The organism is Alistipes indistinctus YIT 12060 (assembly GCF_025144995.1).
In the GTDB taxonomy this organism is placed as follows: Bacteria; Bacteroidota; Bacteroidia; order Bacteroidales; family Rikenellaceae; genus Alistipes_A; species Alistipes_A indistinctus.
On the sequence record NZ_CP102250.1, the window covers coordinates 1,149,396 to 1,207,066 of the forward strand.

Annotated in this window: 46 protein-coding genes, 1 tRNA gene, 1 pseudogene and 1 riboswitch (1 of these 49 only partly in view); of the genes and pseudogenes, 26 read left to right on the plus strand and 22 right to left on the minus strand. The window is 54.7% G+C overall.

The genetic code is table 11. The features are described 5' to 3' along the window. From NQ495_RS04940 to NQ495_RS04965, 6 genes are all read left to right on the plus strand, one after another. Nucleotides 1–657 carry the 3' end of an alpha-ketoacid dehydrogenase subunit alpha/beta gene (locus NQ495_RS04940; protein ID WP_009134060.1) on the plus strand. The gene continues 1,824 nt to the left of window position 1, outside the view, so the window shows 657 of its 2,481 coding nt (coding positions 1,825–2,481); the start codon falls outside the window, past its left edge; it ends in the stop codon at nucleotides 655–657. A 35-nt stretch (nucleotides 658–692) separates the two neighbouring features. Then, nucleotides 693–1,895: a PHP domain-containing protein gene (locus NQ495_RS04945; RefSeq protein ID WP_009134059.1), complete on the plus strand. Its 1,203-nt coding sequence runs from the start codon at nucleotides 693–695 to the stop codon at nucleotides 1,893–1,895. 105 nt (nucleotides 1,896–2,000) lie between these two features. Beyond that, complete coding sequence (locus tag NQ495_RS04950; protein WP_009134058.1) at nucleotides 2,001–3,962, plus strand: SDR family NAD(P)-dependent oxidoreductase; 1,962 nt, start codon at nucleotides 2,001–2,003, stop codon at nucleotides 3,960–3,962. Nucleotides 3,963–4,093: 131 nt separating this feature from the next. Beyond that, nucleotides 4,094–5,371 (plus strand): zinc-binding dehydrogenase, encoded by a 1,278-nt coding sequence (locus NQ495_RS04955; RefSeq protein ID WP_009134057.1) that lies wholly within the window; start codon nucleotides 4,094–4,096, stop codon nucleotides 5,369–5,371. A 155-nt stretch (nucleotides 5,372–5,526) separates the two neighbouring features. Further along, the gene (locus tag NQ495_RS04960; RefSeq protein ID WP_009134056.1) at nucleotides 5,527–6,831 is read left to right on the plus strand and encodes a class II aldolase/adducin family protein; all 1,305 of its coding nucleotides are present in this window, start codon (nucleotides 5,527–5,529) and stop codon (nucleotides 6,829–6,831) included. An 87-nt stretch (nucleotides 6,832–6,918) separates the two neighbouring features. Then, a complete protein-coding gene (locus tag NQ495_RS04965) occupies nucleotides 6,919–7,638 on the plus strand; it encodes a lipoate--protein ligase family protein (RefSeq protein WP_009134055.1) in 720 nt (239 codons plus the stop codon). A gap of 311 nt (nucleotides 7,639–7,949) precedes the next feature. Here the strand turns inward: NQ495_RS04965 and rhaM are convergent, their stop codons facing one another. The 6 genes from rhaM to NQ495_RS04995 form a co-directional block, all read right to left on the minus strand. After that, nucleotides 7,950–8,264 (minus strand): L-rhamnose mutarotase, encoded by a 315-nt coding sequence (gene rhaM, locus NQ495_RS04970; protein WP_009134053.1) that lies wholly within the window; start codon nucleotides 8,262–8,264, stop codon nucleotides 7,950–7,952. 23 nt (nucleotides 8,265–8,287) lie between these two features. Beyond that, nucleotides 8,288–9,325, minus strand: a complete 1,038-nt coding sequence (locus tag NQ495_RS04975) for an L-rhamnose/proton symporter RhaT (protein WP_009134052.1) — start codon at nucleotides 9,323–9,325, stop codon at nucleotides 8,288–8,290. 105 nt (nucleotides 9,326–9,430) lie between these two features. Next, nucleotides 9,431–10,684 carry an L-rhamnose isomerase gene (locus NQ495_RS04980; RefSeq protein WP_009134051.1) on the minus strand — a complete coding sequence of 418 codons (1,254 nt, stop codon included), beginning with the start codon at nucleotides 10,682–10,684 and terminating at the stop codon, nucleotides 9,431–9,433. Between the two features lie 147 nt (nucleotides 10,685–10,831). Beyond that, nucleotides 10,832–12,307, minus strand: coding sequence for a rhamnulokinase (locus NQ495_RS04985; protein WP_009134050.1), 1,476 nt, complete (start codon nucleotides 12,305–12,307; stop codon nucleotides 10,832–10,834). A gap of 422 nt (nucleotides 12,308–12,729) precedes the next feature. Then, nucleotides 12,730–14,481 carry an alpha-L-rhamnosidase-related protein gene (locus NQ495_RS04990; protein ID WP_009134048.1) on the minus strand — a complete coding sequence of 584 codons (1,752 nt, stop codon included), beginning with the start codon at nucleotides 14,479–14,481 and terminating at the stop codon, nucleotides 12,730–12,732. Nucleotides 14,482–14,677: 196 nt separating this feature from the next. Beyond that, on the minus strand, nucleotides 14,678–16,939 hold the full coding sequence (locus NQ495_RS04995) for a family 78 glycoside hydrolase catalytic domain (protein ID WP_009134047.1): 2,262 nt from the start codon (nucleotides 16,937–16,939) through the stop codon (nucleotides 14,678–14,680). 302 nt (nucleotides 16,940–17,241) lie between these two features. Here NQ495_RS04995 and NQ495_RS05000 point away from each other — a divergent pair, with 302 nt between their 5' ends. The 5 genes from NQ495_RS05000 to NQ495_RS05020 all read left to right on the plus strand — a co-directional run bounded on the left by NQ495_RS05000 (nucleotide 17,242) and on the right by NQ495_RS05020 (nucleotide 22,591). Next, on the plus strand, nucleotides 17,242–18,054 hold the full coding sequence (locus tag NQ495_RS05000) for an SDR family oxidoreductase (RefSeq protein WP_009134046.1): 813 nt from the start codon (nucleotides 17,242–17,244) through the stop codon (nucleotides 18,052–18,054). 117 nt (nucleotides 18,055–18,171) lie between these two features. Continuing rightward, complete coding sequence (gene uxuA, locus NQ495_RS05005) at nucleotides 18,172–19,350, plus strand: mannonate dehydratase (RefSeq protein WP_009134045.1); 1,179 nt, start codon at nucleotides 18,172–18,174, stop codon at nucleotides 19,348–19,350. A 167-nt stretch (nucleotides 19,351–19,517) separates the two neighbouring features. Continuing rightward, entirely contained in the window at nucleotides 19,518–20,921 is a 1,404-nt protein-coding gene (locus NQ495_RS05010; RefSeq protein WP_009134044.1) for an amidophosphoribosyltransferase, read from the plus strand. A gap of 187 nt (nucleotides 20,922–21,108) precedes the next feature. Then, the gene (locus NQ495_RS05015; RefSeq protein WP_232208909.1) at nucleotides 21,109–21,372 is read left to right on the plus strand and encodes a hypothetical protein; all 264 of its coding nucleotides are present in this window, start codon (nucleotides 21,109–21,111) and stop codon (nucleotides 21,370–21,372) included. Between the two features lie 67 nt (nucleotides 21,373–21,439). Further along, nucleotides 21,440–22,591 carry an acyltransferase gene (locus tag NQ495_RS05020; RefSeq protein ID WP_009134042.1) on the plus strand — a complete coding sequence of 384 codons (1,152 nt, stop codon included), beginning with the start codon at nucleotides 21,440–21,442 and terminating at the stop codon, nucleotides 22,589–22,591. A 172-nt stretch (nucleotides 22,592–22,763) separates the two neighbouring features. On the opposite strand, the gene rbr is transcribed toward NQ495_RS05020, so the two are convergent. Next, nucleotides 22,764–23,342 carry a rubrerythrin gene (gene rbr / locus NQ495_RS05025; RefSeq protein ID WP_009134041.1) on the minus strand — a complete coding sequence of 193 codons (579 nt, stop codon included), beginning with the start codon at nucleotides 23,340–23,342 and terminating at the stop codon, nucleotides 22,764–22,766. Between the two features lie 234 nt (nucleotides 23,343–23,576). On the opposite strand from rbr, the gene NQ495_RS05030 reads away from it, so the two are divergent. The 4 genes from NQ495_RS05030 to NQ495_RS05045 all read left to right on the plus strand — a co-directional run bounded on the left by NQ495_RS05030 (nucleotide 23,577) and on the right by NQ495_RS05045 (nucleotide 29,013). Beyond that, complete coding sequence (locus NQ495_RS05030; protein WP_009134040.1) at nucleotides 23,577–25,478, plus strand: amidophosphoribosyltransferase; 1,902 nt, start codon at nucleotides 23,577–23,579, stop codon at nucleotides 25,476–25,478. Nucleotides 25,479–25,584: 106 nt separating this feature from the next. Then, on the plus strand, nucleotides 25,585–27,768 hold the full coding sequence (locus NQ495_RS05035) for a protein-disulfide reductase DsbD family protein (protein WP_009134039.1): 2,184 nt from the start codon (nucleotides 25,585–25,587) through the stop codon (nucleotides 27,766–27,768). A gap of 156 nt (nucleotides 27,769–27,924) precedes the next feature. Beyond that, nucleotides 27,925–27,998 (plus strand) — tRNA-Ile (locus NQ495_RS05040). A gap of 124 nt (nucleotides 27,999–28,122) precedes the next feature. Next, on the plus strand, nucleotides 28,123–29,013 hold the full coding sequence (locus NQ495_RS05045; protein WP_009134038.1) for a 1,4-dihydroxy-2-naphthoate polyprenyltransferase: 891 nt from the start codon (nucleotides 28,123–28,125) through the stop codon (nucleotides 29,011–29,013). Nucleotides 29,014–29,042: 29 nt separating this feature from the next. Here NQ495_RS05045 and NQ495_RS05050 read toward each other — a convergent pair whose 3' ends face one another. Beyond that, a complete protein-coding gene (locus NQ495_RS05050; protein ID WP_147513038.1) occupies nucleotides 29,043–29,342 on the minus strand; it encodes a hypothetical protein in 300 nt (99 codons plus the stop codon). A gap of 255 nt (nucleotides 29,343–29,597) precedes the next feature. On the opposite strand from NQ495_RS05050, the pseudogene NQ495_RS05055 reads away from it, so the two are divergent. From NQ495_RS05055 to NQ495_RS05065, 3 genes and pseudogenes are all read left to right on the plus strand, one after another. Continuing rightward, nucleotides 29,598–29,693: pseudogene (locus tag NQ495_RS05055) on the plus strand (class I SAM-dependent methyltransferase); the annotation flags it as partial. Nucleotides 29,694–29,821: 128 nt separating this feature from the next. Further along, nucleotides 29,822–30,595, plus strand: coding sequence for a glucose 1-dehydrogenase (locus tag NQ495_RS05060; RefSeq protein WP_009134035.1), 774 nt, complete (start codon nucleotides 29,822–29,824; stop codon nucleotides 30,593–30,595). A 40-nt stretch (nucleotides 30,596–30,635) separates the two neighbouring features. Beyond that, a complete protein-coding gene (locus NQ495_RS05065; protein ID WP_009134034.1) occupies nucleotides 30,636–30,893 on the plus strand; it encodes a DUF6582 domain-containing protein in 258 nt (85 codons plus the stop codon). A 665-nt stretch (nucleotides 30,894–31,558) separates the two neighbouring features. Here the strand turns inward: NQ495_RS05065 and NQ495_RS05070 are convergent. After that, nucleotides 31,559–31,954 (minus strand): membrane lipoprotein lipid attachment site-containing protein, encoded by a 396-nt coding sequence (locus NQ495_RS05070; protein WP_009134033.1) that lies wholly within the window; start codon nucleotides 31,952–31,954, stop codon nucleotides 31,559–31,561. A 113-nt stretch (nucleotides 31,955–32,067) separates the two neighbouring features. Beyond that, nucleotides 32,068–33,156 carry a DNA polymerase IV gene (gene dinB, locus NQ495_RS05075; protein ID WP_009134032.1) on the minus strand — a complete coding sequence of 363 codons (1,089 nt, stop codon included), beginning with the start codon at nucleotides 33,154–33,156 and terminating at the stop codon, nucleotides 32,068–32,070. 650 nt (nucleotides 33,157–33,806) lie between these two features. On the opposite strand from dinB, the gene NQ495_RS05080 reads away from it, so the two are divergent. The 3 genes from NQ495_RS05080 to NQ495_RS05090 all read left to right on the plus strand — a co-directional run bounded on the left by NQ495_RS05080 (nucleotide 33,807) and on the right by NQ495_RS05090 (nucleotide 36,480). Then, nucleotides 33,807–34,331 carry a ferritin gene (locus NQ495_RS05080; RefSeq protein ID WP_009134031.1) on the plus strand — a complete coding sequence of 175 codons (525 nt, stop codon included), beginning with the start codon at nucleotides 33,807–33,809 and terminating at the stop codon, nucleotides 34,329–34,331. 200 nt (nucleotides 34,332–34,531) lie between these two features. Continuing rightward, entirely contained in the window at nucleotides 34,532–34,888 is a 357-nt protein-coding gene (locus NQ495_RS05085; protein ID WP_009134030.1) for an arsenate reductase family protein, read from the plus strand. A gap of 56 nt (nucleotides 34,889–34,944) precedes the next feature. Then, entirely contained in the window at nucleotides 34,945–36,480 is a 1,536-nt protein-coding gene (locus tag NQ495_RS05090) for an MFS transporter (protein WP_009134029.1), read from the plus strand. A 28-nt stretch (nucleotides 36,481–36,508) separates the two neighbouring features. On the opposite strand, the gene NQ495_RS05095 is transcribed toward NQ495_RS05090, so the two are convergent. The 3 genes from NQ495_RS05095 to NQ495_RS05105 form a co-directional block, all read right to left on the minus strand. Then, nucleotides 36,509–37,795: a Na+/H+ antiporter NhaC family protein gene (locus NQ495_RS05095; protein ID WP_040294216.1), complete on the minus strand. Its 1,287-nt coding sequence runs from the start codon at nucleotides 37,793–37,795 to the stop codon at nucleotides 36,509–36,511. Between the two features lie 438 nt (nucleotides 37,796–38,233). Beyond that, nucleotides 38,234–38,983, minus strand: coding sequence for a DUF4465 domain-containing protein (locus NQ495_RS05100; protein WP_009134027.1), 750 nt, complete (start codon nucleotides 38,981–38,983; stop codon nucleotides 38,234–38,236). Between the two features lie 151 nt (nucleotides 38,984–39,134). Then, nucleotides 39,135–39,270: riboswitch (cobalamin riboswitch) on the minus strand. A 41-nt stretch (nucleotides 39,271–39,311) separates the two neighbouring features. Next, entirely contained in the window at nucleotides 39,312–39,809 is a 498-nt protein-coding gene (locus NQ495_RS05105) for a nucleoside deaminase (RefSeq protein ID WP_009134026.1), read from the minus strand. 296 nt (nucleotides 39,810–40,105) lie between these two features. On the opposite strand from NQ495_RS05105, the gene xpt reads away from it, so the two are divergent. The 3 genes from xpt to NQ495_RS05120 are packed head-to-tail and all read left to right on the plus strand — an operon-like array spanning nucleotide 40,106 to nucleotide 43,290. Beyond that, on the plus strand, nucleotides 40,106–40,675 hold the full coding sequence (gene xpt, locus NQ495_RS05110; protein ID WP_009134025.1) for a xanthine phosphoribosyltransferase: 570 nt from the start codon (nucleotides 40,106–40,108) through the stop codon (nucleotides 40,673–40,675). 10 nt (nucleotides 40,676–40,685) lie between these two features. After that, nucleotides 40,686–42,017, plus strand: a complete 1,332-nt coding sequence (locus tag NQ495_RS05115) for a nucleobase:cation symporter-2 family protein (protein WP_009134024.1) — start codon at nucleotides 40,686–40,688, stop codon at nucleotides 42,015–42,017. A 4-nt stretch (nucleotides 42,018–42,021) separates the two neighbouring features. Next, nucleotides 42,022–43,290 (plus strand): Nramp family divalent metal transporter, encoded by a 1,269-nt coding sequence (locus NQ495_RS05120; RefSeq protein ID WP_009134023.1) that lies wholly within the window; start codon nucleotides 42,022–42,024, stop codon nucleotides 43,288–43,290. Between the two features lie 109 nt (nucleotides 43,291–43,399). On the opposite strand, the gene NQ495_RS05125 is transcribed toward NQ495_RS05120, so the two are convergent. The 3 genes from NQ495_RS05125 to NQ495_RS05135 all read right to left on the minus strand — a co-directional run bounded on the left by NQ495_RS05125 (nucleotide 43,400) and on the right by NQ495_RS05135 (nucleotide 46,676). Further along, complete coding sequence (locus NQ495_RS05125; RefSeq protein WP_050807978.1) at nucleotides 43,400–45,301, minus strand: glycoside hydrolase family 97 protein; 1,902 nt, start codon at nucleotides 45,299–45,301, stop codon at nucleotides 43,400–43,402. Between the two features lie 84 nt (nucleotides 45,302–45,385). Then, nucleotides 45,386–45,991: a response regulator transcription factor gene (locus NQ495_RS05130; protein WP_009134021.1), complete on the minus strand. Its 606-nt coding sequence runs from the start codon at nucleotides 45,989–45,991 to the stop codon at nucleotides 45,386–45,388. After that, a complete protein-coding gene (locus NQ495_RS05135; RefSeq protein WP_009134020.1) occupies nucleotides 45,984–46,676 on the minus strand; it encodes a hemerythrin domain-containing protein in 693 nt (230 codons plus the stop codon). The genes NQ495_RS05130 and NQ495_RS05135 overlap by 8 nt, the downstream gene beginning before the upstream one ends. A gap of 408 nt (nucleotides 46,677–47,084) precedes the next feature. Here NQ495_RS05135 and NQ495_RS05140 point away from each other — a divergent pair, with 408 nt between their 5' ends. Beyond that, complete coding sequence (locus tag NQ495_RS05140) at nucleotides 47,085–47,684, plus strand: hypothetical protein (protein ID WP_040294215.1); 600 nt, start codon at nucleotides 47,085–47,087, stop codon at nucleotides 47,682–47,684. A 3-nt stretch (nucleotides 47,685–47,687) separates the two neighbouring features. Continuing rightward, complete coding sequence (locus NQ495_RS05145) at nucleotides 47,688–48,263, plus strand: PepSY-associated TM helix domain-containing protein (RefSeq protein ID WP_009134018.1); 576 nt, start codon at nucleotides 47,688–47,690, stop codon at nucleotides 48,261–48,263. Between the two features lie 456 nt (nucleotides 48,264–48,719). Here the strand turns inward: NQ495_RS05145 and NQ495_RS05150 are convergent, their stop codons facing one another. The 6 genes from NQ495_RS05150 to NQ495_RS05175 form a co-directional block, all read right to left on the minus strand. Beyond that, nucleotides 48,720–49,928: a DUF4857 domain-containing protein gene (locus NQ495_RS05150; RefSeq protein WP_009134017.1), complete on the minus strand. Its 1,209-nt coding sequence runs from the start codon at nucleotides 49,926–49,928 to the stop codon at nucleotides 48,720–48,722. Between the two features lie 68 nt (nucleotides 49,929–49,996). After that, entirely contained in the window at nucleotides 49,997–50,668 is a 672-nt protein-coding gene (locus tag NQ495_RS05155; RefSeq protein ID WP_009134016.1) for a hypothetical protein, read from the minus strand. 35 nt (nucleotides 50,669–50,703) lie between these two features. Next, complete coding sequence (locus tag NQ495_RS05160; protein ID WP_009134015.1) at nucleotides 50,704–51,597, minus strand: ABC transporter ATP-binding protein; 894 nt, start codon at nucleotides 51,595–51,597, stop codon at nucleotides 50,704–50,706. Between the two features lie 20 nt (nucleotides 51,598–51,617). After that, entirely contained in the window at nucleotides 51,618–53,072 is a 1,455-nt protein-coding gene (locus NQ495_RS05165; protein WP_147513036.1) for a DUF6850 family outer membrane beta-barrel protein, read from the minus strand. A gap of 102 nt (nucleotides 53,073–53,174) precedes the next feature. Further along, entirely contained in the window at nucleotides 53,175–54,410 is a 1,236-nt protein-coding gene (locus NQ495_RS05170; RefSeq protein ID WP_009134013.1) for a DUF4876 domain-containing protein, read from the minus strand. A 64-nt stretch (nucleotides 54,411–54,474) separates the two neighbouring features. Beyond that, nucleotides 54,475–57,255, minus strand: coding sequence for a TonB-dependent receptor (locus NQ495_RS05175; RefSeq protein WP_009134012.1), 2,781 nt, complete (start codon nucleotides 57,253–57,255; stop codon nucleotides 54,475–54,477). Nucleotides 57,256–57,671: the final 416 nt, after the last annotated feature.

Consider the following 57,671-nt stretch of genomic DNA (forward strand, 5'->3'; position numbering starts at 1 on the left):
CTGGCGGCACATATCCCTGGCCTGAAGGTCGTGTTCCCCGTTACGCCCTATGACGCGAAGGGGCTGATGAATGCCGCCCTGCAAGGCACCGACCCGGTGATCTTCTTCGAGAGCCAGCGCATTTACGACGTGGGCGAACAGTTCCACGAAGGCGGCGTACCGGAAGGATATTATGAAATTCCGTTGGGCGAACCCGACGTGAAACGCGAAGGCAAGGACATCACGATCCTCACGATCGGTGCGACGTTGTACCGGGCGCTCGACGCAGCGAAAGTGCTGGAAGAAAAATACGGCATGAGCGCCGAAGTGATCGATGCCCGCTCGCTGGTTCCGTTCAACTACGAGAAAGTGCTCGAGTCGGTTAAGAAAACCGGACGCATCATCATCGCAGGCGACGCCACCAGCCGCGGATCGTTCCTCAACGACCTGGCCCGCAACGTCACCGAATTGGCCTTCGACGAATTGGATGCGCCTCCCGTGGTGCTCGGTTCACGCGACTGGATCACGCCGGCCTACGAGCTCGAATACGCTTTCTTCCCGCAGGTGGACAGCTTCATCGATGCCATTCATGAGAAGATCGTTCCGCTCAAGGGACACGTGCCGACCCGCAACTACACCGATGCGGAGCAAATCCGCCGCGCTAAAGCGGGCATTTAACCGGACTCGTCCGATTAGTAACCAAGCAATGAACCATGTGCGAATTCTGTCAATCCAATTCCAAGCATAAGGTACAGGAGGTGAGCGTCAACGCCCACCTCCACACACCTTACTCCTTCAGCGCTTTCGACACACTGACCGACGCCCTCAACCGGGCTGTGGCGGAAAACGTCAAGGTAGTCGGCATCAACGACTTTTACACGACCGCAGGCTACGGGGAGTGGGACCGGGAGTGCCGCAAGCGTAAACTCTATCCGCTGTTCAACATCGAATTCATCAGCCTGCACAAGGCCGACCAAGAAGCCGGCGTACGGGTCAACGACCCGAACAACCCGGGCCGCACCTACCTCAGCGGCAAAGGACTGGCTTGCCCGCCCGTACTGCCCGAGCCGTATGCCTCGCAACTGGCACGCGTGTGCGCCGAGACGCATGAGCAGGTGAAACAAATGTGCGCGAAGCTCAACGAACTGCTCGCCGAGCAGCAGACGGGCATCGTCCTCGATTTCGAATGGATCGAGAAGAACCTGACGGGCGGTTCTATCCGCGAAAGGCACTTGGCCAAAGCGCTGCGCATGAAGGCCTATGAAACGTTCGGCGAAGAGAACCAGGAGACGCTGACGGCTTTTTTCACGAAACTCTTCGGCGGCAAGCCGCTCAAATCGAAACTGTCCAACGTGGCGGGCGTCGAGAATGAAATCCGCGGCAACCTGCTCAAATCGGGAGGAGCGGCTTTCGTGGCCGAAACCCCGGCGGCATTCCTGCCGATGGAGGACGTGCGCAAAATCATCCTCGCGGCAGGCGGTATTCCGACCTACCCCTTCCTGGCCGATGACGCCAACGGCAATTTCACGCAGTTCGAGGCAGATGTGCGGACGACCGCTGCCGAACTCAAAAAACGCGGTATCTTCTCGGTCGAATTCATCACCACGCGCAACAGCATCGAGGTGTTGGAACGCTATGCCGGTTACCTGCACGACAGCGGCTTCGTCGTCACGTTCGGCAGCGAACACAACACCCCGGCGATGGAACCGATCGAGCTCTTCGCGCGCGGCGGCGTACCGCTGACCCCGCGCCTGCGGCAGATAGGCTACGAAGGAGCCTGTGTCGTGGCCGCACACCAGGATATCGTCCAGAGCGGTATGCAGGGCTATGTAGACAGCCGCGGCGTGGCCGACATAGACAAGCGTGACGAATACGTCGCTTACGGAGACAAAGTAATCAAAGCGGTGATCGGCTGATCCGTAGCGCCCGCACTGTGAAGGGAAAAGAAAAATAACGAGGTCCCCTTCTACCTTACCAGTGCATCGCCTCCGGGATTCCATCACCAGACTAAATGCAAAACCATGAACGAGATAAAACAGTTAATCCGCATATCGCAGTTCTACGGCTCCGACAGCCGCTATGTGATCGCCGGCGGAGGCAATACCTCTTACAAAAATGCTGACAAGCTGTGGGTGAAAGCCAGCGGGCACGCGCTCGCGACGATCACCGAAGAGGGGTTTGCGGTACTCGACCGCAACAAACTGAACGTCATTTCTCAAAAGCAATATCCCGCGGATACGGCCGCGCGCGAAGAAGAGGTCAAAAACGACCTGGCCGCCGCCTGCATCACGAAGGATCGCCGCCCGAGCGTCGAAACGTCGCTGCACAATGCGCTGAGCGCAAGTTTCATCGTCCACCTGCACCCGACGCTCGTCAACGGGCTGATGTGTGCGCAAGATGTGGAACAGGTGACCAAGAAACTCTTCGGCGACGAAGCGCTCTATATTCCCTATATCGATCCGGGCTACATCCTTTTCAAAGAGGTGGAACGCCGCATCCGGGAATATACCCAAGCGCACGGCCACGAACCTGCGATCATCCTGCTCCAGAACCACGGTATCTTCGTCGGGGCCGAATCGACCGAGAAGATACAGGCTATTTACGACGAAGTGCTCGGCAAGATCGAAAAAGCGCTGACCAAGACCGCACCGGTGGGCGAGGCCGATATTTGCGCCTGCACGCAGGAGATCATCCCGGCCATCCGCATGATGGCAAGCAGTAAAGAGGGACTCAAAACGCTCAAGGTCATTAATAACGAGTTGATCTCCTATTTCATCGAGTCGAAAGAACGCTTCGCAAAGATTTCGAAACCCTTCTCGCCCGACATCATCGTCTATTGCAAATCGAACTACATCTATATCGACAGCGAAGGCACCGAGGCTATTCTCGAAACGGCCCGAAAGGAGATCGAAGCCTATAAGGCAAAATACGGTTACGCCCCGAAAGTGATTCTGATCAAAGGAATCGGGCTGGTGGCCGTAGGCGACAACGCCGCAGGCTGTAACATCATCGCCGAGGTTTACCAGGACATGATGAAGATCGCCTACCTGGCCCAGTCGTTCGGCGGCGAGCATCCGATGACCCAGACCCAGATCGATTTTATCGACAACTGGGAGGTGGAAAACTACCGCCGCAAAGTGAGCGCGGGGGCAACCGCAGGGCGCGTCGAGAACAAGACGATCATCGTCACCGGGGCCGCACAGGGTTTCGGCGAGGGGATCGCACGCTGCCTGATCCAGCAGGGGGCCAACATCGTGGTGGCCGACCTGAACGAGGCGGTCGGCGCCAAAACCGCCGAGAACCTCAACGCGCTGGCCAAAAGCAACCGGGCGATCTTCGTCAAGACGAACGTAGCCGACACGGCGAGCCTGCGCGAGCTGATCCACAAAACGGTCTGCGCATTCGGCGGACTCGACGTATTCATCAGCAATGCAGGGGTACTGCGCGCCGGAGGCCTCGAGGAGATGACGCCCGAAAACTTCGAGTTCGTCACCAAGATCAATTACAACGCCTATTTCTACTGCGCCCAGGCCGCGTCACGGGTGATGAAACTGCAGAACAAATACTGCGAAGAAAATTACTGCGACATCATCCAGATCAACTCGAAGTCGGGCCTGCGGGGGTCGAAAGCCAACTTCGCCTATGCGGGCGGCAAATTCGGCGGTATCGGCCTCACGCAATCGTTCGCCCTCGAGCTGGCGCCGTTCCGTATCAAAGTGAACGCCGTCTGCCCCGGTAACTTCTACGAAGGGCCGCTGTGGAGCAATCCCGAGAACGGGCTTTTCCTGCAATACCTGCATGCCGGCAAGGTGCCGGGAGCAAAGACCGTCGAGGACGTGCGCGCCTTCTACATGGCGCAGGTACCGATGCGCAAAGGCACCGGCCCCGAAGATGTGACCAAAGCGGTCCTCTACCTGATCGACCAGACGTGTGAAACGGGACAGGCGCTCCCGGTGACGGGCGGCCAGGTGATGTTGAGCTAACCTGCGCGGAATCAGCATAAAACAATGTCCCGCAGGAAGTTCGATATTTTTAGGCGAGTTTTTTGCGGGACAAATTTTATAATGCGTATATTTGCAGCCGAAAGCGGCAAGTATCGTTAAAACGAGCGATCATGAAAACGAAAGCAGTCAGACTATATGGCAAGAACGACCTCCGGCTGGAGGAGTTCGAGCTGCCGCAAATCAAAGAGGATGAGATCCTCGCGAAAGTAGTGTGCGACAGTATTTGCATGTCCTCCTACAAAGCCTCCCACGAGGCGGACATCCACAAACGCGTTCCGCGCGACATCGCCCAAAATCCGGTCATCATCGGCCACGAGTTCGCCGGTGAGATCGTCGAAGTGGGCGCCAAGTGGAAAGAGAAATTCACTCCCGGAGCTAAATTTTCGATCCAACCCGCACTCAATTACGAAAAAGGGCCGGTCGGCGTATTGAGCGCCCCGGGCTATTCGTACCGTTATATCGGCGGCGACGCCACCTACGTGGTAATCCCCAACGAAGTGATGGAACAAGGTTGCCTGCTCAACTATACGGGCAAAGGCTTTTACCCCGGTGCGCTCTCCGAACCGCTCTCGTGCGTAATCGGGGCGATGCACGCCAATTACCACATCACGCCCGGCTCGTACGTGCACCAGATGGAGATCGCCGAAGGCGGTTGCATGGCCATTCTGGCCGGCGTGGGACCGATGGGCCTCGCCGCGATCAACTACGCGATCCATCGCAAAGACCGCAAGCCGAGGCTGATCGTCGTGACCGATATCGACCAGAGCCGTCTCGACCGCGCCGCATCGCTCTATTCGCCCGAAGAGGCCGCCAAGAACGGTATCGAGCTGAAATACGTGAACACCGGCGCAATGGCCGACCCGACCGCCGAACTGAAAGCGCTCACGGGCGGCAAAGGTTATAACGACGTGTTCGTCTTCGCCCCGGTGGTGCCGGTAGTGGAACAGGCAGACGCGATCCTGGCGTTCGACGGATGCCTGAACTTCTTCGCAGGCCCGGCCAAGACCGACTTCAAGGCCCCGTTCAACTTCTACAACGTGCACTATGCCTACACGCACGTCGTGGGTACGAGCGGCGGCAATACGGCCGATATGATCGAAGCGCTCGAAATGATGAGCGCAGGGCTCGACCCGGCCGGGCTGGTAACGCACGTCGGAGGCCTGAACGCCGTGATCGACACGACGTTGAACCTGCCCAATATTCCGGGCGGGAAGAAATTGATATATACCCACATCGAAATGCCGCTGACACCGATCGTGAATTTCGGGAAGTTGGGTGAAAAGAACCCTGTGTACGCAGAGTTGGATAAAATCTGCGCACGCCACAAGGGTCTGTGGAACACGGAAGCCGAGGAGTACCTCCTCGCACATGCCGCCCAGCTGGCTTAAACCGGCTGCGGCAACCCCAGTGCATCGACAGACCTGACACGAAGGCTTGGAACGGGCCGGGCAACCGGCCCCGTTTCCGGCCAATAGACCCAGAGTTGAAAAACAGATAACGTCCGGCGCTGGGTCGGACAACAAACAAACAATTAGGTTAGGTTATGAAACAGTTAGACACCAAGTTGATGCACCCTGCCGAACAGATCAAGGTGATCATCGGCCGCATCTATCGCAGTGGCATGACGACCACCTCGGGCGGAAACGTCTCGATCATGGACGACAACGGCGATATGTGGATCACCCCGAGTGCGATCGACAAGGGATCGCTCACCGAACGGGACATCATCTGCGTGAAAGCGGACGGTACGATCGTCGGTCCGCACAAACCCTCGTCGGAGTATCCGTTCCACAAGGCGATCTACCAGATGCGCCCGGGAATGCGCTCGGTTATCCACGCGCACCCGCCCGCACTCGTATCGTTCAGCATCACACACCAGATTCCCAATACCAACATTATCCCGCAGGCGCGCCGTATTTGCGGCAAGATCGGGTTTGCCCCTTACGCATGTCCCGGCAGCCAGGAACTGGGCCAGAAGATCGCAGCCGAGTTCCGCAACCACCCCGACTACAAAGCGGTGATCATGGAGAACCACGGCGTCGTGTTGTGCGGGGAAGACCTCATGGACGCTTACCAGCGTTTCGAGACCCTCGAGCTGTGCGCCCGTACCGAACTGAACGCCAAAGTGCTCGGCAATCCGACCTACCTGACCGATGAACAAATCGGCCAGCACGAAGCTTCACTGCCCACCGATTATCCGCACTTCATGGGTGTCACTTACCCGTCGGACGAGCGCGCCATCCGCACCGACATTTGTCGCATCGTGCGTCGTTCGTGCGACCAGGGACTGATGATCAGTACTTACGGTACCGTATCGGTACGCTGGAGAGGCAACGATTTCCTGATCACCCCCCCGGGCGTGCCCCGCTGGGACATCGAACCTGAAAATATCGTGCAGGTGAAAAACGGCATGGTCGAGGCCGGCAAAATCCCGAGCCGCTCGGTCGCGATGCACCAGGCCATCTACCAGAGCAACCCGCACATCGACTCGATCATCCTGACGCAGTCGCCCGCGCTGATGGGTTTCTGCACCTCGGGCGTGAAGTTCGACGTGCGCACGATCCCCGAGAGCTGGATCCAGCTGCAGGATGTACCCATCGTACCGTTCGGCCTCCAGTACGAAGACCCGATGGCGATTCCCGAAATGACCAAAAAGCATCCGTGCCTGTTATTGGCGAACGACTCGGTACTGATCACGGGCAAGAAGCTGATCGACACGTTCGACCATTTGGAAGTCGCCGAATTCAGCGCTAAATCTTTGATTATGGCCGCCCCGATCGGCAAACTCAAACCGATCAACGACAAAGAGATCGAAGAACTGCGGATCGCTTTCCACGTAGGCGAATAAGTCTCACAAAAAATCAAAGCCCTGCCTGCGGAAACCCGGTAAAACGGACGTACCGGGCCGGGCTTTTTCAAACTCTCTACCGGAACGATGAAACTAATTCTCAGTCCGTGGCACTCCCCGGTGCGGAATTGCGCACTGGAAGAATATATGGTAACAGAACGTCATGACGACGTTCTGTTATTGTATCGGAATACTCCGTCGGTAATTCTCGGGCGCAACCAGACCGTTGCCGCCGAAATAGACGGGGATTTCTGCCGTGCGCACGGAATTGAAGTTGTGCGGCGCCTGTCGGGCGGCGGAGCCGTTTACCACGACCTGGGGAACATCAACTATGCGTTCGTCTCGAACAAAGAGGCCTCACCGGTACTGGACCGCGACTTCCTGAGGCCGGTCGTAACCCTCCTGCAGGTCTTGGGCGTCGAAGCAACAGCGGGCAAACGGAAGGAACTGCTGGCCGGAGGCCGTAAGATTTCGGGTACTGCCTCGCACGTCACACGCAACCGCCAGCTTTTCCACGGCACACTGCTACACCGGACCGACCTGCACATGCTCGAACAGGCCCTGCGCGGCGACCGCACGGCGCGAGGCAAAGGCGTGGCCTCGGTACCCAGTCCCGTCGCCAACATCGCCGAACTGCTGCATAGCGATGAAACGACGGAAGCCTTCCTGGAACGGTTCGGCGCGCTGCTGCTGCAATATTACGGATTGAGCGGTTACTCCCCCATCTCACCGAATGAAACGGAAAGAATCGCTCAAATCGAGCGAATCCGACGTATGAAACAGCAGGCGGATAACCACGGAGAATGATCGATTCCCGTGTCATGTTTTCCGGTCCGACACAGATAGATTAATTGCAGACCTATTTTTTTCGGTAAATGCGCATATTACCCACGGGATACACCGATACCTGTTGAAATTCCGGTTATAGGTCGTCATATATCAAATTCACTACTACTAATTTGAGAGAGAACTTTGAACGTTTGACCGAATAAGTGCTTCCGCAAAATACCGGCACAAAAAAGGCTTCCCGCAGGAAGCCCTTTTCGCTTGCATAGATGCGTCCGTAAAACATGAGAGGAACGTCGCTTATGCCGTTTTTATTCTATTATTGGATATTTTTACGCCATGTAAAACAGTTCGGGGAGCGGAATCGAAACGGGCGAGTTATCCGGATTGGTCTCCATGATATCGGCCATATAATCCCACCATTTCTGCACGATCGGGGTCGGTCCCAGATCCTGCGAGGTTTGCTCGCCTTCGATTTTCTGCACGGCAAACAGAATATTCGTCTCCTTGTCCCAGAAGATCGAATAGTCGTATACGCCGGAATCTTTCAACATCTTGACCAGTTCGGGCCAGATTTCGTTGTGGCGTTTCTGGTACTCGGCCTCGCAACCGGGTTTCAGTTTCATTTTGAATGCACTTCTTTGCATGGTAGTATCTCTTTTAGGTTAAGTTAAAACAGCGACGGGAAGAAAACCGAGAAGATCAGCAGCAGCAGGCCGCAGCACAGCACCACGATCGTTTTGCCCCGACTGCCTTTCCACTCCTTGAGAACGATTCCCCAGAAGTTGCTGAAAACGATGTTCAGCGACATGAGGATGCTCCAACTGAACGCCATCAGTATCGCATTGCCGGAGATAAAGCTCTGGCCCATGCCCAGGAACAGGAACTGCATGTACCACAGCGACCCGCCCAACAGCGAGAAGAGCAGGTTACGCACCAGCACGGAGCTGCCTACAGTGCGGAACTCCTTCAGCGATTTATTCTTGCTGAACAGGTAGATGCAGTAAACGAAGTTGGTCAGGAAACCGCCGAACATCACGAAAATGTGCACCGGGCTGAACGACAGCAGCGCCGAGCATCCATTGGCGATCGCCGCATCGGCGATAGGCTGGCCGGCGGCCAGGCCGTAAGCCATGCAGGCGCTCATCAGACCGGCGAAAATCGCAATGATCAGCCCCTTCTTCAACGCGAATTCCTTGACTGCGGCTTTCTTTTCCTCCTCGGTCAGTCCCTTGTCACGCAGCGATCCGGCATAGCCGATTACCGCGATACCGGCCAGCGAGATAGCCACACCGACCAACATCGCCCAACCGCCGGGAGTGGTAAAGAGGTTCTGCCCGGCCACGATCGGCGGAATCACCGTACCGAATGCGGCACAGAATCCGGCAGAGATCGACTGTCCGAGCGAAATACCCAGATAGCGCATGCTGAGGCCCCAGGTAAGACCGCCGATGCCCCACAGCGCACCGAACAGAACGGCCAGGAACATGGATTTGGCAGGAGCGGCCGTCAGTACCGTTCCCAATGCGGAAAAAGGTACGGCATAAAGTGTGAAGGCCCACGGCAGGATGATCCACGACACGATGCCCTGGCAAATCCAGTAAGTCTCCCACGACCAGTTTTTAATCTTGTTGATGGGAGCGTAATAGCTCGACCCGGCAAACGACCCGATGGTCATCAGCAAGATTCCGATAAGTAGGTTATCCATAAGTTTTCAGTTAGTTTAGGTAGCCTTGTTGTAAGACAGGACGAAAGCGTTGATCCGTCCGGACAACGCTTTCGACCATTCTTGGTATATGTCCGATAAGAGGAACTAACGCTTCGAGGTTACCTCTTTTTCGTACTGCTCGATCGTAGCGATGTAATCCTCTGCTGCCGGAGCGTTGTTTTTCAGGCAGAAGTAGTCGTACACGGCTGCCCACGGCATGCTCTTCGACTCTTCGAGCAGTGCGAGGCGCTGGAAGAAGCGGCCCGACGACTCGTAATCGCGCAGTTGCTTGATCGGAGAGAGCAGCGCCTGCAGGAAGGCTTTCTGCGTCGCGCGGCTGCCGATTACATAGGCACCGATGCGGTTGATCGAAGCGTCGAAATAGTCGAGGCCGATGTTTACCTTGTTCAGCGCGTCGGCCCATACGATCTCCTGCGCCAGCATCTGTACGCTGTCGTTGAGAATAACCACATGGTCGCTGTCCCAACGTACCGGACGGCTCACATGCAACAGGATCTCGGGCGTGAAGAGCAACATCGCCGAAATTTTATCATAGGTCTCTTCGGTCGGATGGAAGTGGCCCATGTCGAGGGTAGCCATGATTCCGTTTTTCACCGCATACCCCATGTAGAATTCGTGCGAACCCACGGTAAAGCTCTCGAGGCCGGTACCGAACAGTTTGCATTCGACGGCATCCTTCACGTTCGGGCATTTCGTAGCGAAAATCTTATCCAGCGAATCTTTCAGCAGCGAACGGTAGAGGTAACGGTCCACGGTCAGGTCCTTGGAACCGTCGTGAATCCACAGGTTGTGGCACGCTTTGTCGTTCAACTGGCGACCCATCTCGTCGGCGATTTTACGGCTGCGGATCGTATGCTCGATCCAGAAATCGCGAACGGCTTTGTCGCGGCTCGACAGCGACTGGTCGCCGCTGAGCGGATGCGAGAAGCTGGTGCTGTTGAAATCGAGCTTCATGTCGTTGGCTTTCGCCCAGTCGATCCAGCTCTGGAAATGTTTCGGCTCGATCTCGTTGCGGTCCACCTTCTTGCCGCCGAAATCGCCGTAGATGGCATGGATGCTCAGGCGGTGCGAACCGGGGATCAGGCTCTTGGCCTTCTCGATATCCTTGCGTACCTCCTCGATATTACGGGCCTTGCCGGGATAGTTACCGGTAGCCTGGATACCGCCCGAAAGTTGGCCGTCCGGGTTTTCGAAACCGGTTACGTCATCCGTCTGCCAGCAGTGCAGCGAGAGGGAGATATTCTGCAATTTCTTCAGTGCCTCGTCGGTATCGATCCCGATCTGTGCATAGCGCTCTTTGGCGGCCTCGTAAGCCTTGATGATCTGTGCTTCTTTCATAGTCAGTTTTATGGTTGATTTTTATTGAGCAATTCCTGTGTAACCAATACCGGAATGTCCGGAGAGGGATAAAACTGCCCTCCTCCGCCGGAACTCACGGTTCCGTATCCGCGCCGACATCCGGTCGCGTCCGCCCCTGCTGCGGGGCTATTTCAACAAATGTTTGATCTTGTAATAAGCCTCGTTCCACGCAGCGGTATCCTGCGGCGTGAAAGTCTCGGTCTCGACCACCTTGGCGATCATATCGCGCATCTGCTGCAACGAACCGACACATCCTGCGGCGCGCGCCTGCAACATGATGTTGCCGATGGCCGTCGCTTCCGACGGGCCGGCCACTACCGGAATACCGATGGCATTGGCGGTAAACTGGTCGAGCAACCGGTTTTTCGAACCTCCGCCGATGATGTGAAGCTTTTCGATCGGGAACGGGGCCAGCACGCGGAACTTCTCGAGGATATCTTTATACTTGAGCGCCAGCGATTCGAAGATGCAGCGGATCAGTTCGGCATGCGTCTGCGGCACGGGCTGCCCGCTCGCCGCACAATAGTTGCGGATCGCAGCCGCCATGCTGGGCGGATTCGCGAAAGAGGGATCGTCCGGGTCGATGAACGAGCGGAACGGGGTCGCCTCCCCGGCCATTTTCACGATCTCCGGGTAGGAATATTCGGCACCTTCCTTTTTCCACTCCTTGATGCATTGTTCCAGAATCCACATCCCGGTGATATTCTTCAGCAGACGCGTGGTTCCCTCGACTCCGCCTTCGTTCGTGATGTTCAGCGCGGCGGTCTCGTCGGTAATCACCGGGTCTTTCACCTCAATGCCCATCAGCGACCAGGTGCCGGAACTCAGGTACGCGAACTTTTCATCGGAAGCGGGCACGGCGGCTACGGCCGAAGCGGTATCGTGACCGGCCACGGCCACCACCGGAACCTTATCGAGCCCCGTCTCTGCGGCCAATGCATCGGTCAGCGTACCGACCACGGTACCCGTAGGCACCACTTCGCCGAACAGCGAACCCTTGACGCCCATCTTTTCGAGCAACTTCGCCTCCATCTTCTTGGTTCGCGGATTGAGTATCTGGGATGTCGAAGCGATCGTGTATTCGGTCGCCATCTTGCCGGTAAGCATATAACTCAGCGCATCGGGCATGAACAGCGCACGGACGGCGGCTTTCAGCGGCGACGAATGGTCGCGCTGCATCGCGTAGAGCTGGTACAGGCTGTTGAAATTCATCACCTGAATACCGGTGAGGTCGTAGACCTCCTTGCGCGGCATGACCTTTGCAAAATATTCCTCGGGAGCCCCCGTGGTATGCAGGTCTCGGTATGCCAGGGGCATGCCCAGGATTTGGCCGTCTTCACCGATCAACGCGAAGTCGACGCCCCACGTGTCGATACCGATCGACGTGATTTTCGCCCCCTCCTTCGCACAGGCGATCATCCCGGCCTTGAGGTGTTCGTAGAGCGAAAAGATATTCCAGTAATAGTGTCCGCCCAGTTCAAGAATCTGGTTCGGGAAACGGGTCAGCTCCTTCATCTGCAATTTGCCGTCGCGAAGCGTGCCCAGAATCGAGCGGCCGCTGGTCGCTCCCAGGTCAAAAGCCAAAAACGAGATTTGTTCCATCGGTTCAGTCAGATTTATGCCGCCTGCAAGGAGTTCGCGATACGGAAATACCCCGCAACAACGGACCTGTAGTTTTTCAGTTCACACCTTCTGGCCCGATCGTCTCCAATGCCTTCCGGGACAAGTGATCCCGCGCGATAAACGGATTCGCCGGAACGCCCTCCGGCAACGCAAAAAGCGAATACGGGCCTGCTTCAACCGCCTTCCACTACTCTCGGAAGCGGTTGAAGCAGAACAAATATACCACATTATTTGGAACCGCCACCTGCAAATTGTGATATTCTCCCTGTAATTTTTGGGCAAAATCACCGATTCGCTTCGTCCGGATTGAGGGCAAGGCCCCGCAACTCCGCATACCGCCGGAAACCGCCCCCGCGCAACTCCATAAGCCCGCACGCCTCCACGGAACCGATGTCCATGCTTCAACGAACGATTTTCACCCCTTTGGGTGCCGAAATTTTCGATTTCACCGTACCGTCCCCCTGCCGTTCGTGCCTCACCGAGATCACGCCGTACGGCGTCGGAAAAGTACCTTCGGCCCATTGCAGGCCGCCCAGGTGAGGCCGTACGCGCACCGCTTTGCAACCCGGTTCGACGATCGAAATCCCGAGCACATGCTCGCTCAGCCACGCTGTCGGCCCCGAAGCCCAGCCGTGGCAGAAGCTGTGGCGGAAACCTTTGTAGCAGAAATCCCCGTAACTGCGGTGCACATCGACTTTGCCTTCCGGCACCAGTTCGTCGATACGTGCGGCATTGTCGAGCCATTTGATATCGAAGTCCTCCCAGAAAGTGGTCGCACCCAGATCGAGCATCGCACCCCAATAGGTGTCGATATTGTCGATCGCACCGGCATAATCGCCCGCTTTGGCCTTCGCCTGCAGCATATAATAGCCGTAAAAAGTCGAGAATCCTTCCACCCCGCCCTTTTTAAGCACCTCTTCGTTCACCTGCCGGGCAGGCACAAGGCCGGCCAAAGCGGCCAGCGCCGCAGACTGTTTGGTCGTGGCGTAATCAGGCGTCACCTTACGCATCCGCTCCGCCGCCGACGAACATTTGGCAGCCAACGCCGTATCGCCCAGCGCACCGGCCATCCGGATCCCGGCATCGAAAGTCATCAGCAACAGCGCATGCAATCCGGCATCGACAGCCTTCCGGTCGCGACTGGTCGGCCAGTCGAGGAAGCGGCCCGCACCGGTCATGTGCTCATGCCCCTGCCCATCGACCATGCCGGCCGCCATATCGAACAGCGCATTCATATAAGACTGCTGCTCGCGCAGGTAGTCGAGGTCTCCGGTATACATATAATAATCGTGATGGATCAAAGCCCACCAGAGCGAATAGGCGCAAATACCGTTCATCCAACCCGGCAGCGGCGTCTGGTCGCGGGCCTGGTCGAGCGTCTTTTTCATCACCTCGTTGTCGCCGAAAACCGCCAGCATCGTACAGAGCTCCGGATGTGCATCGCCCATCCAAACGAGCCGGTCGCGCTTGATCCCGTCCCACAGGTAATCCTGCATATTGAGGTGTACGGTATAAGCTCCCGTCATCCAAATGCTGTCGAGGCGCGTATCGCTCGAGCGGAACGAGCCCAGGTAAGGAATATCCCGGTAGGTAAATTTAGCGCGAATCTCCTGTACGGGTACCACCACATCGTCTTCCAACAGGTCGATCCGCACGAAACGGAATCCCGAATTGCCGGTTTCGCTCACACCGTACCACGGCAGGTACATCACATAGTCGCGCATCGCATGGTCGTTCGTCGCACCGCTTTCGGGCGTGATCTCGCACATCGCCTCGCTGGCCGACTCGCCCAGCCGGACGCGCACTCTGGCCGGCTTGTGCCCCGTAATGCCTGCTGTCACGATCTGAACGCCACCCTGTATCTCCCGTCCGAAATCGAGCAGCAGCGACGGGCGCCTGCCCTCGCGGCTCGTCATCACGCAGTGCGGATAAGGCGCATTGATCATCTGCCCCTTGCCCTTGGCGAGCAGATGGTCCGCTCCCTCGACCAGCTCTTCGTTTTGAATCCACATGACCCGGACAGGCGAAAGATAAGTCGTCGTCCGCAGATCGGCCTGGGATTTTTCGACCGCCTCCGCAGGAAAAACGGGGGGCAGGGCCGCACACACGGGCACAGCAAATAACAATAACAGGGATAGCAGAATAGGTTTCATTCGTCGGTTGATTTTAATTTCTTAAATTTCTCAGTCGGGCAGCCGGTATTTCTGAATCCGAAGTGATCCGAACGAGGTTAACGAAGCGGAATGCCCGTTATTTACTTTCTTCCCGCCCCGCAACGGTACGCGCACGGAGATTCGCGGATGTTCCTCCGCACGGCTATTTCACATGTGACTAAGGTTCGCCAGCAGTCTACCGGGCAGCAGCAAAGGTCAATTCGAAAACATGTTTGCCGGAACCGACATCGGGCACCTTGACAAATCCGTTCTCGGCCTTTACGCCCGGCAACGACTTCCCGTCCATCGTCAGCGTAAAACGTCCCTGCGAATAGAGCGGCAGATAGACATCGCCCACCATATTGACCGGCATCGCCACTTCGAGCACGAACCGCCCCGGTGCGTTGTCGAAAGAGACGCCGACATCGCCGCGGATCGTCGGCATCGTAATCGAAGCCGTACGCAGCGGACCCGGCTGCGGCTTAATGCGGGCGCGGCGGAATCCCGGCTCGACGGGTTCGATTCCCATCAGTTTCCGGGGAATGACATTGGCCGGCACCGCACCCCAGATGTGATTCCAATCCTGATTGTACTTGAAAAGGATGTCCCATGCCTCCATCGTAATCGTAGAACCGGCGCGAATCATGTTGTACCAACTCCGCAAATCGGTCGCGGTCAGCAGTTTGAACGCCGCATCGGCCTTACCCGTATCGTAGAGCGCATCGAGCAGGAACTGTGCCGCGTAAACGCTGCAATCCATCCCGCGCGAAACGAGATAATCGGCGATACGGGGCTGGTACTGCGGCGGCACGAGCGAAAATACGATCGGGAACATATTGCTGTAAACCGAGACATGGTCGGTACCGATTCCGTCGCGGTAAAGCCCGCTTTTTTTATCGAAAAAATACTTATTGATGCTCGCTGCCGTACGGGCGGCCTGCGATGCATACGCCGCCGAGTCGGCCTTTTTCCCCATAGCTCCCGCCAGTTTGCCCATCAACTCGAGGCTGGCATAGTGGAACACGTTGGGACTGATATTTTTCGGCATGAAGGTAAACTCGCCGCGGGGCCAGTCGACGATGTCGTCCAGTTTCTGGTTCTGCGGCAGGCGGATCGAATCGCGCAGTGCGGAATCGACCTTCGGATTATTCAGCACGACAATCAGTCCGTCCTCTTCCTCAAGCGCCGACAGCGTTTTGTTCTTCAGCAACGAGTAATTGGCCTCAGCCGAACGGATATCGCCCGTGTAGAGATAATCGTACCAGGCGATCAGCACCGACTGCAAAATCCATTCGGTCGGCCAGGTGGCATGGTTAAGCAGGTACTCGTGCGAACGGCGTGCAAGGGTAAACTCACGGTCGACCGAGTAGTGGCACAATTGGTTGAGCAGAGCGTCGGCCTCATAGGGAATGCGTTCGCGGTCCCCGTCGACATAAATCCCGGCGAAAGAGGTCGCCTTCACCGAATAGCGGCACAGTTCCCACACCCGATTCAGCACGGTATCGGAACTGGTAAAATGCACTGCAAAGTCATTGAACGGATAATGTACCGTCTGCCGTTCGATGTCGGCAGGAGCGATATCGTGCTTGTATCCTTCGATCTCGAGGTAGCGGAACGGCAGCACCTCGCCGACGTATTCCGGCATCGGAACGGCCAACGGCGGCGTGTTGCGCGTGTTGCGCGTATCGGGCATGATTTTGATCCGGTAAGTATGGCGCCCCGGCAATAGCGCAAGTTTGTGTTCACGGTAGCGGATCGTTCCGTCTGGCTTGCGGTCAAGCCGTCCGTCACGCAACGCCTCGCCGATACGGACAATGATCGTATCGGCCTGCTGCGCATCGAGGGTCAGCACCAACTGTCCGAACGAAGCGCGGCCGAAATCGACGGCCAGATCGCCGCCCGGCAACCGTTCGACCGATACGGGGCGTTCGTCGCTTTTGACCTGCGGATAATAGGCCGTTTTGTAGTCATAAAGCGTATCGGCCGTGCGGAAGGCCCGGATTTCGGACCAGTCCTGCTGCGCATTGTTGTTGTCGGTGCGCACTTTCCAGTAATAGACAGTATTGGGTTTGAGCGGCTCGCCGTCGTAAATCACCGTAGTGGAGTTGTCGTTGTTTTCGAAGCGTGCGTTCCACATATCGCTCCGGTACCGGCTCAGTTGTTCGCGGCTCGTGCCGACCTGTATTTGTGCGAAAGTCTGCTTGACATCCGGGCGCACGTCATTGAGCATCCAGCTGAACATCGGGCGCCGGTTGTAAATCAGCGCCATCTGCACCGGCTCGATCGACCGGGCGGCCTCTTCGAGGGTCATCTGCGTAGGATAGCCGTTGATCCACACCCGGTCGGTGTGCTCGATCAGGTCGGTCATCAGCCCGGTGGGCGGGGCGGCGGTCAGCGCCGCAGGGGCGCACATCAGGCCCAGCAGACAGGCGCGGGCGAGCAGCAAAAGTCGGGTCATCGGTTTCCGGTTTTTAGTTCGGTTAGTCTACAAAATAACGCATCATTCGGCAAACATGCAAATCCTTTCCTCCGATTCGAAAAGATCCGCAAGGGGTTGCCGGTCTCTCCCTCCCATCGCTTCGGCCCATTGTCCAACCGCAAAACAAAAATTCCGGCACGATGCTCCCGGTTATACGCAGGAGTTTCGGAAATTATCGATACCTTTAGCATCCGGTATCTTGATATCGTTTTCAGTCCCGTCAATATACCGAATGAATACACCGACACCAGATAAAACGACAATATTTAAAATCAGACAGCATGAAAAATCTGTTCAGCGTACAAGACAAGGTAATCGTCATCACCGGAGCCGCCGGTGTACTCGGCACCTCGATGGTGCACCATTTTGCGGAACAGGGCGCCAAAGTGGTGATCCTCGACCGTAACGAAGAGGCGGGCCGCAGACTGGAAGAGGAGGTAAAGGCCGAAGGCGGCGAAGTCATGTTCCTTTACACCGATGTGCTCGACAAGCAGGTACTCGAAGGCAACTACACCGAGATTATGGCCCGCTACGGCCGGATCGACGTGCTGATCAACGGAGCGGGCGGCAACATGGCCGGTGCGACGATCGCCCCCGACAAGACGATTTTCGACCTCGACATCGAAGCCGTCCGCAAGGTCGTCGACCTGAACCTGTTCGGGATTATCCTGCCGACCATGACCTTCACCCGGGCGATGATCGAGCAGAAGCAGGGATCGATCATCAACATCTCGTCGGAATCGGCGATCCGGCCGCTTACGCGCGTGGCCGGGTACGGCGTGGCGAAAGCCGCGGTGACGAATTTTACCAAATACATGTGCGGCGAACTGGCCACCAAATACGGCGACGGACTGCGGGTAAACGCCATCGCGCCCGGCTTCTTCATCACGGAGCAGAACCGGACGCTATTGCTGAACCCGGACGGAAGTTATACCGAACGGTCGAAAACGATCCTCGCGCACACGCCTTACGGCCGTTTCGGCGAACCTTCGGAGCTGCTCGGCACGCTGCAATGGCTCGCGAGCGACGCATCGAAATTCGTTTCGGGCACGATGACCGTGATCGACGGCGGTTTCGACGCCTTCTCGATCTGATCGGCCCGGGACACCATTCCGCACGGCGCGAATCCGGGCAACACGACAACCCCAAAACCATTAGGGATATGCCGCGGACTGCCGCGCAAATCCATTAACCTCAGCAAATAATCCGTTATGACATACCTATGCAAACAATCGTGGCGCTGGTACGGCCCCAATGATCCGGTAAGCCTCGCCGACATCCGCCAGGCGGGTGCGACCGACGTAGTGACAGCACTCCACCATATTCCCAACGGGGAGGTATGGACGGTCGAAGAGATCGCAAAGCGCAAAAAAGAGGTAGCCGACGCCGGGCTCACCTGGAGCGTTGTCGAGAGCGTGCCGGTACACGAGCACATCAAAACGCAAACGGGCGATTTCCAACGCTACATCGACAACTACAAGCAGAGCATCCGCAACCTTGCCCGGTGCGGCATTTACTGCATCACCTACAACTTCATGCCGGTACTGGACTGGACGCGTACCGACCTGGCCTACACGATGCCGGACGGATCGAAGGCGCTGCGTTTCGAACGGGCGGCTTTCATGGCTTTCGACCTGTTCATCCTCAAGCGTCCCGGTGCTGAGAAAGAGTATTCGGACATGGACAAAGGAAAGGCACTGGGCCGCTATTCCGAAATGAGCGATGCAGACAAAGAGCTGCTCACCCGCAACATGATCGCAGGGCTGCCCGGCTCAGAGGAGAGTTTTACGGTAGCGCAGTTCCAGGAGGCGCTCGACCGCTACAAGGATATCGACGCCGAAAAGCTGCGGGCCAACCTGATCCATTTCCTTAGAGAGATCGCTCCGGTAGCCGATGAAGTGGGAGCCGAACTGGTGATCCACCCCGACGACCCGCCCTACCCGATCCTGGGACTGCCGCGGATTCTGAGCACCGCCGACGATTTCCGCAAACTAATCGCCGCCGTACCCAATAAGTCCAACGGACTGTGCCTCTGCACCGGTTCGTTCGGCGTGCGTTCGGACAACGAACTGGCCGCGATGATGGAGGAGTTCGGCGACCGGGTCGGTTTCGTGCACCTGCGCAGCACACAGCGCGACGCAGAAGGCAATTTCTTCGAGGCGAACCACCTCGAAGGCGATGTAGACATGTACGGCGTGATGAAAGCGCTGCTCGCACTTCAGCAACGGCGGCAAACCTCAATCCCGGTACGGCCCGATCACGGCCACCAAATGATCGACGACCTGAAGAAAAAGACCAATCCGGGTTACTCCTGCATCGGGCGGCTCAGGGGCCTCGCCGAACTGCGCGGACTCGAAATGGGCATCGCCCGAAGCCTATACGGGAAATAACAAAAGAGTCATCGCATACAGGCTACAGAACCGCCGGGCGAATTCGGAACTCAAATCGTATCCGAATCCGCCCGGCTTCTTCATCCGGGGCATCCATCCGAAAAGATAAATTGTTATCTTTGCAACCTCTGTCAGACAATCGAACCAATCAAAATTTTTCACAGCATATGGGCGGATTCTTCGGAACCATCAAAAAAACATCGTGCGTAACCGACCTGTTTTACGGGATCGACTACAATTCGCACATGGGTACCAAGCGCGCAGGTATGGCAACGCTCAACGACGGCGTCTACACCCGTGCGATCCACAACATCGCCAACTCCTATTTCCGCACGAAATTCGAGCCGGAACTACCCACTTTCGCCGGTTATTCGGGAATTGGCGTAATCAGCGATACAGACGCACAACCGATCATCGTGAACTGCCACCTGGGCAAATTCGCCATCGTAACGGTGGCCAAGATCACCAACCTGCCCACGCTCGAGCGGGAACTGCTGGCCAAAGGCAACCATTTTTGCGAGCACAGCAACGGCATCACGAACCAATCCGAACTCGTCTCGATGCTGATCGCCGAAGGCAAGACCTTCACCGAAGGCATCGAAAACGTTTTCCGCCAGATCAAAGGCTCCTGCTCGATGCTGATCCTCACCGAAAGCGGCATCATCGCCGCACGCGACAAATACGGCCGCACGCCGATCGTCATCGGCAAGGGCAGCGACGGTTACGCCATCTCTTCCGAAAGCTGCGCATTCCCAAACCTCGGTTACGAAACCGACTATTTCATCGGGCCGGGCGAGATCGTGCTGGTCACCGCCGACAGTATCACGCAACTGCGCAAACCGGGCGACAAGATGCAAATCTGTTCGTTCCTGTGGGTGTATTACGGCTATCCGGTTTGCGAATACGAGGGTCGCAACGTCGACCAGATGCGTTACGACTGCGGGGTAGAGATGGGCAAAAGCGACAAGACCGAAGCCGATTTCGTCTCGGGTATTCCCGACTCGGGCATCGGCATGGCGCTGGGTTATGCCGCCGGCAAACGCATTCCTTACAAGCGCGGTATCGTCAAATATACGCCGACCTGGCCCCGCAGCTTCACACCGCCCAACCAACAGATGCGCGAACTGGTCGCCAAAATGAAACTGATCCCGAACAAAACGTTACTGCGCGGCCAGCGTGTAGTTTTCTGCGACGATTCGATCGTACGCGGCACGCAGCTCCGCGACCACGTGGCCGAACTGTACGACTACGGAGCCAAAGAGATACACATCCGCATCAGCTGCCCGCCGTTGATCTATCCGTGCAAGTTCCTCAACTTCACCGCCTCGAAATCGGAAATGGAGCTGATTACGCGCCGGATGATCCAGAAAATGGAGGGCGACGCGAATAAGAACCTCGAACTGTACGCGACCACCGGTTCCAAACAATATTGCGACCTGGTCGAGAGCATCCGCCAGCAGATGAATGTCAATTCCCTGAAATTCAATCCGCTCGAAACCCTTGTCAAAGCAATAGGATTGCCGAAGGAATGCATTTGCACGCATTGTTTCGACGGCAGCAGCTACGAATAGCCGTACGGACGATGGACGGATTCAGGCCCCCTGCCGGCCACACCGGTTTTCTGGCAAAACAACTCTTTGCCGGAGACGGCTCTGAACATTCTTTCGGCGAAATTATCGGCGGGACGATCGCTTACCTCGAACCGGGCGGTGGAGGGCCAACGCAAATGCACACCCATCCGCTGACCACTTGTTCATCGTGGTCAGCGGCCGGGCACGTGTGGAAACCCCGGCCGGGACGCAAACCGTCGGAGCGAATGAATCGTTGTTGGTCGAAGGCCCCGTTCCGCATTCGGTCTGGAACGACACCGATTCGACGACTGTGATGTTCGGCATTTCCGTTCATCCGGCCAGCTACTCCGAACGCATGCCCCGGGCCGAATCCGCCGGTCAGGCGGAATCTGCGAAACCAGCCGGGCCCACTGACTGCACGGAACCCATGAAATCTACCGAGGATATGTAATCTTCCGGGCCGGAATAGCCGCACCGGACACGGTAAGTTCCCAAACCACAGCCTAAACTACTCTGCCATGACTGCACCCGCCCCCACCCTTTCGACAACCCGCCGTCCCCATATCGTCTGGCTCGACGTGATGCGGTTGGTCGCTATCCTGATGGTCGTGATCTGCCACTGCACCGACCCGCTCAACGCTTCGGCCGAAGCCCGCAGCAATCCTGACATCGGCTTTTGGGGCGCAGTATGGGGAGCCGCGGTCCGTGCCTGCGTCCCGCTGTTCGTAATGATCACCGGAGCGCTGCTGCTACCGGTCCGCCAAGAGGCCGGAGCCTTCTATAAAAAACGCATACCGCGCGTTCTGTGGCCATTTTTGATCTGGTCGGTATTATTTAACCTCGCTCCGTGGTTCATCCAGTGGGTCGGCGGTTCATCCGCCCTGGTAACCGACTTTTTCCCGTATGCACCCGATCCGTCGGCCTCGCTCTCAGACGCGCTGCGGGACGTCGCCATGATTCCGCTCGCCTTTACCGTCTACGCCACCCCGATGTGGTATATCTACCTGTTGGTCGGACTTTACCTCTACATGCCGATCTTTTCAGCATGGGTAACCGCAGCTTCCGACAAGTCGAAGCGGCTGTTCCTCTATCTGTGGGGTATTTCGCTGCTGCTCCCTTACGCGACCTATTTCATCTCGCCCAATCTGCTGGGCGTTTGCTCGTGGAACGGCTTCGGTACTTTCTATTATTTCGCCGGATTCAACGGCTACCTGCTACTGGGTCATATGTTGAGCAAAGGCAACGACTGGCCGACAGGGAAAATCGCCCTGCTGACCGTTCCGATGTTCAGTATCGGCTTCCTGATCACGTTCAAAGGCTTCCGTTTCATGACTGCCGATCCGAACCTGACCGAAGCGGGTTTCGAACTCTTTTTCACCTACTGTTCGATTAATGTCGTGATGATGACCGCGGCCGTCTTCCTGCTCGTGCAAAAAGCGCGCATACACTCGCCGCGGATCGTCGCCATGCTCGCAAACCTGACCAAATGCGGGCTGGGCATCTACCTGGCCCACTATTTCTTTATCGGTCCGGCCTATCTGGCGACCGTAGCGCTGGGGCTCCCCGCAGCGCTACGGGTGCCGGTAGCCGCAGCGATCGTTTTCAGCTGCACCTGGACACTCATCTTCCTGATTTACAAACTACCCAAAGCAAAATATATCGTCGGGTAAACATTATCGGACAACAGGCACATATCGTTTTCCCGACAGAGTCTCTGTCGCCAGACAATTATGCTGTCCACCTAAATACAAGCCAATCCCTGCAACAAACAAAACAACGTAAAAAGGGGACAGGCTGATGCCTGTCCCCTTTTTACACAGTGTCCGCCGGAGCGGATCACCATTAATAGTTGTGCTTCATCGGCTCGAAGTAAGCCTGGGGATGCGCACAGGCCGGGCAGCTCTCGGGAGCGGTCTTGCCCTTGTGTACGTAGCCGCAGTTGCGGCACTGCCACTCGATCTCCTCCTCACGCGAGAATACGTTGCCGGCCTCGACATGGGCCAGCAGCTTGCGGTAACGGATTTCGTGCTGTTCCTCGACGGTAGCGATATTGCGGAACACGGCGGCAATCACCGGGAACCCTTCCTCTTCGGCCACTTTGGCGAACGTCGGGTAAAGTTCGCTCCACTCCTCGTTCTCTCCGGCTGCAGCCTCGATCAGGTTCTCCATCGTCGTGCCGATTTTACCTGCGGGATAACTGGCGGTAATCTCCAACATGCCGCCCTCGAGGAATTTGAAGAAACGTTCTGCATGTTCCTTCTCCTGGTCGGCAGTCTCGGCAAATACGCCTGCGATCTGTTCGAATCCTTCCTTCTTGGCCTTGCTGGCAAAGAAAGTATAGCGGGTGCGCGCCTGCGACTCGCCAGCAAACGATTTCAAAAGGTTCTGTTCGGTTTTGGTTCCCTTTACACTTTTTCCCATTTCTCAAGTTTTTTAGTTGGTTGGACAGCGGTTCGTTCCTTTTCTTCTCTTCCATACAAAGAAAACGGGTTTGCGGCGAATTCGCAAATTATTCCAATAGTTAATTGCGATCCCCCAATAAAAATATCTGATACCCCGCAGACGTTATTATACTGCCTCTTCAGTAGAAAAATACGGCCCCGTGTTTGTAGCATACGGTGAAAAAAGGTATCTTTGACCACATTTGAGACCATTATGAGCGATACGATCAAACACGAATGCGGCATCGCGTTCGTCCGGCTGCTCAAGCCGCTGGATTTCTACCTGAAGAAGTACGGCACTCCGTTTTACGGACTCAACAAGATGCAGATCCTGATGGAGAAGCAGCACAACCGGGGACAGGACGGGGCCGGACTGGCCAACATCAAACTCTTCCCCAAACCGGGCCACGTTTACATCAACCGGATCCGTTCGAACGACGACACCCCGATCAAGGAGATATTCCAACGCATATACGACCGGATCGAACATGCCGTCGCTGCCGATCCGTCGAGACTCAATAATCCGGCATGGCTTAAGGAACATGTCGAATTCACCGGCGAAGTGTTCCTCGGCCACCTGCGTTACGGCACCTTCGGCAAAAACGACATCGAGAACGTGCATCCCGTCTCGCGCGAAAACAACTGGATGACACGCAGTCTCGTATTGGCGGGCAATTTCAACCTCACGAACATCGACGAATTGTACGAACGGCTGATCGACCTGGGACAGTACCCGCCCGCGAAAACCGACACCGTGACGATCCTCGAGCGCATCGGCCACTTCCTCGACCGCGAAAATGAGGATAAATACCGCTATTTCAAAGATAAGGGCTATTCCAAACGCGAGATCACCGACCTGCTGGCGCGCCACATCGACCTCAAGGAAATCCTGTCACTGGCCGCACGCCGCTGGGACGGCGGCTATGTGATGGCCGGCATGATCGGCCACGGCGACGCATTCGTGATGCGCGACCCGTGCGGCATCCGCCCGGCTTATTACTATCGGGACGACGAGGTGGTCGTGGCCGCATCGGAGCGCGCCGTAATCCAAACCACCTTCAATGTCCCGTACGAAAACGTGCAGGAGCTTGCGCCGGGCCATGCACTGCTGGTGCGCCGAGACGGGGATGTGTCCGACGAACGTTTCATCGCACCGCAGGAAGTTCGCCCCTGCTCGTTCGAACGCATCTATTTCTCGCGAGGCAGCGACCAGGACATCTACCGGGAACGCAAAAGATTGGGGCGGTTATTGGTACCGCAAATTTTGAAAAGCATCGACGGCGACATCGAAAACACGGTCTTTTCCTACATCCCGAACACAGCCGAAAGCGCCTTTTTCGGACTCGTCGAAGGACTCGACGCCCATTGCGCCGAAACACGGGTGCAAAAAATCATGGCCGGACGCGACACGCTGACCGAAGAGCGGCTGCATAAAATCCTTCATTACAAACCCCGCATCGAAAAGATCGCGATCAAGGATGTCAAAATGCGCACGTTTATCACGCAGGACGACGAACGCGACGACCTGGTGGCCCATGTATACGACGTCACCTACGGCACCATCCGCCCGGATGCGGACAACCTCGTGATACTCGACGATTCGATCGTGCGGGGCACCACGCTGCGCCGCAGCATCATCCGCATCCTCGACCGGCTCAGACCCAAAAAGATCGTCGTCTGCTCGTCGGCGCCTCAGATCCGCTATCCGGACTGCTACGGCATCGACATGTCGCGGTTGGGCGACTTCGTCGCATTCCGCGCAGCGATAGAACTGCTCAAGGAGCACGGCATGCATGATGTAATCGATGACGTGTACCGGAAAGCCAAGATCCAGATGGGCCTCGAACGAAGCGAAGCGGTCAACTGCGTCAAGAAAATTTACGAACCGTTTACCGACGAAGAGATTTCGTCCAAGATCGCGCAGATAGTCACCGCCCCGGACATTCACGCCGGAATCGAGGTGATCTATCAGAGCGTCGAAAACCTGCACCAAGCTATTCCCCACCACAACGGAGACTGGTATTTCACGGGCGACTACCCGACTCCCGGCGGCAACGTCGTGGCGAACAAGGCCTTCATCAATTTCTACGAAAACCGGAACGAACGGGCTTATTAACCCCGACAATCCGGCCCTGTAAACAGGCTTCGCACGGGGACACCCGACACAGGCACGCTGACACAAATCGGACTGTACTTTCTGCGGAATTTTAAAATTCAAGGATATGGCTCACGCATCTTTCAAAAAGATATTCCCGTTGTTCCTGTTGCTGCTGACCGTCACATGGCCTTCCCGGGCACAGGACGACTCGAACCCCGTACATTGGGGTACCGCGGTCGAAAAGACGGGCGACGGGATATACGATATCCGCTTTACGGCCCGGATCGACTCGCCGTGGCACATGTACGACATGGGCCCTTACGACGACGGCCCCAACGCCACTGCTTTCACGTTCACCCCGAACGGCAACTATACGCTGGTCGGCAAAACACGCCAGGAGAGCAAACCGTCCAAAAAATTCGACCCGCTGTTCGACATGGAGATCGGCACTTTCGCCGGGCGTGCCGTATTCGTGCAGCAGGTGAAGCTGGTTCCCCCGGCCGGGGGTGCCCGGATCGCCGTCAACATCGAATGGATGGCCTGCGACGAGACAAGCTGCCTGCCGCCGGCAGACCGGGACTTCACCGTTACGATAGGCGATCCTTCGGCCAAAACCGCAGTTCCGGCTCCGTCAGCACCGGCCAGTCCGTCCGGAAACAACAATCCGGGCCTGAGCAACCTTCCCTCCGCTTCGACTGCCGGGACAACAGCCTCAGCGACAACTCCGGAAGAGTCAACTCCTGAGACTACCTCCGGCACAACGACCGCAAATGCCACCACCGACACGGCATCGGCCGAAATCAACGCCGCCACAACCGAAGGAGGATCACTCTGGAGCGCCATTATCGAGGCTATCCTGTGGGGATTCGCGGCACTGCTCACCCCGTGCGTCTTCCCGATGGTGCCGATGACGGTTTCCTTCTTCCTGAAAGGCAGCGAGAACAAGGCACGCGGACGGTTGATGGCCTCGCTTTACGGTCTTTGCATCATCCTGCTCTATACTCTGCCGATTGCAGTAATTATCCTTATTACGCGAATCGTGGGCGGCGACACCGTTACGGCCGATATTTTCAACTGGCTCGCGACACACTGGATTCCGAACGTTATCTTCTTCCTCGTTTTCATGATCTTCGCCGCATCGTTTTTCGGGGCGTTCGAGATTACGATGCCGAGTTGGCTCGTGAACAAAAGCGACAGCAAAGCCGACAAAGGCGGGATCGTCGGCGTCTTTTTCATGGCACTGACCCTCGTGCTGGTATCGTTCTCATGCACAGGGCCGATAGTCGGTTCGGTGCTGATCAAGTCCACCTCGGGCGAAGTATGGGCGCCTGTGATCACCATGTTCGCCTTTTCAGCGGCTTTCGCACTACCGTTCACGCTTTTTGCACTCTTTCCGTCGTTGCTGAAAAACCTGCCCAAAAGCGGAGGCTGGCTTAACTCGGTCAAAGTGGTACTGGGCTTCCTGGAACTTGCACTCGGACTCAAATTCCTCAGTGTCGCAGACCAGACCTACCACTGGGGCATCCTCGACCGGGAAATCTACCTGGCGCTCTGGATCGTGATCTTCTCCCTATTGGGCCTCTATTTGCTGGGCAAACTGCGTTTTGCGCACGACAGCGAGACCAAAACGATCGGCGTACCGCGCCTGCTGCTTTCGATCATTACCTTTGCATTCGTCGTCTACATGCTTCCAGGCATGTGGGGCGCACCGCTCAAAGGGCTCTCGGGCTACCTGCCACCGATCCATACCCAGGATTTCGTAACCGGTGCGGAAGCACCAGCCGCCGCATCGACACCTTCGCTGGATCTGGCGCGACCGCCCAAACACAGCGATTTCCTAAGCCTGCCGCACGGATTGCAAGGTTTCTTCGACTATGACGAAGCGATGGCCTACGCCCGTAAAGTAAACAAGCCGCTGTTCGTCGACTACACGGGGCACGGTTGCGTCAACTGCCGCGAAATGGAAGCGAGGGTGTGGGCCGATCCGGAAGTATTGACCTTGCTCCGCAACGATTTCGTCATTGTCGCGCTTTATTCCGACGACAAAAAGGAGTTGCCGCAGGACGAATGGGTCACGACCGAAACGGGTAAGGTACTCAAAAGCCTCGGCAAAATCAACGCGCACTTCGCGCACAAACAGTTCGGCATTAACTCCCAACCCTACTACATGATTCTCAACGATGAGGGAAAACAACTTGTTCCCGGACGCGGCTACAACCTCAACATCCCCGAATTCGTACAATTCCTCAAAAAAGGAGCGGAGCAGTTCCGCACACAACACAGCGCTCCGGAAACCACGAACTCGTAATTATCAAGCGAAATTACAAAGGCCGCATCAGACGCACCGTAACGACAGTACTCATCGGCCACACTATTGGTAGATTTGCAAAAATGATCTATCTTTGCACGCGGACGAAACGGAGAGGAGTCGCTCCCGGGAAAATCCGCCGTCATCCATAAGGCAGGGCCCATAGCTCAGTTGGTCAGAGCAGCGGACTCATAATCCGAAGGTCGTGGGATCATGCCCCTCTGGGCCCACCGGAAACGCATAAGCAAATTGCTTATGCGTTTTTAATTTTTATCCCTGATCGGTCTTTGACGGACAGCGGGTACACGCAAACAACCGTTTTTATTGCTAGTTTTGTTGTATAAATATTCAATCATGGACAATATTCATCCCAATTCGGCTCGGGCGTGGCTGTTGGCCTCGCGCCCCAAAACATTGGCCGCCGCCGCGACCCCGGTACTGTTGGGATGTGCGCTTGCACAGGCAACCGGTGGATTCGAATGGATACCGGCATTACTCTGCCTGTCGTTCGCTCTGCTGATGCAGATCGATGCGAACCTGATCAACGACCTGTTCGACTATACCAAAGGGAGCGACCGCCAGGACAGGCTAGGCCCGGAACGCGCCTGTGCGCAAGGTTGGATCACCACTGCTGCGATGAAACGGGGTATACTGCTCACCACCCTCGTCGCCTGTGCATTGGGATCGGGATTATTGTTCTATGGCGGCCCGGAACTGATCGCCGTCGGTGCGGTTTGCGTTCTTTTTGCCTTTTTGTACACGGCCGGTCCCTATCCGCTCGCCTATCACGGCTGGGGCGACCTGTTGGTCATTCTCTTTTTCGGCTTCGTCCCGGTAGGCTGCACCTATTACGTAATGTGTCACGGTTGGACGCCGGAAGTGGCGATCGCTTCGCTGTCTTGCGGACTGGCAATCGACACGCTATTGATGGTCAACAACTACCGTGACAGGGAACAAGATGCCCGTAGCGGCAAACAAACGCTGGTCGTCCGTTTCGGGGCAAAGACCGGACATCTTTTATATCTGGGATTGGGAATAAGCGCCTCTCTGCTCTGTCTGTTTTTCATACATTACGGACATTTTTGGGCTGCGCTGCTGCCACAACTCTACCTGCCGCTCCATCTGCTGAGCTGGAAACGCATGGTTGAAATAGACCACGGCCGGGCACTCAACCGCATCCTCGGCCAAACCTCCCGGAATATGCTGCTGTTCGGGATACTTCTCTCCGTCGGTTTGATTCTGTAATACCTACGTCTCCCCATACGAAAAAGCTCCTATTCCCTCCGGAACTCCACAATCAGCTTATAAATATTATATAAAACGATCAACGGAGCGGTAAAAATCCCGACGACCACAGCCGCCAACGCCTTCAGCAACGCATATATCCCCCAGGCTACAAGTGTCCCGGACTCCATACGCAAAGGCATGATCCGGTTCAGCGCCTGCCATCCGCAAACCAGAGCGAGCAGGATATAACCGCTCTCATAAGGCGAATGCCGCACGGTCTCCGAAGACATGAAATCCAGTTCATAACCGATGCAAAACAGTGCCACATACAGGATCACATACTTCAAATAATAAAACAGGCCCTCGGTTTGCCCGGTTCTGTCGCAAGCGGGACAGACAACCGCTTCTCCCGAATATCTAATACATTGGGAACACACTCCCTTACCACACCGGGTGCATCGGGCAACGGCCGGCTCGGTCGGATGATAATAGCAATTCATACCGCACTCGTTAAAAAATGACAGTTGGTATCCGTTTTCTTGAATAAAATTAAGCATAATTTTAAATTCCTGATACTTATCCCCCATGCGAAAACACCGAATATGAAAGAAAACAAATACGACAACGACAAATTCTCCGAGCAATACAGCCGGATGCCCTGCTCGACCGAAGGCCTGAAAGGCGCCGGAGAGTGGCATGCAGGACGAACTGCGGCGTCCGATGATGCCGATCCTGTCTTTCGTTAAAAAATAACACTGCCCGTGATAACGATGGATTGATTTTTGCCCTTGATCCGGTTACACAATCATTCAAACGCAAAATCATCATGGACATCGCACCTTTATTCGCTTTAACCGGCAAAGTGGCCGTCGTCACGGGAGGCGGTAACGGCATCGGACGCGCCAGCGCCCGGATACTGGCACAAGCAGGGGCAGACGTAGTCATCGCAGATATGAAACAAGACGATGCACAACAGGTCGCCGACGAGATTGAGACGACCGGCCGTCGCGCCATAGCCGTCGCATGCAACGTCGGCAAAGAGGAACAACTCCAGAACCTGGTTGAACGGACGCTCGATGTATTCGGCAAACTCAACATCTTGGTCAACAATGTCGGTATCGGCGGCGGCGGGCGCGAGAACCCATTCAAAATAACCCTCGCCGACTTCGAACGTGTGTACGACATCAATGTATTCAGCACATGGCGCCTTTGTCAACTCGCCGTCCCGCACATGAAAGCATCGGGCTACGGATCGATCGTCAATATTTCTTCGATGTCGAGCATCAACTCCAGTCCCGATATGAGCGCTTACGCCTCGTCCAAAGCGGCGATCAACCACATGACCGCCAACCTGGCTTTCGATTTCGCTCCGGAAGTACGTATCAACGCCATCGCACCGGGAGCGATCGAAACGCAAGCGCTCGCATCGGTCCTTACCCCTGAAATCAAAGAACGGATGCTTGCCCGTACCCCGCTCAAACGGCTCGGGAAGGCAGAGGATATTGCCGGGGCAGTCCTGTTCCTCGCGGCCCCCGTTTCGGCCTGGATTACCGGACAGGTGCTTTTCGTCAACGGCGGCGGTAAACAAACCCTGGATTAAACACAGAATCGAAATATAACCACCTATAAAATATACCGCTATGAGCACCTCTATCTCTGGAAGCGACCGACTCGACGCAGAAGAGCGGCGTGAACTGCCTGACAGTGCGTTCGGAATTCCCGAAACACATGAATTCCCAATGCCCGACGCCGCACATGTGCGGGCGGCGGAAGCTTACTTCCGATACGCTCCGGAAAATAAAAAGTCTGAACTTGCCCGGAATATTTTGGCGAAAGCCCGTGAATACGGTGTCAATGTCAAAAGTGAAACGATCCTTTCCTGGGCCCGGCACGAATAGCTCCCGAAAACCATTCCCTCGTCCACGCGATGCACTAGCCCCGCCGAAGCTTTCCGCACAGGCTGTCGCTTCACTGCTACGATTACTCTTTTGACATACGACATACTACCTTTTCCATACATACCTCTCTCCTCACGCTACATTCCGTTGCCACGACCTCCAACTGTATCGTATTAATCTTACTTACCAATTACCACCACACCGCTACGCCCACTATTTCACCAGCCCCTATCCAATCTAAATACACCGCCTGATTCGTTAATGCAGGATATGCCCATCGCACTACCCAAAAGAATACTCTTCTCTTTTCTTCACTCTTTACACCTTTTTCCCAGTCTCTTCTCCGCACCTTTTCTCCGCCACACGAAATTTCATCCCCGGCTACCGAAAGCCATCCCGACCTCCCGGACTCTCTTTTTCAGGCTGTTCAGCTCTGCCGGCCCATTTTTCACATTTACCTTTCTACTCTACATTGCCCCCAACACACTTCATCAAAACTCTTCCCTACACGCTCAACTTTTACGTACCGCATACGTGTCCCTTGCCCATTATGCTTCGTTCCGATCCTCATTGCTCAGTATTGTCTCTAAAAAACAACCCCGGGCGATAATTAATCGTCCGGGGTCTAAAAATGCACAATATATTATTTCCTGAGGAAAAAATTTTTATTCGTCCTGTCTCACATATACGGCAAGAGGGAGTGTTTTTCCCTGCTGCAAAAGGAAATTACGGGCACCGACTGATGTTCCTGTCGTCGGATCAAGCACTACGGCATAACCTTCGAAATAGTTTCCGTCCACCACATTATATTCGCTCAGTTCACCGGATTTGAATTCGAACCTGCACACCCCGTCTTTATCCGTCACACCGCGTTTGAACTCGACATACGGCGTCGAACTGATGCTTTTCGTAATAATAACCGGATAATCCGGCAACGGCTGTTTGGATGTCAATGTCTGTACGCTTACCTCCAATACACCAGCCAATTCTTCGGATTTGGAACATCCTGACAATATCACGGCAAACATGCCCGCAAACAGGGCAAAAATCATTTTCTTCATTATCGGCAATAAATTTAGTAGGATTTATAGGTTTCAAAATTATAAATTATTTCTGTTATTCCGCGACTAATCTTCTGTTCACCCTTTTTTATTTTTACGACATGGAACCTCCTTCAATCAACGAACTCCGGAAAATCAATATCCAATTGGGATGCAAAAGATTCCGGTTTCTCCAGCAAGGGATGTGAAACGCTGAGTCCCAGCAGGCGTACCGGCCGCATAAACAGATCGGGACTACGAGCCAACTGTTCCGCCAACTCCGTCACTTGCGGTGCCGTCATAATTTCGTAACCGGGACTTACACTACGGGAACGAATGGTAAAATCATCGAATTTCACTTTCAGGGTCAATGTAATTCCGCGAAAATCGGCCTTTTCCATGCGTCGTTCAAGCTTCTCCGCCAATAAACGAAGCTCCTGTACTATATCCGCCATCTCCGTCAGGTCATAATCGAACGTATCCTCACAGCCCACCGATTTACGTACCCGCACGGCCATCACGGGCCTCGGATCGATTCCCCGTGCAAAATCGTAATACAGCCGACCGTTTTTACCGAAGTGACGCGTCAGGAACTCCTGCGAGCACGCATGTAGCGCAGCTCCGTCGGCAATACCCAAAGCGTGCATTTTCTGTGCAGTAACCCGGCCCACGCCCCAAAATACTTCGATGGGCAATTTTTCAATAAAAGCCTGCGCACGGTCGGGATGAATCGTACAAAGCCCGTCGGGTTTCCGGAAATCCGACGCGATCTTTGCCAAAAATTTGTTATACGATACACCCGCCGAGGCAACCAGGCCCAATTCTCTGCGGATGCGTTGTTTGATCCGGCGCGCCACTTCAACGCCCAGCGAAAGTCCGGCCTTATTGTCCGTCACATCCAGAAACGCCTCATCCAAAGCCAACGGTTCGACGAGGTCTGTATATTCGTGAAAAATCCGGTGAATCTGGGCCGACACCGAGCGGTACAACTCCATATTGCCGGGAACAAAAATCACATCCGGACAGAGCCGGGCCGCTTTGACCGACGGCATAGCCGAACGAATACCGAATTTACGCGCCTCATAGCTCGCAGCCGACACCACGCTGCGCTCCCCGGGACGTCCCACGACCAACGGACGCCCCCGAAACTCAGGATGTTCCCGCTGTTCGACCGACGCATAGAAAGCGTCCATATCGACATGGATAATCTTGCGGTATTCCATTTCCCGGCCCTGTTGTTCTGTTTTTGTCAACAATTTTCTTGGTTGTACACCGATTTCTCCGATGGCTTGCGACCCGCACGCCCTGTTGTCACCGCCGATTCAGGTTTCGAAGTTGTTTTCGGATGCCGCGTCACGGCAAGCGCACGTCATAGAAGCAAAACGATGCGACCAAACCATAAGGAGAATAACGTTTGCGGCAATGTCCGAACCATTCTCGCATAAAGATATGGGGCCGGGACAGCGTCATCGGACACCGCCTCGGCTACAGAACCGAGTGTAGTCCGTTTGTCTGCGAAAGGCCGCATACATGGATTTTTTCGGGATCAAACGCAATCATTTCTCCCCGCATCACCGTACCCAACCCACTAACGCTTTCACCCGATTGAAAATTGTCTCGGCGGCATTAACGGACAGTTACCGACTGGCGACACACTCCTTCTAAACCGTAACGGTTTTACGACTGTTTTCCAGACGAGCCGAAACGGCGCCATTCCGTTCAGTGATACAAAGTCGGGTTTATGGAATCATCCGGATCGGGACAAAAATATGAAAAAACGTCGGAAGTCAAAATTTAGACCTTCGCAGGGAGCAGTAACCTGAACATTTTACTATTTTTGTTGATTGAAATATGTTCTTAAAATCCAACCGTCATGTTAAGCGAAAAAGTAGAAAAGGCGCTCAATGCGCAGATCAATGCCGAATTCTGGTCGGCTTATCTCTATCTGTCGATGTCGGCCGATGCCATGCAGAAGGGCTATAAAGGGATTGCAAACTGGTTTTCGATTCAATTCCAGGAAGAACAGGCGCACGCACAGATTTTCGTGAACTACGTGCTTTCGCGCGGCGGGAAAGTGACCCTCGCTCCGATCGCAGCCGTTAAAACTGAATGGGCTTCATCGCTGGAGATGTTCCAGGACACGTTGCAACACGAACAGAAAGTCACCTCACTGATCGACGAATTGTGCCACATAGCCATGGCCGAAAAAGATTTCGCCACCTCGAACATGCTCAACTGGTTCGTTACCGAACAGGTCGAGGAAGAGGACAATGCCCGCACGATCATCGACCAGCTCAAGATGGTCGAAGGCAACTCGGTAGGCCTTTATATGATCGATAAGGAGCTCGCCGCACGCACCTATACAGTACCCGCACCGCTGGCAAATTCAGCGCAGTAGCCGGCATCCGGCTGTTCGAAACAGGATATCCTGCCTCCGGAACGACTTTCGGCAAAGCAGGTTCGGCAAGCCGGTACGGCAAGTTATTTGTAATTGCCCTTTGTCTGCACACCTTCCCGGTCCAGCAGCAAAGGGTAATTCTTTTTATTTGTATCTTTGCCCGGAGAGACCAGAACAGGAAACTCATCAAACAAAGGCCTATGAAACCTCTTTTTATCCAATACGCCAAGTGCGGCACCTGTATCAAGGCCCGCAAATGGCTCGAGGCTCACAACATCGCATTCGACACCCGCGACATCATCACGCAAAATCCGACCGAACCCGAGCTCGGCTCCTGGCTACGAGACAGCAGCCTGCCCGTGCAAAAATTTTTCAACACCAGCGGTCTGAAATACAAAGAGCTGAATCTTAAAGACAAAGTTAAAACGACACCCGAGGACCAACTGCTCGCATTGCTGGCCTCGGACGGCAAGTTGGTCAAACGCCCTGTATTGGTGTTCTCCGACCGGGTATTGGTAGGATTCAAGGAAGAAGAGTGGGCCAAAACCCTGCTGTAAAATTGTGCCGTACATGAACGGCCCATCTTTGTTTCAACATACCCCGCCAGTCACAAATGCCTTCCGAATCCTACCATACTGACAATTCCCAAACCCCGTCCGGCAACATATCTCCATCCCAAACCGGGACGGAGATTTCGCAGCACACATCGATATCTCCCCCGTCACCTTCCGTCCCCACGGGACAAACCCCCTTACAAATACAAGACGGGCTCCCGCTTCCCTCGCGTTACTGGGCCATTCTCTCTATCGCGCTGGGTCTGACGGTTTCGGTACTCGACGGCGCGATCGCCAACGTCGCCCTGCCGACGATTGCCAAAGACCTCGACACATCACCAGCCGCATCTATCTGGATCGTCAACGCCTACCAGTTGGCCATTACCATTTCGCTGCTTTCGCTCTCCTCACTGGGAGACATTCTGGGATACCGGCGCATCTACATCGCAGGGCTATTCCTTTTCAGCTGCACCTCACTGCTGTGCGCATTGTCCAACTCGCTGCCCACGCTGATCATTTCCCGGACGCTTCAAGGTTTCGGGGCCGCAGCAATCGCCAGTGTCAATACGGCGCTTATCCGTATCATTTACCCGTCCCGGTTCCTCGCCAGAGGAATGGGTATCAACGCATTGGTCGTCTCTGTTTCAGCAGCGGCCGGGCCAACCGTCGCTGCCGCCATCCTGTCGGTAGCGAACTGGCCCTGGCTTTTCGCAATCAATATCCCAATCGGCATCGCGGCACTGACGCTCAGTTATAAATTCCTGCCGGTGAACCCGGTACGCATCCGGGGACGCCGTTTCGACATTCCCGGCGGCATTCTCAATGCAATGACATTTTTCCTGATCATAGGCCTGATCGAAGGGGCTTCGCACGAATTGCCGGTACGGATGATCATCACCGGCGCGGTCTTGCTCGCCGTGATCGGATTCTTTTTCGTGCGCCGGGAATTGCGGCAGGAATACCCGTTATTACCCGTCGACCTGCTTCGCATCCCGGTCTTTTCGATGTCGATCTCCACGTCGATACTGTCGTTCACGGCCCAAATGCTCGCTATGGTTTCGTTGCCTTTTTTCCTGCAAGGCGAGTTGGGTAAGGATGCCGTCACCTGCGGGCTGTTGCTGACCCCGTGGCCTCTGGCCACGATGATCTTCGCCCCACTGGCGGGCGTACTCGCCGAACGGATCAACGCCGGCATACTGGGTAGTATCGGCCTGTCGATTTTCGCCTGCGGACTGTTCCTGCTCAGCATACTTTCCCCGGACACGGGCAACGGCGACATTATTTGGCGCATGGCCTTGTGCGGATGCGGTTTCGGCCTGTTCCAGACTCCGAACAACAGCACGATCGTCGCCTCGGCACCGCGCCACCGCAGCGGCGGTGCGAGCGGCATGTTGGGCACGGCTCGCCTGCTCGGTCAGACCAGCGGTGCAGCGCTCGTCGCGCTGATGTTTCGCCTGGTCCCCGGACACAGTACGCACGTCTCCTTATTGGTCGGTTGCGGGATCGCCGTGAGTGCCGCAGCCGTAAGCCTGTTACGCATCGGACGCCCTACCGGACCGAAATTACAGCAAATGGATCAAGTGAACCCACGATAACAGCCGAAGTACACATCGACAAAAAAAGTCAGGAATAGCGCCTCGGATAGCGCAGCAGAATCGAGAGCAAAGCGAAAAAGCCCATCATGGCCGGGTAATAAAGGTATCGCATGATCTCGAGCGGCGAAAGCGCTGTCAGTCCCGCAGCAATGAGCAGTTGCGCGCCATAGGGAATCAGCCCCTGCACAAAACACGAAAAGGTATCGAGAATGCTGGCGCTTTTGCGCGGATCGACCCCGAAACGGACGGCAATATCGCGCGCAATGGGCCCCACCGTAATGATCGCTATCGTATTATTGGCCGTACAGCAATTCGCAATGCTCACCAGCGCGGCAATGCTCAATTCGGCCCCCCGTTTGCCCCGGACCCGGTTCGTCAGGCGTGTAATTACATAATCGATACCGCCGCCCAGGCGAATCAGTTCGAGCATTCCCCCCGCCAACAGCGTAATGATAATCAATTCCCCCATCCCGGTAATACCGCCGCCCATCGCACCGAGCCATCCGAACAGGCCGAAACCGCCGGTCAGCAGGCCGGCCACTCCGGTCGCGACCAACCCGATCACCAGCACAAACATCACATTCACACCGGCCAGGGCTGTGCCCAACACCACCAGATAAGGGAGAACCTTAACCCACTCGACCGGCTCCGTCTGCACGGGAATCTGCACCGACAGGCTTTCAAGCAGATAAATCGATGCGACAGCCACGGCCGCCGGGCCCACGATCATACTGTTAACCTTGAACTTGTCCCGCATGTCGCACTCCTGCGTGCGGGTCGCGGCAATCGTCGTGTCGGAGATAAACGACAGGTTATCGCCGAAAAAGGCGCCCCCCACCACAACAGCCACCATCAACGCGACATCCAACCCAGTCTGCTGCGCAATCCCCGCCGCCACCGGAACCAGTGCCACGATCGTCCCCACCGACGTCCCGATAGCCAGCGAAATAAAACAGGCGGCAATAAAGATTCCCGGCAGCAAAAGGCTGTCCGGCAGGATACGCAGTGTCAGGTTGACCGTCGCGTCAATGGCCCCCATCTCTTTGGCCGAGGCTGCGAACGCACCCGCCAGCACGAAGATCCAGATCATCAACATGATATTCTTATGCGCCGCACCAGCCGAGAACCGTTCCACCCGCTCGGACAGCTTCATGCCCCGGGTAATCAGCACGGCATAGACCGATGCCGCCAGGAATGCCACCGCAATAGGCACTTTGTAGAAATCCCCCGCCACCAGCGAGGTCACCAGATAGAGACACAGAAAAACCGCAAGCGGACTCAGTGCCCATAATCCTTTTGTCGTATTATTGGCCATACTGTTACCCTTGCAATGCCCGGGCTTCACTTTTTGTAGCCGACTGAAAATTCCCATTGCCGCAAAGATAGCGTCTTTCACATATTTTCATACACAGACAGGGTCCGACGTGCCGGCCCTGTCCTACGAAAAGACAAATCCTTTTCGGCACCCTTACATACGCACTTTACCGAACCTCCCGCGAAGCACAAAACGAATTGTCGTACCTTTCACGGCCGTTCCCCCCGAATACATCGAATCCCCGGCGCTGTGCGCCGGGGATTCTCCGTGGCAAATAAACGGTCGAAACGACCTGAAAAAAATGAACCGTAGTCACTGCTGAAACGGGTATTGACCCAAACCACCACCACTTGATCGGTTCTCCGCTTCGGGAGCGACCACGGAATTCATTTAATTGCCTGCGGAGGCAGGTACCATCCGCAGTATAAGTTTGTGTTTTTACTGAGCAACGTCCGGCAGGTCGAACTTCAGGTTATCGAGGCACACAAATGAAGGTGTATTCATACCCCATTCACCGCTATCGCTCGATGACATACTGACAACGACTTTGTTGACCGTACCGAGCCCGGACAAGTCCACATTCGTCCAAGCCGAGCAAACAAAATTTTTACCGTTACGGTAGTCGGCCAGATAATAATCCACAGCATTGGTCTTGGTCCCCGCAGCGTTATAACCGGTGAATGTCACTTTAAACCAGTCGCCATCAGCAAATTCTTTTGCAAAATTGTCTCCTTCACGCACCGAGAGAAACGCATAAGTACCATTGCACACCGCCACACTGAGCATCTTTTTCTCAACACCGGCCCCAAAAGAGAAATAAGCATCATTCACCCCTGTAGTGATAGTTGTATAGTCAGCATAATAACATACGGCGAAATTGGTCGAGCCGGCTGCACCGCCATCACCATAAACGCTGAACTTATTGTTAAATCCAGCAGTTACCTTATCATGCAGTTTCGATACGGCAAAACCGGCAGACATATACTGGCCTTGCACATCATAGACGTTATTGAACGTAACGCCCTGTTCCGTATAGCTCGTATTATTGATATAACCCGCATCCGGCAGGGTTGCACTCTCGAAGGTGACGGTAGTCGAAGTATCCGGACCGTCGTTGTCTTTGTTACACGAAGCGAACGTCAGCGAACAGGCAGCCGCAAGCAGCCAAAGCAGTTTAAGATTTTTCATATCGTCAATAAAAATTGGTTAAGCCATCACGCGATTTTCCGGTGCATCCGGGCCCGGTGCACGTTCTTTCGACAATAAGATAGAGGGGGAATGCTCCACCCCGCAGACGGGGCAAAGGTTCCACTGTTCTAACTCCCGAAAACAACAGCAACCGAGAAAAGGGGATCGGGTCGGTCTTCTGACTTATCGCCCGGAGGCGAATCACAGCAGCGGGTACTGTTCCTGGTTCTCACAGGATTCCCTTCTTGTCATGTTCCATCCATGACACCTGATCCGGGACAAAGGTAGAAAAAGATTCCGAAAACGCAACACTATTTTGCCGACCGGGTCAATATTCCCGTTTATCGGACTTTTCATCCCAAAGGACAAAGGCTTTACGAGCCTCTTCGGAAAGAATACGGCAGGAACGCAGTCGCCGTTGTGGAGGCGGAAGGGCGATTTCTTCATAAATAAACGAATCGTCGAAGCCGATCCGTCTGGCGTCCTCCTGATCATTCCCGTAGTACATTTTTCCGATCCGGGCCCAGTAGATCGCCCCGAGGCACATCGGGCACGGCTCGCACGACGTATAAATTTCACAGCCGCTCAGGTCGAACGTCCCCAACGCACGGGCCGCATTGCGGATCGCCGTCACCTCGGCATGCGCCGTGGGGTCGTTCAACCGGGTCACGCCGTTGGTTCCCGTAGCGATCACCCGACCGTCCCTGACGATCACCGCACCGAACGGACCGCCGCCGGACCGCACATTCTCTTCGGACAGTTCGATGGCCTGGCGCATAAAACCCAGCGCCTGCCCGGAAAGGCCGTTTTCGGAAGTATCACTCATAGGTCAATGGTATTTCGGACGATTACTTTCGACGTTTATCCGGCCCGGTCCCCAACACCTGAACACAACGAACCGAATCAAATAAAGGAGCCCGGCAAACGAATGCCTGAAAACCGGACAAACGAATTTTTACAAAGGTAAAAATCCCGAACGCTTTTCCCAAAAGAAACCGCCGAATGCGCCCCGTTCCCGTTCCGAAACCATACGTTCCGGCCGATATTGTAAAAGTCGGGTAAAATCCATAGCTTTACGCATCATTTAAAAGGCCGCCCTCCGCCGCCTTTCATCCGCCGATTATGAAATTACTCAAAGAGAGAATCCTGCAGGACGGGAAGTGTTTCGAAGGAGGTATCCTCAAAGTGGACAGCTTCATCAACCATCAGATGGATCCCACACTGATGAAAGCTATTGCCGTGGAATTCGTGCGCCGTTTCGCTTCGGAACGGTTCAACAAAGTGATGACCATCGAAGCGAGCGGTATCGCACCGGCCATCATGGTCGGTTTCCTGCTGGACCTGCCCGTGATTTTCGCCAAAAAGAAAAAGCCCAAAACGATGGAACATATGCTTTCGGCGAGGGTCTTTTCCTTTACCAAGGAACGCGAATACGACATCTGCCTGAGCCGTGATTTCCTCACCCCCGGCGACCGCGTACTGTTCATCGACGATTTCCTGGCCAACGGCAACGCCGCACTGGGAGCGATAGAACTGATCGATCAGGCCGGGGCGCAGCTCGCCGGCATGGGATTCATTATCGAAAAGGCTTTCCAGCAGGGCGGCGGCATCCTGCGGGACAGAGGCATACACATCGAATCGCTGGCCATGATCGACTCGCTGGACAACTGCCGGATCCACATCCGGGATTAATCCGTACGCAATGGACACCCCGAACGCCCGCACTCCCTCCGTGCTTCTTTACGGCATCGAAGAACGCCCCCCGCTAAGGGAGGCTTTTTTCGCCGCCTTGCAACACCTGCTGGCGATTTTCATCGCTATCGTCACCCCCCCGCTGATCATCGCCGGAGCACTCGGGCTCGACCATGAAACGACCGGGTTCCTCGTCTCGATGGCCCTTTTCGCATCGGGATTGTCCACTTTCATCCAATGCCGGCGGATCGGAGGCGTCGGTACCGGATTGCTGTGCATACAGGGTACGAGCTTTTCGTTCATCGGCCCGATCATCTCCACGGGCATGCTGGGCGGCCTGCCGTTGATCTTCGGCGTCTGCATCGCTGCCGCCCCCGTCGAAATGGTTATCAGCCGCCTGTTGCGTTACACCCAGAAAGTTATTACGCCGTTGGTCTCGGGTATTGTCGTCACACTCATCGGCATGAGCCTGATCAAAGTGGGCATCATCGCCTGCGGAGGCGGGACGGCCGCCCGTGAAGCGGGGACGTTCGGCAACCCCGGGTACCTCGGGCTGGCTGCGCTGGTGCTGGCATTGATCGTCCTGTTCAACCGCAGCCGCAACCGCTACCTGCGCATGAGCTCGATCTTCATCGGACTCGGAACCGGGTACCTCATCGCCTGGTGGGCCGGAATGATCGATTTTGCGTCGGTACAGCACTACGGCGGGATCAACCTGCCCGTTCCGTTCAAATACGGCCTGGCATTCGATTTGTCGTCCTTCATTGCCATTGCCCTGATTTTCGTCATCACGGCCATCGAAGCCTACGGCGATATCACGGCCAATTCGCTGATTTCAGGCGAACCGGTCAAAGGCGAGCGGTTCATCAAACGGGCTTCGGGCGGCATTCTGGCGGACGGGATGAATTCGATGCTGGCCGGTATATTCAATTCGTTCCCGAACTCGGTCTTCGCGCAAAACAACGGGATTATCCAGCTGACCGGTGTAGCGAGCCGCTATGTAGGCTATTACATCGCAGGCATGTTGATGATACTGGGCCTGTTCCCGGCCATAGGCCTGGTCTTTTCGCTGATTCCCGAACCCGTGCTGGGCGGCGCGACCCTGCTGATGTTCGGCACCGTCGCTGCGGCCGGCATCCAGATCATCGCCTCCCAACGCATCGGCCGCAAAGAGGTACTCGTCATAGCACTGAGCCTCTCGTTCGGGCTGAGCGTCGAACTGGTGCCGGAAGTCCTCGACAAAATGTCAATCACGGTACGCAATATTTTTTCTTCGGGTATCACCACGGGAGGCCTGACGGCTATCCTGTCGAACCTGCTGATCCGCATCAAGGAGACCTAACGCTATGAAAATATTCAAAACGATAAAAGCGAAATTCACCCGCGAAGGACACCACCCGCGACAGGGCGGCCTCGAAATCTTCAAGTATATCGGCCCGGGACTGCTCGTTACCGTGGGCTTCATCGATCCGGGCAACTGGGCGTCGAACCTAGCCGCAGGAGCCGACTACGGTTATGCCCTGCTGTGGATGGTCACGCTCTCGACGATCATGCTGATCGTCCTGCAGCATAATGTCGCGCACCTGGGAATCGCCACCGGACTCTGCCTGTCGGAGGCGACGACAGCCTATTTGCCCGCCAAAGCCTCGAAAGCGATTCTCGGCTCGGCCATGCTCGCTTCGATCTCCACATCGCTGGCCGAGATACTGGGCGGAGCGATCGCACTCCAAATGCTTTTCGGTGTACCGATGCGCATCGGGTCGCTGTTGGTGCTGACCTTCGTCCTGATCATGCTTTTCACGAACAGCTACCGGCTGATCGAAAAATGGATCATCGCTTTCGTGTCGATCATCGGACTCTCGTTCATCTACGAACTGTCGCTGGTAACGATCGACTGGCCGGCTGCCGCATACGCATGGGTCACCCCGTCTTTCCCCGAAGGATCGATGGTCATCATCATGAGCGTACTGGGCGCCGTCGTAATGCCGCACAACCTCTTCCTGCACTCGGAAATCATCCAGAGCCGCCAGTGGAACCTGAGCGACGAGAAAATGATAAAAAAACAGCTGCGATACGAATACGTCGATACGATCCTCTCGATGGTGATCGGCTGGGCCATCAACAGTGCGATGATCCTGCTGGCCGCCGCCACTTTTTTCGTATCGAAGACGCCCGTTACCGAACTCCAGCAGGCCGATTCGCTGCTGCGTCCGCTGCTGGGCAATAATGCCACGATCATATTCGCCGTCGCGCTGCTTTTCGCGGGTATCGCCTCGACGATCACCTCGGGCATGGCCGCCGGATCGATCTTTGCAGGCATGTTCAAGGAACCCTACGACATCAAGGATACCCACTCACGCACCGGCGTGGTGATCTCGCTGATCGTCGCATTCGTCATCATCATCGCCATTTCGAACCCGTTCAAAGGACTGATATACTCGCAGATGGCCCTCAGCATCCAGCTTCCGGTGACCGTATTCACACAAGTGTACCTCACGTCGTCCGAAAAGGTGATGGGCAAGTTCCGCAATTCGACCTACACGAAATACCTGCTCTATACGATCGGAGTCATCGTCACCGTGTTGAACCTGATGTTGCTCTGGAGCTGCCTGTAACACACGGCGCATCCTGAAAGCCCCGGTTTCTCTGCGGAACCGGGGCTTTCAAATGCATTACACCGTACGGATTTACAGTATCGAACCCTATCCGCCGGACTTGTCCCTACTATTTCACCGGAGTCAGCCGGGCGACAAATCCTCCGCCCACATTCAAACCGACAGAAAGTCCTCCTGCCCGCGTCGTCTCCGAAGTATGTTGTTTCAATGCCTGCTGCGAAGCAGGATCGTCACTGAGCATATCGCAGCGATACCCACCATCGCCCAGGAATGTCAAATCGACCGCAGCCTGTGCCCCTGCCGCCGAATTGCAGATCCCGGCAACGAACCAGACATCGCCTTTCCGGCGTGCAAACAAAGCCATTTGCCCGATCTCGCTGCCCGGAAGCACGATCGTCTCGTCCCAAACGGCCGGAATGGATTTAACCATATCGCAGGCAGGATTCGCGAGCAATTGTTCGGGATCCACGCCGTAACAGAGGAACGGGGAGGTAAAAATTACAGCCGTGGCGACCTGGTGGCACCAGGAAGTCTCACTCAACCGCTTCGGACTGAAGGTCACCGGGGTAAAGTCGGCCGGTCCGGCCAGATACCGGGTAAACGGCAGAATCGTATTGTGGGTAGCCCAGGGCCCGCGAATCTCCAAACCGCGAATTCCTTCGCGCGTCAACTCGTTGGGAAACGTCCGGTTCAGGCCCGTCGGTTTGTCCGCACCGTGAAAATCAACCATCAGTTGGTATTTCGCAGCCTCTTTCAGCGCATCTTCATAGAACCGCACCACCTGTTGCGACTCGTCGTAGAAATAGTCGATCTTCACACCGGCGACACCCGTTTCCCTGCATTTTTTCAGGAATGCCTGCAAGCGTTCGGGGGTCTGGATTCCATCGACACCCCGGTCGTCGGGATAGGCTTTCCACACCCATATTTTAACACCCAGCGGGGCTGAGTAGTCGACCAGTTCCCGGATCATATCCCAGGAATCCCTGCCCTGACCTTTCCAGTTGCTCCAACCGGCATCGACCAGGTTATACTCGAATCCTAGTTCACCCGCCCATTTCGAAAAACGCTTCATATTGTCGAAACTGACCGGCCCGTTATCGGCGAGCCAACTCCAAAGAGCCCGCCCGGGACGAACCCAATCGGCCCCGCAGCCATTCCCTTCACCGCATCCCCGAACCGACAACGGGAAAAGCCCGGGATCGGGTGCCGCCGAGACATCGCCGATAATCCCGCTGTTGACCAGCGTGTTGAGGTCACCGATCAGGACGATCCTCCACGGAGTCGTCAACTCGCCGTCCGCCCCGCATGCCAGGCGAGTTTCTCCGGCCAGTTTCGCCCGCAATGTGCGGCAGTTAGGAGTCACTTCCAGTCCCATACCGGCAAAATCGGTCAATCCCCCCTCGGTAATCGAAGCGTAAAGGCCCTGGGGTTGATATTTCACCGTCAGGGGCGGTCCGAACGTCAATCCAACCGGCAATGTGTCGACCAACCGTTCTACATTTTCATTCTCATAATAGCTCACGTTATCCTGTCCCCAGGTAATCACCCCCTGCGGCAATGTAAACGTAGTGCTGTCATTCAACACATACTCGCCCTCGCCCGGAGCGATCCGGTATCGGAACGCCACGCCATCGTTGTACACCCGTACATCTACAAAGAAATCACGGGTCCCTGCAATCCGGAACCCGGTAGAGGTATAATCCACCCGGGAACAATCATGAATCCCGCAAACCGGGAAAGAGTCCTGAACCCGACGGGTAGCGAGCCTTTCAATTTTAGAAACCGCCGACCCCAGCAGCGTACTGTCCACAGACCATTGCAGGACCGAGGAGTCCAGCACTACCGTCCCCTCTTCGGCGACCGTATAGCCCAAGTGTCCATCGGCTACATACACCTGCATCGCAACAGTTCCGTCCGGGGAAACAACCCGCTGATCCTTCCCGCCGGGCTGCCCGCACGAAATCAAAAACACGCCCCACAGCAGGGCGTAACACATCACTCGTTTTTTCATTAGGGTAATAGATTATCCGTGTATACTCCGTTGAGTATAAAGATAATCAAAATACGACAGAAAATACAGGTTTTTCACCCACGCTTATTCCACATCCCCCTGATCGATCATATTGTTCAGAAGCGCGTAAACGGTCAGACCCGAAACGGACTTGATGCCGGTTTTACGGGCGATATTTTTACGGTGGGATATGACCGTATGGATCGAGATGTTATAACGATCGGCAATCTCCTTATTGGTCATGCCGCGTGCCACGGCAACCAGAATTTCGTTCTCCCGGTCGGAAAGTTCGTAGTTTTCAGGAATGCCGGCATGTTCATCGCGGCTTTCGATCGCCTTGCGCAGTTTGCGGACGATTTGCGCGGGTTCATCGTAAAGATGAACCGAACCGTCGTACTGCCGAAGTGCTTCATCGTCGATCAGTCCGGTCAGCACAGCCACGAGCACAGCTTCGTGCAGGCAGGGAATTACCCCGCGCACGGATGTCCGTTTCTGGTAATCGAACAGGCAGGGATCGACTAGCACTGCATCGGGTGAAAGCAACGTCAGCCGCTCGGTACAATGTCCCAGGTCAGGCAGTGTGTCGATCACCTCGAACTCCGGATACCGCGACAAAATCTCCCGGATTCCGCGCGCCACGATGGCCGAAGGCTCAATCAACAGAATACGGTGTCGGACGGTCTCAGCCATGGTTTTCCTCCAGTTGCATCACGTAAGGTACGAGCACTTTATCTTCGATGAGCGCATGGCGTCCCAGATCGTCCTCAAGCAGGAAAACGTTAAACAGCGTGCGGTTGAGCTCTTCGGCGGGAACTTCGCCCGGCAGGTACTTGATCAGGATATTTTTCAGGTCTTCGAGCTTATCTTCGATATTGCTGTGGTTCTCTTCGAACTGCTCGATGCTGTAACCTTCGGTATGGACTCCGTGTACCAATCCGCGGATATAGGGAAATACCGTCTGCTCCTCATATTCGAAATGGGCCTCCACCTCATTGCGGTAATCGTTGAAAAAACGGTCGAGAATACGGGCCGACGAAGTCACGGGAACCTCTTCCAGCGACGACAGGTTCTCCCTGATCTCGGGAATGCGTTGCTCGAGATAGTATTTGTGCGAGTTCTGCAAGAAAAGCACAATATCTTCAACATCTATCCCTTTAAACATCGCCGTATCGGGCAAAAAATCGTCGAACGTACTGATGTTGCAAACGAGCAGGAACAACTCCATCGAGACGCCCTGCGCACGGCACACCTCGGCGACGCTTTTATCGCCGAAACCGAGGTGGATTCCGAATCGCGGCAACACCCGCAGCAAACGGTAATTGGCCTGTATCAGGTCGGACATCTTCATACCTCCTGAAAAAAGGAGCTGTTTCATAAGGCTCGGTTTTCTGCAAATATCAGATAAATTATCGGAACCGCCAATCGCGGCACCTCTCGGCCCCAATCTTTTCATCGCTTCATTAATCGTCTGTCAGGAGTAAACAGAATACCGTTTATCGGCAACCCGGCAACATCTCCAGGAATTACGTTTTCGCTACTTTACCTTACAAAGGTAATATACATCATCCGAATCGACCATCCCCAAAAACAGGGATTCGCAGGGAAGCTTTTCATCATTTGTCGGGATTGCGGACGCCGGTCAAATACCTCACCTTTGCATCCGTAAGCCAATAACCATAAAACGGGCGATACCCCTGCTTTGCTTTCGGTACGGCAGGGGTATCGTTGTTAAACAGATTTACCCTCTCAAGCCGATAATTTCAAACCCGATAAAACAGATTCCATGAAAAGAAACTACATGGCCGCCGTAGCGCTGCTGGCGATCGTAAGCTGCACAGCCGTCAGTTGCGGCTCCGGCACATCGAAACAAGGTCAAAGCGCCCCAGCCGCCCACGCGACCGCAAACAGTACCGTCCTCGAAGTAGACAGCCTGTTGAAAAACGCCGAAACGCTCGTCGGTCAACCCGTCGTTGTCGAAGGCGTCTGCACGCATATCTGCCAGCACGGCGGAGGCAAAATTTTCCTGATGGGCAGCGACGACACGCAGACGATCCGTATCGACGCGGGAGAAAAAGTGGGTAAATTCACGCCCGAAACGGTCAACAGCCTCGTCCGCATCAACGGTACGCTCAACGAAGAGCGGATCGACGAAGCTTTCCTGTCCCAGTGGGAAGAACAGGCAAAAGCACAGGCAGCGGCACAGCATGGCACTGCCGGATCATCCTGCGAAAGCGACCAGAAGGCCCGCGGCGAAACCCCGGTCAACAGCGTCGAAGAGCGAATCTCGAATTTCCGCAAGCGCATCGCCGAGCGCCAGGCCAAAGAGGGCAAGAACTACCTGTCGTTCTATTCGGTTACGGCCGACAGTTATGAAATCCTTTAAGCGATGCGATCCGGAAAATTCGGTTCCTTTTTTCGCAGGTGGAGCCGTACCGTCCACCGCGAGTTATCTTTCTTCTTCGGCGGAGTGGTGCTGATTTACGCGATATCGGGCTTCCTGCTCAACCACAAGCGCGACTTCAACGCCGAATACGACATCACCCGCAAAGAGTTCCGCGTCGAGAGTATGCCGCAATCCCGCACGGGATGGAACAAAGCTTATGTACTCTCGCTGCTCGGACCGCTGAACGAGACGGATAACTATACAAAACACTACTTCCCGTCGGCTTCGCAGGTAAAAGTTTTCCTCAAAGGCGGATCGTCGTTGGTAATCGATACCGGAAGCGGAGAAGCACTGTACGAATCGGTACGCAAACGTCCGTTGTGGAGCGGGCTCAACCGCCTGCATTACAATCCCGGACGTTGGTGGACCACCTTTTCCGACATCTTCGCCTTCTCGCTGATCCTCATTACGCTCACCGGGCTGGTGATGCTCAAGGGGCCTAAAGGTTTTTGGGGCCGCGGCGGTATCGAATTTCTGGCGGGTATACTGATCCCCATCGCATTCCTGGTTTTCATGTAACGATGTTCATACCTGAATAAAGTTGGTTGTATGTATTAGTTAGTTTAGTTTAGTTCTTTTTCTTTCAGTTTCAAGTATCACTCAGTTTCAAATGCGGCAGCGGCCGCAGAGGCGGGCCTTTCGGGACCCGCCTTTTTGTACCTGTATTCCGGCAAATTATTCCGACAAACGGAGTCAGTCCTATTTCAGGATACAGATAAAATCCGGTTCCTGTGCATGAAATCAATACAAGCCCCCAGGGTACGAATCCTGTTCCCCTGTCAACAAGACAAACAAAACAAACCTCTCCTACCGTCTATAAATTGCCTCCCTGCAGCGGATTTACACAATTATAGATGCACACGCCATATAGACTGCATACGCCCGATCATGCAAAAAGGGAACCCCAACGGGACTCCCTTTTGCATATAAATATACCGGGTAAAGACACCCTGATCGGCTCAGGCAGGTTACTTGTCACCGGCGGATCACCATCAACGGGACGAACAGGAAGAGTCCCAGCAGGACTATCCCGGCGGCAGGCAGCCATGCGCGACGCAAGTGACGTCGCCGCACAATCAGGTAGACAACCGCCAACAGCACATTCAGCAATAGCGCGCAGGCAGAGAATCTACCCAGGCGCGGATAAACGTACTGATCGTCATAGGACGTAAAGCTCAGATCGAACGGGAACAGCCATTCGGCAACGCGCTGCCTCACTCCTTCCGCAGCGGGATAGGTCAACGTATCGCAAAGCGAGTAATCATCGGCGTCGACGGCATAATACCGGGTTCCTTCCTCACCGGAGATACTCACCGTCCAGTTGAACAGGTCGGCAACGATCATGATGTTTTCACTGCGCGGATCGAAATGTCCGACCGGCAACTGTTTCAGTTCATAGCCCGGATTGGTCAGCACATAAAAGTTATGCGCCTCGTCCGAAAGAAAAGCATAGCTCCGGCGGTTCGAAAACTCGGTAATGAAAATATCGGCGATCCGGACGCTGTCCGGCAAATCGACCCGGCGCACATACGGACGTCCCCGCAATTGCTTGAAGTGATACAGGCCGCCTTTCCCGTCCAGCAACATATACCCCTCGTCATACTCTTTACGCGTGGTCGGGTTACCCGACACGCAGGCGGCCGGAAATTCGAATCCTTTGGCCTGGAGCGCACGGGTGAAAAGGTCGCTTTTCCGGTCATTGACCCGATTGGTCGCCATATCGATAAACTCAATGCGGTCATGGATGCGGAACACATCGGGAGGCATCTGCAATTCGACGCGGCCCGACATGGCTTCGAGCAGCGGATAGAGCTCCGGCTTCACTTTGTTGATATCCGACGGAGAGTTGCGGAAATAAAAACTCTGCATCGAAACCGTTTGCGGAGTAAGCGCCACGCCGCGCAACGTATCGGGCTGACGGCCGTCGGAGAGCAACTGCCGGTAGTAAAACAACGGCAGGATGCTGTCGAATTCCCGGTCCGTATAGGTCTTGCCGGACGCATCGTGCCGCACGATCTCGCCATCGTTGAAATCAATCGACGCGAAACTCTCCGTCACGCAACTGTATAGGGTAAAAGGCGTCCTGTCCGGACCGACGGTCAGGAACCGGTAGGTCCACGGCAACAGCCACGCCAACAGTACCACAGCGGTAAAGAAGAGGATTATCTTGCTTAAACGTATCATAAATTCAATGGGTTAAAATCTTTTCAACAAAAGCAGCCGTTTCAAAGCCCGGCAGCACCGGCGCCGGATCAGTCCTGGCATCCCTCCTTGAAACGGGACACCGAAAGTTGGGGCAGCAGCATCGCCGCCGCCGTGTACACCACGAGCCAGGGCAAAAAGCAATTGTACGCTTCCGGCACAGAGGAAAGGAAAAAGATCCGCACTACGCCCACCGCAATCAGCAGGTCGATAATCCTGCGGCGCCAGGTCGGTTCGAGGCAAATCCACGCCGCAAAGAGATAGCCCGTAATGCCGCACAGGTACCACGGCAACGATGTGAGCAGGATGCGCGCTACCAGCTCGGGAGCCAGAATGCTTTGCAAATAGGCCCACAACGTCAGATAGTTCAACACGAAGATAATCCCGAGCTGTACGAGACCGGCTGCTAGCATCAAGCCGATCATGCTCCGTTGCGGATAAGGCAGGTGCAGCGTCAATTTCAGCCGCTTCTGCTGGATTTCGGGCACAAACTGCACCAGGGCGAGCAATACCCCTATCGCCAGCGGCACATAGGTCAGCAATTCGATAAAGACCGTCTCGCGCGAAAGTAGTATTTCCCACAGGTGTTCCACTCCTTTGAAGCCGATCACCCGCTGCAACTGCAGCAACGCATAGATCACGAAAACGGAAGAGACGATCAGGGCCAGCCAGAAATAACGGTGCGTTTTGATCCACTCCTTATAAAAGATCGCTTTTTTCATATTTTTCTACGGTTTCTATTTGTTTGAGGTGAACCTCAGTATTTGCCGGTCAGCCCGATAAAGGCATCCTCCAGGTTCATTTTTTCGGACTTCAGATCGCTGTAAGCGATACCGCTCCGGGTCAGCCATCCGCCCACATAAGCTTCGTCTGCGAACGAATAAGTCTCGCCGCTGCCGCGGATAACCGCGCTGTGATACAGTTTCCCGTCCACGGGAAGCGTTTCGGGCGCACCGGCTTCGAGCCGGAACGTATAACGGCGGAACGTATCGAGCAGCTGCGGCACCGGTTTCTGGATCAGGATACTCCCGTAATCCATGATGATGCAGTCGTCGATCAGCCGTTCCATATCCTGGATGATGTGCGAAGTGAGGAAAATGGTTTTGGCTTCGGCTTTGGCGTACTCCCTCAGGTATTCGATAAAGAGCCGGCGGTAACCGGGATCAAGTCCCATCGAGAAGTCGTCCAACACTAACAATTCGGCGTTCTGTGCCAGGATCAGTCCGAGGGCTACCTGCGAACGCTGGCCGCACGACATCCGGGCAATACGCTGTTTTGGAGCGATCTTCAACTTGCGGATCAGTTCGTAATAAGCTTCCCGGTTCCAAGCCGGATAGAAAGCCGAATAGTAACGTTCGATCTCCTCGACGGTCATGAATGCATACTGCACGTGTCCTTCGATCAGCAAAGCGATACGCCGCCGCGTCAGCGGGTCCATACGCTGTATATCCTCGCCGAAGATCAGGCACTCGCCCGAACGCGGCTGCAAATAACCGCTCAGGATGTTGATCGTCGTGGTCTTGCCTGTACCGTTTTTACCCAGCAGCCCCAGGATCCGGCCCCGCGGAACGCTGAAACTCAGGTTCTCGTAGATCATCCGGCTACCGTAATAGTGCGTCAGGTTGCGGCACTCAATGATATTTTCTTCCATGTCAGATTGTGTGATTTGTATTAAAATGCGACGCCGAAAACGATCCGGGCATAGTCGGAACGGTTGCCGTCGGCGAAACTGCCGTGCTGCCAATCGCCCTGTACGTACAGGGCCATCGACGCCCGGGGAAAATCGTAATTCCAGCGAAACGAAGCGCCGTAAAGGGTCATATCGGCGCTCAAATGGCCGAAATTCCGCTGCATCATCTGCCCGATCGAACCGTCCATGTCCAGTCCGTCCAATTTAAGCTCCGCAGTTTGGTTCGCCAGATAATCGGCCGATACCGACAGGTGCAGTACCGAACGGCGCAGCCGTTTTTCGACGGTCAACCCGCCGCCGCAGCCGACCTTTCCGAACTGCATTTTGCGCGACGGGCTCAGGTAAGTGGCCTCGAAGTCGTAATAACGTCCCCTCGGCTCCGCATAAAACGACCAGCCGCGCATCTCCTCGAAGCCCCACAGCGCCGACAGCACCAGGTCGGTCCGGTTGTTACGGTACTGCTCTACCGCACCCAATTTCGGATAATTCTGGCTGCCAGAAGCGTCCCCGTAGATATATTCTGTTCCTAACCGTTTCGCATAATTGCCGGACAGTTTTATACCCCAGTGATGGATTCCGCTCTGTCCCTGCCATCCCAATGCTCCGTCAAATACATTGTCCACCAACCTTGTTAACGGGAGTTTCTGATAGCCGGGTAAGATGCGCCGTACCGCCCAACCGGAATAATGTACCGACAGGAATAAACCGGCCCCATCGCGCGGGAATAGCTCCAATCCGGCACCGTACGTTCTCCCGCTGAAATAGACGGAAGTATTATTTTCAGACGAGGAAAACCGGGTACTGTACATTCCTAATCCGAGCATCTGATATAACTTGGGACCGCCCAACGGCGCATAAAAGCTCATACTACTTTTTTGCCGATAAACACGCAAATTGACCGATGTTCCCAATCTATAACATTCCCCGAGCGAAAGAGTCGCTCCGGTAGAAAGATTCAGATCTGAAACCACACTTTTCGGCCTCGGATCGACGGTCCGGTATTCGATCTCAGCACGGTAATCGGCATAGATCCCCCATGCTACACGTCCAAACTCCCGCGCAAAACCGCCTGCAAATGCATAACGCTCCGAAATGAGATTCCCGCCCACTGAATCGGCCCAAACATACGGATAAAGCAACTCGAAATCAGCATTTTCGTTCCACTCCGTATGCATCGTCCGCCCCAAACGATATCCGGCTCCGCCCCAAACCGTATTTTTTCCGCGACGGATATAAGACTGGGCGTCAAATGCCGCATAACGGTTCCCACGGCCAACTTGTGACACCACTGCTTCGTCCTCCTGTCGGTAAGATCCTGACAAACCGATAGTGGTCAGAGACGTCTTGAAACGGTAAACCTGAGCTGCCGGATTTCCATACACTTCATGCATAAAATGCCCTGCGGGAGAGAGACGCTCGCCGAGGCCTGTAGCCACCGACGAGCTGTCTCTTTGGACTCCCCGCGCGGACATTCCTGCACAAAGGCTTAACAATGCTAATGTGCAACGAAAAGTCATCTTCGGGTCTATCGATATTTTTTATTGCAACATAGAAGGTGTCGTGTGCGGAGTAAAGTCCTGGGTAGAATTGTTCGTATCCTGCAATTTACCATTGGAACCTGTTTTCCGGACAACAGCCGTGTTATACCGATTTTTATCGCTGTTATTCTCTGCGCACCACGTCCAACCGGCATCGATCGAAGAATCGATTACCAGCCATTCGAACATCGACGTCGGACTACAGTTAACAGCATCGACAATCCAAGCATTGGGGACTTTATAAGTATCAAGGGTTCTCTCCATCGTATAGTCCTCAAATGTCCATATATAAGTAGCCGTATACTTGTTATTTGTAAGAAAATCCTCTTTCGTTCCTTGCATCCTGGCAATCGCATAGGTCTCGGAACCACGATTATGGAAACCGGTAACGGTCAGCGAAGAAGAATACCATTTATCGAGATTGGGAGCAGGACCGTCCGTGTCGGGGTATACATCCGCCGCATCCCAATCGAAGAACTCGAAATCAGCCTTGCTCAGGTCGAACGAGCGGGAATTGTACTCCTTGTGGTTGATGCCGCATACGGCGATCAACAGATCTTCGCCCGGCTGCACCGGAACATCTTTCCCTGTCCCCGGAATCATAAAGACTGCACTGACCGAGAAATAATCTTTCATTATATTCGGGGTATAATCCTGCTTGTCATAAGGTTTGAATTCTGACAGCAAAATCGCCAAACTATCGGCATAAAGTATTTGATCCGAATTGTTCCGGATTTTAATGTACTGGTCATCACCGTATTGGTCTTCTTTATCAGTCGTAGTTCCCGTAAAAAACACTTCGGAAATCACGAAACCCTCCGACGGAGAATAGAAACTAGTCTGTGCCTCCGGAATCGTAGCGGTTTCACCGGCAATGGCGATTGACTCCTGGTAAGCCCTGAACCCGGAAGTCACTCGACTGCCATCGGTCGCAGTATAAGACAGGGTACCCTCCACACTAACCTTATACAAGCCTTCCGGAACAGTTGCCGAAACAGTCAGGACCGTAGCTTTGGTTACCGAGGTGACAGTTCCTTTATAGGTTGTACTGGTATTGATGTTAGTAAACAAGGCGGTTACATCCGAAACCGTACCGTCACTGGCCGTCTCGGGCAATGTCAGCGTCCAGTTCACTACGCTCTCAGGAATAGCGGGTTCATCGTCCTTACAAGAGGTCAGAATCACCGCCGACGCCACCAACAATAAGACACCGAAAATTCTGGTCATTTTTTTCATAATTCATCGTTTATTTAGGGTTTATAATCGATTATTTACAGATATTGCCTCACTTTCTATAACTTTATAAGTTAAAATTGATCTCCATACCGAAATATGGCATTTCACTCATCTGCCTAACTAACACACCGTTAAGACCTCTGTATTCATGCTTATACGAAAAGAGATGGTCGACAAACAATGCAAGTTGAATCCTCTCTTTAAAGAATTTTTTAGTCACTTTCAGATTCATCCCAACGTTGAACGGTTCTTCAATTCTTTCATTGAAATTAGATTCGGGATAGGTAATGATCAGCCATTGCAAATACATATCGTTCCGCGCTTCATCCACATTAAACGGATGACGCACTCCTTCCAAATCCATATATTCATCCGGAATACCCGTTCGGCGCAACGACCACGAACGATAGAGCCACATACATTCGATAGCGGCAGAGAAACCCAGCTTCAACCGTGGCAGATAGGTATCGAACATAAAGCGGGTATTGAATGAAATTTTCCGGGACCCATCCGGATCACTGTAATACCCTACATAGGGTACCCCCTGACCGCCCAGATTGACCGTCGGCCGGTACCAATAAGGTTCACTCTCGCTATAAAGTGTGCGAAACCAAGCCCCGTCAATCGTAATACGCGTCCGCAAAGCAGGAATACGTTTACTAGTAAACTGGTATTCAACACCTTCTTTAAAAAGACGTGTAGCATTGGATGCCATGCCATAAGATCCAAATGCCGTTACATCGGTATAAGGAAGATACTCAAGTTTCGGTGGAGCCGTTATCGCATCAGGATCGAGTCCCGTCGCATCATATTTACGGTAACTCATGGGCTGATAATACGTTGCCGTACGAAATCCAGACGTAATATCCTCCCTAAAATAGGTAATCGACAAACGATTTTCGCCATAAGAAATATCCCCGCGCACTTCCCATTTGAAATTTCGGGCTGCCTGCAGGTCATAATTTGTCCGATCTACCACATAAGTTTTTAAATTCAATCGCCTGTAATCGGGATTGGTATGGTAGTAATTCAGCTGCTGCCAATCGTAATAGAGCAAATCGGGATACAGGTAGGTCAGCGACGGTGTCATCGTATGCCACCCCATACCACCACCTATCTCGAACTGCAACGGCCGGTCGGCTACCATTAGCCGGGGGAACGACCAGCGCAGGTTGACGCGCGGATCGAAAAAGAATTTACCGTGCAAAGCATAGCTGTCCGCAAGATTCAACATGGTCGAAGCACGCAATCCGGCCTGCACCTCGAGTTTATGACGCGCAACGGGAATGACGCTACGATCCTCAAAAAAAAGGGAAAAATCATGTCCCGCCGGGATATTGTAATAAGGGCGCGGACGAGTCGTCATCGAAGGATAAATAGGAAAGAGAGGATCGTATATTTGTCCTTGCCCGTAATTTTTATTCATCTGCCAATCGCTCCCGATAAGCATATCGTGCTGAGCTTTATCCCCATGAGCGCTGAAACGTGCAATCAACTTGGTAAATGCACTAAACGGCAAACTTTCCGATCCTCCCGTAGCTACATATTGCGGCGTCAACCACGTCCCGTCATGTATGCCCTCGTCGGTAGAAAGCGGAGGTGTGGGTTGGGGGCCGGAAAGAGAAACATACCGGGTTCGGTCAATTACATCTTTTTGCAGACTGACCGAAGTATTCAGTTCCAGAGAACGAAAAAATCGTCCCGTTTTACTCAACCATGTCAAGTTATTGGCCCATGCATAACGGTTATAGGTCGATTTGTAGCTGTCCTCTTTATGGTAGTTGATCTCCGGGTCGATCTTCACGTTATCGAACGACCCACCGTAATCCAGATTTGAAGCATAAATCAACGAGCCGGATTTGTATTGCCATTCCTTTGAAAGACGGACCGACGTATTAAGACGTTTATAATTTTCCAGGGAATTCCTGGGATCAATTTTCGAATCGAAAAAATCTATGCCGACATTGAGGGTTAGCTTCCGTTTTTCCCATTCGAAACCTTTGCCCGCATAAACCAGTTTACCATACGTGTCTGCTTTAAAACGAGCATTAAATTTATTGCCTCCCTTCCGACGATCTATTTTGATCAACCCGCTGGTCAGGTCACCGTATTCGACCGACGGAATACCGCGCACGACCTCTACGCGCTCAATATCATCTGTGGGAATAGTCCGCATGTCCAATCCCCGACCGGTGGTATTACGGTTTGCAAGTCCATTATCAGTATTACCCGCGAGATACGACATATTGGCTTTAGTATTGATCGGTACACCGTCCATCAGGAACGAAGTGCCCAGCGACGAGATATCATAATCGGTACTGCTTCCATCCGTCTGGATTCCAGATCCCGCCTCCCTCAGGCGGATCAGGTTGGCAGCACCCATATTGGGAACCGTCGAACGTTCGCCCGGCAGCAACGATACCAGATCGGCAAAGCTCGACGGCTGCAGGTGCTCCATGGCCTGACGGTCGATCTTGGACGAGCTGGTCATCCCCCTGGACTCGGAAGCCGTCACCACCACCTCATCCAGATTTACGGCATCGGGTTCAAGGAGAGCCAGCCACGTAAAACTATCGTCCACAGGGATAACCTGCGTATAAGGTTTGTACCCTAAGAAAGTAACCCGTAATTTATAGCGTCCTGCCGCGACACGCTCGAACCGGCAAATACCCTGGTCGTCGCAGCTTCCCGACAGTATCCGCCCGTCGGATTCGCATGTAAGCAACACGGCGGCGAATCCGACGGGCAAATCCGTCTGGTGATTTTGTGCCTGTATGACAACCGTATACAAACCCGCCCGGGATTCCTGCTGTTGTCCCCGAACCGGGAAGACCAACAACATCATACAGTATAACAGGGTCAGTATCCGAACGCTTTTCAACACTTTTTCCGATTTTGCACGGGGCAAAAGTACGGGATGCCGTCAGGTGCCGAAATCCCCAAATATGGCTAATTCGGAGCCCGAGTATCCCCATAGGTGAGGATGCTCCGTTTTACAGCACTGTCATTCAATTCAATCCATTTTATATAACACTATCCGACATGCAATGATTCGCCAATAGCAGGCACCATGTGTCGGAACACCGATATAGGGTCCTGCATACCGCGCCTGAACTATACTCCTCCTGCCCCCATCCTCATTTTCAGCTATAAAACGACTCAAAATCCCTATTTTTGAGGACGGATGGTTTCCGCCAATCGCTATAATTTTGGGGCGTAAAATATAAAATGGAGAAAACATACGTGCTCCATAGCCAAATC

Bases quoted from the DNA above. Each gene is read 5' to 3' on its own strand.
- NQ495_RS04955 (WP_009134057.1), top strand. From the start codon at position 4,094: ATGAAAACGAAAGCAGTCAGACTATATGGCAAGAACGACCTCCGGCTG.
- NQ495_RS05130 (WP_009134021.1), bottom strand. From the start codon at position 45,991: ATGGCTGAGACCGTCCGACACCGTATTCTGTTGATTGAGCCTTCGGCC.
- NQ495_RS05085 (WP_009134030.1), top strand. From the start codon at position 34,532: ATGAAACCTCTTTTTATCCAATACGCCAAGTGCGGCACCTGTATCAAG.
- NQ495_RS05105 (WP_009134026.1), bottom strand. From the start codon at position 39,809: ATGAGTGATACTTCCGAAAACGGCCTTTCCGGGCAGGCGCTGGGTTTT.
- NQ495_RS05090 (WP_009134029.1), top strand. From the start codon at position 34,945: ATGCCTTCCGAATCCTACCATACTGACAATTCCCAAACCCCGTCCGGC.
- NQ495_RS04950 (WP_009134058.1), top strand. From the start codon at position 2,001: ATGAACGAGATAAAACAGTTAATCCGCATATCGCAGTTCTACGGCTCC.
- NQ495_RS05060 (WP_009134035.1), top strand. From the start codon at position 29,822: ATGGACATCGCACCTTTATTCGCTTTAACCGGCAAAGTGGCCGTCGTC.
- NQ495_RS05010 (WP_009134044.1), top strand. From the start codon at position 19,518: ATGGGCGGATTCTTCGGAACCATCAAAAAAACATCGTGCGTAACCGAC.
- uxuA (WP_009134045.1), top strand. From the start codon at position 18,172: ATGACATACCTATGCAAACAATCGTGGCGCTGGTACGGCCCCAATGAT.
- NQ495_RS04965 (WP_009134055.1), top strand. From the start codon at position 6,919: ATGAAACTAATTCTCAGTCCGTGGCACTCCCCGGTGCGGAATTGCGCA.
- NQ495_RS05145 (WP_009134018.1), top strand. From the start codon at position 47,688: ATGCGATCCGGAAAATTCGGTTCCTTTTTTCGCAGGTGGAGCCGTACC.
- NQ495_RS05020 (WP_009134042.1), top strand. From the start codon at position 21,440: ATGACTGCACCCGCCCCCACCCTTTCGACAACCCGCCGTCCCCATATC.
- NQ495_RS05150 (WP_009134017.1), bottom strand. From the start codon at position 49,928: ATGATACGTTTAAGCAAGATAATCCTCTTCTTTACCGCTGTGGTACTG.
- xpt (WP_009134025.1), top strand. From the start codon at position 40,106: ATGAAATTACTCAAAGAGAGAATCCTGCAGGACGGGAAGTGTTTCGAA.
- NQ495_RS05140 (WP_040294215.1), top strand. From the start codon at position 47,085: ATGAAAAGAAACTACATGGCCGCCGTAGCGCTGCTGGCGATCGTAAGC.
- NQ495_RS04980 (WP_009134051.1), bottom strand. From the start codon at position 10,684: ATGAAAGAAGCACAGATCATCAAGGCTTACGAGGCCGCCAAAGAGCGC.
- rhaM (WP_009134053.1), bottom strand. From the start codon at position 8,264: ATGCAAAGAAGTGCATTCAAAATGAAACTGAAACCCGGTTGCGAGGCC.
- NQ495_RS05070 (WP_009134033.1), bottom strand. From the start codon at position 31,954: ATGAAGAAAATGATTTTTGCCCTGTTTGCGGGCATGTTTGCCGTGATA.
- NQ495_RS04995 (WP_009134047.1), bottom strand. From the start codon at position 16,939: ATGACCCGACTTTTGCTGCTCGCCCGCGCCTGTCTGCTGGGCCTGATG.
- NQ495_RS05120 (WP_009134023.1), top strand. From the start codon at position 42,022: ATGAAAATATTCAAAACGATAAAAGCGAAATTCACCCGCGAAGGACAC.
- NQ495_RS05080 (WP_009134031.1), top strand. From the start codon at position 33,807: ATGTTAAGCGAAAAAGTAGAAAAGGCGCTCAATGCGCAGATCAATGCC.
- NQ495_RS05000 (WP_009134046.1), top strand. From the start codon at position 17,242: ATGAAAAATCTGTTCAGCGTACAAGACAAGGTAATCGTCATCACCGGA.
- NQ495_RS04975 (WP_009134052.1), bottom strand. From the start codon at position 9,325: ATGGATAACCTACTTATCGGAATCTTGCTGATGACCATCGGGTCGTTT.
- NQ495_RS05170 (WP_009134013.1), bottom strand. From the start codon at position 54,410: ATGAAAAAAATGACCAGAATTTTCGGTGTCTTATTGTTGGTGGCGTCG.
- NQ495_RS05035 (WP_009134039.1), top strand. From the start codon at position 25,585: ATGGCTCACGCATCTTTCAAAAAGATATTCCCGTTGTTCCTGTTGCTG.
- dinB (WP_009134032.1), bottom strand. From the start codon at position 33,156: ATGGAATACCGCAAGATTATCCATGTCGATATGGACGCTTTCTATGCG.
- NQ495_RS05125 (WP_050807978.1), bottom strand. From the start codon at position 45,301: ATGAAAAAACGAGTGATGTGTTACGCCCTGCTGTGGGGCGTGTTTTTG.
- NQ495_RS05155 (WP_009134016.1), bottom strand. From the start codon at position 50,668: ATGAAAAAAGCGATCTTTTATAAGGAGTGGATCAAAACGCACCGTTAT.
- NQ495_RS04960 (WP_009134056.1), top strand. From the start codon at position 5,527: ATGAAACAGTTAGACACCAAGTTGATGCACCCTGCCGAACAGATCAAG.
- rbr (WP_009134041.1), bottom strand. From the start codon at position 23,342: ATGGGAAAAAGTGTAAAGGGAACCAAAACCGAACAGAACCTTTTGAAA.
- NQ495_RS05065 (WP_009134034.1), top strand. From the start codon at position 30,636: ATGAGCACCTCTATCTCTGGAAGCGACCGACTCGACGCAGAAGAGCGG.
- NQ495_RS05115 (WP_009134024.1), top strand. From the start codon at position 40,686: ATGGACACCCCGAACGCCCGCACTCCCTCCGTGCTTCTTTACGGCATC.
- NQ495_RS04985 (WP_009134050.1), bottom strand. From the start codon at position 12,307: ATGGAACAAATCTCGTTTTTGGCTTTTGACCTGGGAGCGACCAGCGGC.
- NQ495_RS05135 (WP_009134020.1), bottom strand. From the start codon at position 46,676: ATGAAACAGCTCCTTTTTTCAGGAGGTATGAAGATGTCCGACCTGATA.
- NQ495_RS04945 (WP_009134059.1), top strand. From the start codon at position 693: ATGTGCGAATTCTGTCAATCCAATTCCAAGCATAAGGTACAGGAGGTG.
- NQ495_RS05160 (WP_009134015.1), bottom strand. From the start codon at position 51,597: ATGGAAGAAAATATCATTGAGTGCCGCAACCTGACGCACTATTACGGT.
- NQ495_RS05175 (WP_009134012.1), bottom strand. From the start codon at position 57,255: ATGATGTTGTTGGTCTTCCCGGTTCGGGGACAACAGCAGGAATCCCGG.
- NQ495_RS05030 (WP_009134040.1), top strand. From the start codon at position 23,577: ATGAGCGATACGATCAAACACGAATGCGGCATCGCGTTCGTCCGGCTG.
- NQ495_RS05095 (WP_040294216.1), bottom strand. From the start codon at position 37,795: ATGGCCAATAATACGACAAAAGGATTATGGGCACTGAGTCCGCTTGCG.
- NQ495_RS04990 (WP_009134048.1), bottom strand. From the start codon at position 14,481: ATGAAACCTATTCTGCTATCCCTGTTATTGTTATTTGCTGTGCCCGTG.
- NQ495_RS05045 (WP_009134038.1), top strand. From the start codon at position 28,123: ATGGACAATATTCATCCCAATTCGGCTCGGGCGTGGCTGTTGGCCTCG.
- NQ495_RS05100 (WP_009134027.1), bottom strand. From the start codon at position 38,983: ATGAAAAATCTTAAACTGCTTTGGCTGCTTGCGGCTGCCTGTTCGCTG.